This window comes from Streptomyces sp. NPDC111606, from assembly GCF_055656945.1.
Genome location: NZ_JBVKBY010000001.1, coordinates 1,489,758 through 1,546,080, shown reverse-complemented (window position 1 = coordinate 1,546,080; position 56,323 = coordinate 1,489,758). Strand labels below are relative to the sequence as shown.

The 56,323-nt window shown below is 67.9% G+C and carries 52 protein-coding genes, 1 tRNA gene, 3 pseudogenes and 1 riboswitch (2 of these 57 only partly in view); of the genes and pseudogenes, 27 read left to right on the top strand and 29 right to left on the bottom strand.

Translation table 11 applies throughout. The features are described 5' to 3' along the window. On the top strand, positions 1-685 hold the 3' portion of the coding sequence (locus tag ACZ7M7_RS07035; protein ID WP_472113541.1) for a hypothetical protein. Its footprint begins 1,499 nt before the window's first position; only the last 685 of its 2,184 coding nucleotides appear in the window; the start codon falls outside the window, past its left edge; it ends in the stop codon at positions 683-685. Between the two features lie 17 nt (positions 686-702). Next, complete coding sequence (locus ACZ7M7_RS07030; RefSeq protein WP_472113539.1) at positions 703-1,302, top strand: hypothetical protein; 600 nt, start codon at positions 703-705, stop codon at positions 1,300-1,302. 839 nt (positions 1,303-2,141) lie between these two features. Here the strand turns inward: ACZ7M7_RS07030 and ACZ7M7_RS07025 are convergent. The 5 genes from ACZ7M7_RS07025 to eccD form a co-directional block, all read right to left on the bottom strand. Beyond that, positions 2,142-2,438 carry a WXG100 family type VII secretion target gene (locus ACZ7M7_RS07025; protein ID WP_384186951.1) on the bottom strand — a complete coding sequence of 99 codons (297 nt, stop codon included), beginning with the start codon at positions 2,436-2,438 and terminating at the stop codon, positions 2,142-2,144. A gap of 95 nt (positions 2,439-2,533) precedes the next feature. Beyond that, the gene (locus tag ACZ7M7_RS07020; RefSeq protein WP_472113536.1) at positions 2,534-2,899 is read right to left on the bottom strand and encodes a WXG100 family type VII secretion target; all 366 of its coding nucleotides are present in this window, start codon (positions 2,897-2,899) and stop codon (positions 2,534-2,536) included. A 345-nt stretch (positions 2,900-3,244) separates the two neighbouring features. Then, entirely contained in the window at positions 3,245-4,477 is a 1,233-nt protein-coding gene (gene mycP, locus ACZ7M7_RS07015) for a type VII secretion-associated serine protease mycosin (protein WP_472113533.1), read from the bottom strand. Positions 4,478-4,493: 16 nt separating this feature from the next. Further along, a complete protein-coding gene (gene eccB, locus ACZ7M7_RS07010; protein ID WP_472113530.1) occupies positions 4,494-6,038 on the bottom strand; it encodes a type VII secretion protein EccB in 1,545 nt (514 codons plus the stop codon). A gap of 114 nt (positions 6,039-6,152) precedes the next feature. Further along, positions 6,153-7,619, bottom strand: a complete 1,467-nt coding sequence (gene eccD / locus ACZ7M7_RS07005) for a type VII secretion integral membrane protein EccD (RefSeq protein ID WP_472113527.1) — start codon at positions 7,617-7,619, stop codon at positions 6,153-6,155. Positions 7,620-7,981: 362 nt separating this feature from the next. Here eccD and eccCa point away from each other — a divergent pair, with 362 nt between their 5' ends. From eccCa to ACZ7M7_RS06990, 3 genes are all read left to right on the top strand, one after another. After that, positions 7,982-11,959 (top strand): type VII secretion protein EccCa, encoded by a 3,978-nt coding sequence (gene eccCa, locus ACZ7M7_RS07000; protein WP_472113525.1) that lies wholly within the window; start codon positions 7,982-7,984, stop codon positions 11,957-11,959. A gap of 295 nt (positions 11,960-12,254) precedes the next feature. Beyond that, positions 12,255-12,530: a hypothetical protein gene (locus ACZ7M7_RS06995; protein WP_472113522.1), complete on the top strand. Its 276-nt coding sequence runs from the start codon at positions 12,255-12,257 to the stop codon at positions 12,528-12,530. Between the two features lie 781 nt (positions 12,531-13,311). Further along, positions 13,312-13,575: a type II toxin-antitoxin system HicB family antitoxin gene (locus tag ACZ7M7_RS06990; protein ID WP_472113518.1), complete on the top strand. Its 264-nt coding sequence runs from the start codon at positions 13,312-13,314 to the stop codon at positions 13,573-13,575. A 512-nt stretch (positions 13,576-14,087) separates the two neighbouring features. Here the strand turns inward: ACZ7M7_RS06990 and ACZ7M7_RS06985 are convergent. The 5 genes from ACZ7M7_RS06985 to ACZ7M7_RS06965 all read right to left on the bottom strand — a co-directional run bounded on the left by ACZ7M7_RS06985 (position 14,088) and on the right by ACZ7M7_RS06965 (position 17,404). Then, on the bottom strand, positions 14,088-15,266 hold the full coding sequence (locus tag ACZ7M7_RS06985) for an AAA family ATPase (RefSeq protein ID WP_472113515.1): 1,179 nt from the start codon (positions 15,264-15,266) through the stop codon (positions 14,088-14,090). After that, positions 15,263-16,072 carry a bifunctional DNA primase/polymerase gene (locus ACZ7M7_RS06980; protein WP_472113511.1) on the bottom strand — a complete coding sequence of 270 codons (810 nt, stop codon included), beginning with the start codon at positions 16,070-16,072 and terminating at the stop codon, positions 15,263-15,265. Before ACZ7M7_RS06980 ends, ACZ7M7_RS06985 begins: the two co-directional genes overlap by 4 nt. Further along, positions 16,069-16,440, bottom strand: coding sequence for a hypothetical protein (locus tag ACZ7M7_RS06975; RefSeq protein ID WP_472113508.1), 372 nt, complete (start codon positions 16,438-16,440; stop codon positions 16,069-16,071). Before ACZ7M7_RS06975 ends, ACZ7M7_RS06980 begins: the two co-directional genes overlap by 4 nt. Further along, complete coding sequence (locus ACZ7M7_RS06970) at positions 16,437-16,679, bottom strand: hypothetical protein (RefSeq protein WP_472113506.1); 243 nt, start codon at positions 16,677-16,679, stop codon at positions 16,437-16,439. The genes ACZ7M7_RS06975 and ACZ7M7_RS06970 overlap by 4 nt, the downstream gene beginning before the upstream one ends. A gap of 536 nt (positions 16,680-17,215) precedes the next feature. Further along, on the bottom strand, positions 17,216-17,404 hold the full coding sequence (locus ACZ7M7_RS06965; RefSeq protein ID WP_384186914.1) for a helix-turn-helix transcriptional regulator: 189 nt from the start codon (positions 17,402-17,404) through the stop codon (positions 17,216-17,218). Between the two features lie 81 nt (positions 17,405-17,485). On the opposite strand from ACZ7M7_RS06965, the gene ACZ7M7_RS06960 reads away from it, so the two are divergent. The 3 genes from ACZ7M7_RS06960 (at position 17,486) to ACZ7M7_RS06950 (ending at position 20,087) form a co-directional block, all read left to right on the top strand. Next, entirely contained in the window at positions 17,486-17,989 is a 504-nt protein-coding gene (locus ACZ7M7_RS06960) for a helix-turn-helix domain-containing protein (RefSeq protein ID WP_472113503.1), read from the top strand. Further along, complete coding sequence (locus tag ACZ7M7_RS06955; RefSeq protein WP_472113500.1) at positions 17,973-19,127, top strand: tyrosine-type recombinase/integrase; 1,155 nt, start codon at positions 17,973-17,975, stop codon at positions 19,125-19,127. The genes ACZ7M7_RS06960 and ACZ7M7_RS06955 overlap by 17 nt, the downstream gene beginning before the upstream one ends. Before the next feature lie 207 nt (positions 19,128-19,334). Next, positions 19,335-20,087, top strand: a complete 753-nt coding sequence (locus ACZ7M7_RS06950; RefSeq protein WP_383632849.1) for an MBL fold metallo-hydrolase — start codon at positions 19,335-19,337, stop codon at positions 20,085-20,087. A gap of 104 nt (positions 20,088-20,191) precedes the next feature. On the opposite strand, the gene ACZ7M7_RS06945 is transcribed toward ACZ7M7_RS06950, so the two are convergent. Together ACZ7M7_RS06945 and ACZ7M7_RS06940 are read right to left on the bottom strand one after the other, a co-directional pair. Next, positions 20,192-21,457, bottom strand: a complete 1,266-nt coding sequence (locus ACZ7M7_RS06945) for a PTS transporter subunit EIIC (RefSeq protein ID WP_383608791.1) — start codon at positions 21,455-21,457, stop codon at positions 20,192-20,194. Positions 21,458-21,644: 187 nt separating this feature from the next. Next, positions 21,645-22,937 carry a PTS transporter subunit EIIC gene (locus tag ACZ7M7_RS06940; protein ID WP_383608795.1) on the bottom strand — a complete coding sequence of 431 codons (1,293 nt, stop codon included), beginning with the start codon at positions 22,935-22,937 and terminating at the stop codon, positions 21,645-21,647. A 150-nt stretch (positions 22,938-23,087) separates the two neighbouring features. On the opposite strand from ACZ7M7_RS06940, the gene ACZ7M7_RS06935 reads away from it, so the two are divergent. The 4 genes from ACZ7M7_RS06935 to rdgB all read left to right on the top strand — a co-directional run bounded on the left by ACZ7M7_RS06935 (position 23,088) and on the right by rdgB (position 25,524). Continuing rightward, positions 23,088-23,321: a PTS sugar transporter subunit IIB gene (locus ACZ7M7_RS06935; RefSeq protein ID WP_328427381.1), complete on the top strand. Its 234-nt coding sequence runs from the start codon at positions 23,088-23,090 to the stop codon at positions 23,319-23,321. 130 nt (positions 23,322-23,451) lie between these two features. Then, positions 23,452-24,189 (top strand): ribonuclease PH, encoded by a 738-nt coding sequence (rph, locus tag ACZ7M7_RS06930; protein ID WP_369276197.1) that lies wholly within the window; start codon positions 23,452-23,454, stop codon positions 24,187-24,189. Between the two features lie 147 nt (positions 24,190-24,336). After that, the gene (locus ACZ7M7_RS06925; protein WP_383608798.1) at positions 24,337-24,741 is read left to right on the top strand and encodes a hypothetical protein; all 405 of its coding nucleotides are present in this window, start codon (positions 24,337-24,339) and stop codon (positions 24,739-24,741) included. Between the two features lie 180 nt (positions 24,742-24,921). Further along, entirely contained in the window at positions 24,922-25,524 is a 603-nt protein-coding gene (rdgB, locus tag ACZ7M7_RS06920) for an RdgB/HAM1 family non-canonical purine NTP pyrophosphatase (RefSeq protein WP_472113494.1), read from the top strand. A gap of 43 nt (positions 25,525-25,567) precedes the next feature. Here the strand turns inward: rdgB and ACZ7M7_RS06915 are convergent. Next, positions 25,568-25,651, bottom strand: a tRNA-Leu gene (locus ACZ7M7_RS06915). Positions 25,652-25,703: 52 nt separating this feature from the next. Continuing rightward, positions 25,704-26,762, bottom strand: coding sequence for an HNH endonuclease signature motif containing protein (locus tag ACZ7M7_RS06910; protein WP_472113491.1), 1,059 nt, complete (start codon positions 26,760-26,762; stop codon positions 25,704-25,706). A 138-nt stretch (positions 26,763-26,900) separates the two neighbouring features. Between ACZ7M7_RS06910 and ACZ7M7_RS06905 the strand changes: the two are divergent. Further along, positions 26,901-27,324, top strand: a pseudogene (locus ACZ7M7_RS06905) (GNAT family N-acetyltransferase). Here the strand turns inward: ACZ7M7_RS06905 and bcp are convergent. Further along, the gene (gene bcp, locus ACZ7M7_RS06900) at positions 27,305-27,772 is read right to left on the bottom strand and encodes a thioredoxin-dependent thiol peroxidase (RefSeq protein ID WP_383608806.1); all 468 of its coding nucleotides are present in this window, start codon (positions 27,770-27,772) and stop codon (positions 27,305-27,307) included. The pseudogene ACZ7M7_RS06905 and the gene bcp overlap by 20 nt on opposite strands. Before the next feature lie 95 nt (positions 27,773-27,867). Between bcp and ACZ7M7_RS06895 the strand changes: the two genes are divergently transcribed. From ACZ7M7_RS06895 to sugE, 3 genes are all read left to right on the top strand, one after another. Next, positions 27,868-28,197: a DUF3618 domain-containing protein gene (locus ACZ7M7_RS06895; protein ID WP_328427386.1), complete on the top strand. Its 330-nt coding sequence runs from the start codon at positions 27,868-27,870 to the stop codon at positions 28,195-28,197. A gap of 55 nt (positions 28,198-28,252) precedes the next feature. Beyond that, positions 28,253-28,609 carry a GroES family chaperonin gene (locus tag ACZ7M7_RS06890; RefSeq protein ID WP_383630918.1) on the top strand — a complete coding sequence of 119 codons (357 nt, stop codon included), beginning with the start codon at positions 28,253-28,255 and terminating at the stop codon, positions 28,607-28,609. Between the two features lie 73 nt (positions 28,610-28,682). Then, a riboswitch (guanidine-III (ykkC-III) riboswitch) is annotated at positions 28,683-28,744 on the top strand. Between the two features lie 36 nt (positions 28,745-28,780). Further along, entirely contained in the window at positions 28,781-29,101 is a 321-nt protein-coding gene (sugE, locus tag ACZ7M7_RS06885) for a quaternary ammonium compound efflux SMR transporter SugE (RefSeq protein ID WP_328427388.1), read from the top strand. On the opposite strand, the gene ACZ7M7_RS06880 is transcribed toward sugE, so the two are convergent. Then, a complete protein-coding gene (locus ACZ7M7_RS06880) occupies positions 29,095-31,485 on the bottom strand; it encodes a transglycosylase domain-containing protein (RefSeq protein ID WP_383608811.1) in 2,391 nt (796 codons plus the stop codon). The genes sugE and ACZ7M7_RS06880 overlap by 7 nt on opposite strands. Before the next feature lie 238 nt (positions 31,486-31,723). On the opposite strand from ACZ7M7_RS06880, the gene ACZ7M7_RS06875 reads away from it, so the two are divergent. From ACZ7M7_RS06875 to ACZ7M7_RS06860, 4 genes are all read left to right on the top strand, one after another. Further along, positions 31,724-32,524 carry an ABC transporter permease gene (locus tag ACZ7M7_RS06875; RefSeq protein WP_383631163.1) on the top strand — a complete coding sequence of 267 codons (801 nt, stop codon included), beginning with the start codon at positions 31,724-31,726 and terminating at the stop codon, positions 32,522-32,524. Positions 32,525-32,591: 67 nt separating this feature from the next. Then, on the top strand, positions 32,592-33,356 hold the full coding sequence (locus tag ACZ7M7_RS06870; RefSeq protein ID WP_383609326.1) for an ABC transporter permease: 765 nt from the start codon (positions 32,592-32,594) through the stop codon (positions 33,354-33,356). Positions 33,357-33,391: 35 nt separating this feature from the next. After that, entirely contained in the window at positions 33,392-34,414 is a 1,023-nt protein-coding gene (locus ACZ7M7_RS06865; protein WP_383608814.1) for an ABC transporter ATP-binding protein, read from the top strand. A gap of 32 nt (positions 34,415-34,446) precedes the next feature. Beyond that, positions 34,447-35,268 carry a DUF1707 SHOCT-like domain-containing protein gene (locus tag ACZ7M7_RS06860; RefSeq protein WP_472113485.1) on the top strand — a complete coding sequence of 274 codons (822 nt, stop codon included), beginning with the start codon at positions 34,447-34,449 and terminating at the stop codon, positions 35,266-35,268. A gap of 518 nt (positions 35,269-35,786) precedes the next feature. On the opposite strand, the gene ACZ7M7_RS06855 is transcribed toward ACZ7M7_RS06860, so the two are convergent. Next, on the bottom strand, positions 35,787-37,124 hold the full coding sequence (locus ACZ7M7_RS06855) for an SGNH/GDSL hydrolase family protein (RefSeq protein ID WP_472113482.1): 1,338 nt from the start codon (positions 37,122-37,124) through the stop codon (positions 35,787-35,789). 232 nt (positions 37,125-37,356) lie between these two features. On the opposite strand from ACZ7M7_RS06855, the gene ACZ7M7_RS06850 reads away from it, so the two are divergent. After that, positions 37,357-38,724: a DUF445 domain-containing protein gene (locus tag ACZ7M7_RS06850; protein WP_472113479.1), complete on the top strand. Its 1,368-nt coding sequence runs from the start codon at positions 37,357-37,359 to the stop codon at positions 38,722-38,724. A gap of 54 nt (positions 38,725-38,778) precedes the next feature. Next, positions 38,779-40,278 (top strand): MFS transporter, encoded by a 1,500-nt coding sequence (locus ACZ7M7_RS06845; protein ID WP_472113476.1) that lies wholly within the window; start codon positions 38,779-38,781, stop codon positions 40,276-40,278. Positions 40,279-40,302: 24 nt separating this feature from the next. Here the strand turns inward: ACZ7M7_RS06845 and ACZ7M7_RS06840 are convergent, their stop codons facing one another. Further along, a complete protein-coding gene (locus ACZ7M7_RS06840; RefSeq protein WP_472113972.1) occupies positions 40,303-41,772 on the bottom strand; it encodes an alginate lyase family protein in 1,470 nt (489 codons plus the stop codon). Between the two features lie 145 nt (positions 41,773-41,917). On the opposite strand from ACZ7M7_RS06840, the gene ACZ7M7_RS06835 reads away from it, so the two are divergent. Beyond that, positions 41,918-42,277, top strand: coding sequence for a VOC family protein (locus ACZ7M7_RS06835; protein ID WP_383608832.1), 360 nt, complete (start codon positions 41,918-41,920; stop codon positions 42,275-42,277). 111 nt (positions 42,278-42,388) lie between these two features. Here the strand turns inward: ACZ7M7_RS06835 and ACZ7M7_RS06830 are convergent, their stop codons facing one another. Further along, on the bottom strand, positions 42,389-43,318 hold the full coding sequence (locus ACZ7M7_RS06830; protein ID WP_469651177.1) for a DUF4344 domain-containing metallopeptidase: 930 nt from the start codon (positions 43,316-43,318) through the stop codon (positions 42,389-42,391). A gap of 310 nt (positions 43,319-43,628) precedes the next feature. Between ACZ7M7_RS06830 and ACZ7M7_RS06825 the strand changes: the two are divergent. Beyond that, positions 43,629-44,505 (top strand): annotated as a pseudogene (locus ACZ7M7_RS06825) (IS5 family transposase). A 67-nt stretch (positions 44,506-44,572) separates the two neighbouring features. Here ACZ7M7_RS06825 and ACZ7M7_RS06820 read toward each other — a convergent pair. The 3 genes and pseudogenes from ACZ7M7_RS06820 to ACZ7M7_RS06810 form a co-directional block, all read right to left on the bottom strand. Then, a pseudogene (locus ACZ7M7_RS06820) lies at positions 44,573-44,875 on the bottom strand (hypothetical protein). 54 nt (positions 44,876-44,929) lie between these two features. Continuing rightward, positions 44,930-45,427 (bottom strand): hypothetical protein, encoded by a 498-nt coding sequence (locus tag ACZ7M7_RS06815; RefSeq protein ID WP_472113473.1) that lies wholly within the window; start codon positions 45,425-45,427, stop codon positions 44,930-44,932. Between the two features lie 84 nt (positions 45,428-45,511). Next, complete coding sequence (locus tag ACZ7M7_RS06810; RefSeq protein ID WP_472113470.1) at positions 45,512-46,369, bottom strand: LLM class flavin-dependent oxidoreductase; 858 nt, start codon at positions 46,367-46,369, stop codon at positions 45,512-45,514. Between the two features lie 464 nt (positions 46,370-46,833). Between ACZ7M7_RS06810 and ACZ7M7_RS06805 the strand changes: the two genes are divergently transcribed. Then, entirely contained in the window at positions 46,834-48,351 is a 1,518-nt protein-coding gene (locus ACZ7M7_RS06805) for a hypothetical protein (protein ID WP_472113467.1), read from the top strand. Positions 48,352-48,420: 69 nt separating this feature from the next. Here ACZ7M7_RS06805 and ACZ7M7_RS06800 read toward each other — a convergent pair whose 3' ends face one another. From ACZ7M7_RS06800 to ACZ7M7_RS06780, 5 genes are all read right to left on the bottom strand, one after another. Then, positions 48,421-48,618: a hypothetical protein gene (locus ACZ7M7_RS06800; RefSeq protein WP_383630945.1), complete on the bottom strand. Its 198-nt coding sequence runs from the start codon at positions 48,616-48,618 to the stop codon at positions 48,421-48,423. Positions 48,619-48,704: 86 nt separating this feature from the next. Beyond that, positions 48,705-49,409 carry a YqeB family protein gene (locus tag ACZ7M7_RS06795; protein WP_472113464.1) on the bottom strand — a complete coding sequence of 235 codons (705 nt, stop codon included), beginning with the start codon at positions 49,407-49,409 and terminating at the stop codon, positions 48,705-48,707. A gap of 297 nt (positions 49,410-49,706) precedes the next feature. Then, positions 49,707-49,949 carry a hypothetical protein gene (locus ACZ7M7_RS06790; RefSeq protein ID WP_472113461.1) on the bottom strand — a complete coding sequence of 81 codons (243 nt, stop codon included), beginning with the start codon at positions 49,947-49,949 and terminating at the stop codon, positions 49,707-49,709. 429 nt (positions 49,950-50,378) lie between these two features. Then, positions 50,379-50,795 carry a hypothetical protein gene (locus ACZ7M7_RS06785; protein ID WP_472113458.1) on the bottom strand — a complete coding sequence of 139 codons (417 nt, stop codon included), beginning with the start codon at positions 50,793-50,795 and terminating at the stop codon, positions 50,379-50,381. Between the two features lie 104 nt (positions 50,796-50,899). After that, on the bottom strand, positions 50,900-51,340 hold the full coding sequence (locus ACZ7M7_RS06780; protein ID WP_472113455.1) for a glycine-rich domain-containing protein: 441 nt from the start codon (positions 51,338-51,340) through the stop codon (positions 50,900-50,902). A gap of 754 nt (positions 51,341-52,094) precedes the next feature. Here ACZ7M7_RS06780 and ACZ7M7_RS06775 point away from each other — a divergent pair. After that, positions 52,095-53,369 (top strand): transcriptional regulator, encoded by a 1,275-nt coding sequence (locus ACZ7M7_RS06775; protein WP_472113452.1) that lies wholly within the window; start codon positions 52,095-52,097, stop codon positions 53,367-53,369. Here the strand turns inward: ACZ7M7_RS06775 and ACZ7M7_RS06770 are convergent. After that, positions 53,350-54,012, bottom strand: a complete 663-nt coding sequence (locus ACZ7M7_RS06770; RefSeq protein ID WP_472113449.1) for an HAD family hydrolase — start codon at positions 54,010-54,012, stop codon at positions 53,350-53,352. The genes ACZ7M7_RS06775 and ACZ7M7_RS06770 overlap by 20 nt on opposite strands. A gap of 206 nt (positions 54,013-54,218) precedes the next feature. Here ACZ7M7_RS06770 and ACZ7M7_RS06765 point away from each other — a divergent pair, with 206 nt between their 5' ends. Continuing rightward, positions 54,219-56,111: an ATP-binding protein gene (locus ACZ7M7_RS06765; protein WP_472113446.1), complete on the top strand. Its 1,893-nt coding sequence runs from the start codon at positions 54,219-54,221 to the stop codon at positions 56,109-56,111. A gap of 106 nt (positions 56,112-56,217) precedes the next feature. Here the strand turns inward: ACZ7M7_RS06765 and ACZ7M7_RS06760 are convergent, their stop codons facing one another. Beyond that, positions 56,218-56,323: the 3' portion of a DNA cytosine methyltransferase gene (locus tag ACZ7M7_RS06760; RefSeq protein WP_472113443.1), read on the bottom strand. Its footprint extends 1,247 nt past the window's final position; only the last 106 of its 1,353 coding nucleotides appear in the window; the start codon falls outside the window, past its right edge — the gene reads right to left on this strand; its stop codon occupies positions 56,218-56,220.

The following is a 56,323-nucleotide window of genomic DNA, read 5'->3' as shown; positions in this document are numbered from 1 at the left end:
TAGTGCAGCTCCTGATGGCTTGAACAAGGGCGACGTCACACGGTTCCTGTACGAAGTAGCCAGGGATAACAATGGAAGAGCGGCGATTATCTACGGCGAGAATATCTACACCAGTAGTCTTCTTGAGGCTCACATCGCCAACCCTTCACTTTATGACGGTGAAACTTCCGACGTCATCCGCGCCGTCTCTGAAAACGCTGGAATTATCGAGGGGGTCGTCGGTCATTCGGTAGCAGACGCCGACATTGACGCGTCCACGAAGGCCGAGAAAGACTACAATGACGCGCTTGAGAAGCAAGGTGACTTCTTCAAGACCGTGCTTTCCACTGGTGTTGGTGTCGGATCCGTGGCACTGGTTCCCGCCACGCCTGCTGGTGCCCTCGCCGGAGCTGCGGCCGGTGGATTCTTCGGGGGAGTTTCAGGGATGGCGGTTGATCGACTGATGGAGGGGAAGGAGATCGAAGGCGCACTGGATGATGCGCTCTATCGGACCGGCCAAGATCTGAACAAGGCTCAGGAATCTGCACTCCAGCAGACCCAATGGTCTGCAGTTGACGCAATGGGTGCACATAAATCAGGTCTCAAGGAAGGTGCAACGCAGAACCTAATTCGCGAGGCACTCAATTCTGGATGGTCGCGCAGTGACCAAATCCTGGAAGATATCCACGCGAGGCCGAGCGCGTAATCGGAATGGATGCCTTGGTGAAAACGAAAACCCCGTTTGGGAAGCGCATGCTGATCGCCGTAGCTGCGCTGGCGATCATGGTCGGAGGATTCTTCGGTTATCTGGAGATCTTCACCAAAGGTCTCGACCGGCTGCCAGAACGGCCCTGTGCGGGTGCCGTGGCTCGCAGCACGGTGAAGACTCTCCTTCCAGATGCGAGATCGGCCGAAGATCGGGGCGAGAACACTGGGGTAGGTAAGGACTTCACCTTCTTCTGCCGAGTGCTGACGAGCGACGATCACATCGTTTCAGGCGAGTCAGATGTGCAGGACGCAACTTCCAAGACCTGGCTGTTGGGCTATGAGCAGGAGGTGGGGGAAAGCCAGGGGAAGCTCCGGCAGGGATCCAGTGGCGACACGAAGACCCTCACACTTGATCGGCTAGCTTCCGTCTACGTCGAATGTACGCCTCCCGGCGTTAGTCCCGACGACGCGCTGCAGCAGTATGCGCTGATCACGGAGGCTCGGGTCATCGGTGACAGCCGAGTACACGGGAGCGAACTACGGGAAGCGTTGACCGAGTTCGCGGTTCAGCTGGCGGACAACGCGTACAAGGTCGGAAAGTGCCGCAAGGGGTGATCTTTCGGGGCGTCTGAGCCCCCGCCCGTGTGTTCTGGCGTGTGCAAACGATCGTGATGCGGAGTGGTCAGGTGGCTGCTGGCCCTTCCCGGGAGGGGAGTCAGATGAGGGACGATGAGATACGCGCGCAATTCGACGGCCGTGACCGCGTCGAGCTGTTGCCCGGCCATGCCACAGCCTCGATACAGCGTCGGATCGAGGAGATCGCCCACGCGCTCGGCTACCGGCTGCTCGCCACCGACAGCGTGGGCCGCCTCGGCATCCGGCTCGTCTACGAACGCGACGACGCCCCGCATGCCCGCCGCCGAGCCGAGCAGACCATCGAAAGGCTGCGCGTGGGCGGACCGGTACTGTCGGCCATCGAGCCTCCGCCGCCCCCACCGCCATCCCCAGCCCCACCTCTCACGCCCCGGCAGCCACCACCCCGCCCCCGGCGGTCACTGGAACCCCAGCCGCCACCACCACTGCCCTCGCCCGGACCCCGGATCCCGCCTCGGCCGCCGTACCCACCTCCACCTCCGCCACCGCCTGCCGTCACCCCAGACTCTTCGCCGGAATGACATGGGAGCGCTGGTCTCAGCGGGCGCGTTCAGGAAATCGGTCAGGCCCGGTCGGTGAGGCTCACGGCCACCCCTGCCGCTCTTGACGCGCGGCCTTCCGGATGCTTAGTGGGCGCTACTGATTCGTGCAGCTAGCGCTATGGGATCGGTGTCCTGTCGCCGATCGCCCGGTGATGGTCAAGTGTTCTGCAGAAGCAAGGGAATCTGGAAGGCTGCCGCGCAGGTCAAGGTAGGGTGGGCACCTCCCGTGCGTGCCCACCCCCGGTTCCGTTGACCTTGTTAGTAGTTGGCGGCGGCCTTACGGTCGGCCGCGCTGTAGGCCGCGCTCGCCTCGCGGATCGCGTTCGCGATGGAGTTCAGGGCCTGGTGGATCTCCCGGGCCTTGATGTCCCACTCGCGGTGGAGGCCGTCGGCCGCGGTCTTGGCCTCGCCTTCGAAGTAGGCCGAGAGGTCCTTCATCCGCTTCTGGAGGGCTTCCAGGTCCGTGTCGAGCTTCTTGGCCTGGGAGGTGATGTCCCCTGCGGCTCGTTCAAGTTCCGCGTAGGTGACGAGCATTGTGCCGTTGTCTACTGCCATTTCTTCTCCAACTGCCTTCCATGCCTGCTGTGCTGAAGGTTTGAACTGAAGATTTGCTGCGGCCCCGGGTGGGCCGCCGCCCGATCGCGCACGAGTTACATGCCGGAGAAGGCCGAGGTTTTGCCGGCCGGGGCGCTGCCGCTGGCCGAGCCGGAGCTGCCGGTGTCGATGCCTGCGAGGGCCTGGTAGATCTCTTCGTCGGTGCTGCCGGCGATGCGGCGGTTGTCGTTGACCGCGTTCTGGAACCGGACGAGCAGGTTGCCGATGTTGGCCATGCGCTCGTTGATCTCGGTCTGCTTGCGGTCGAAGGACACGGCGCCCTGGCCCTGCCACTTGCCTTCCACACTGTCGATCACGGCGTGCAACTGCTGCAGCTGCTGCTTCACCGAGCCGAAGCGTTCGTTGAGTTCCTGCTCGAACTGCCGCAGTACGTCATCTGTGACCTTCTGGGTTCCTGCCATCTGTTCTTCCTTCCCGATTTCCGGTTCAGTGGTGGGCCCGGCGGCTTGGAGAGGCTGCATGGCGAACGCGCGTAGTGCGTCCGGTGCGATCCGCCGCGGTGAGCTGTGATGAGGCGTTCGCGTTCCTTGTCAGGCCGAGGGGCCGGGCCCGCTCATGAAGCGTTGTAGCCCCGTGGCTGCCCCTCACCGCTGCGAACATCGTCGGCGCGCGCCATGACGCTCACCCTCCCCGTTCTCCCCGTTAGCTACGACCGCGGGTCATTGCGATCGCGGTCACGCGAACGTCACCGATTGCATGCGTGTCACTCTAGCCACTACCAGTGACAGGACCAACGGCCTTCTCGGCTAACCCGAGGGCGTCCTCCTCCGGCCGTCGCGCATCGCCACCGCCCCGCCTGCGATGACGGCCACAAGCACCAGGCTGCCCACCACCACGTAGGTGCCGAGGCGGGCCGCCCGTTCCTGCGGGGTTTCCCCGAGCGGGAGTTGGGCCACGGAGGGGGCCTCGGCCTGCCCGTCGCCTTCGTTGCTCGGCACCGGGTGGTCGATCGGTTTGTCGTCCTCGGTGAGGGCGCGTACGGGGTCGACGACGCCCCAGCCGACCAGGCGGTCGTGGCCGGGGATGGAGCGTTCCGCGGTCTGCATGATCTGAGCGGTGATCTCTTGCAACGTCCAGTCTGGGTTCTTGGCTTTGATGAGGGCGGCGACTCCGGCGACGTAGGGGGCGGAGAAGCTGGTGCCGTTGTCAGCGCAGTGCCCGCCGCCGGGGACGGTGGAGACCATGTCGACGCCGGGGGCGGCGACGTCGACGAAGTCGCCGGACTGAGAAAAGGCGGCACGTTCGTTGTTGCGGTCGGAGGCGGCCACGGCCAGGACGCCGTCGTATGAGGCCGGGTAGGTCTTCTTCACGTTGCCGTCGAGGCCGTCGTTGCCCGCCGAGGCCACTATGACGATCTCCTTGGCCAGGGCGTTGTCCACCGCGCGTTTCAGTTCGGAGGTGGCTGTGATCGGGTTGACCGTGTCCTGGGAGATGTTGATGACGTCGGCCTCGGCCTCATTGGCGGCGTAGTTGATGGCCCTGGCCAGGCTGTCGGTGTCTCCGTGGCCCTCTGCGTCGTTCTGCTGGATCGGGATGATCGTCGCCTCGGGGGCGAGGCCGACGAACCCGGTGCCCTTCGCCGGCCGGGCGGCGATGATTCCGGCGACCTTCGTGCCGTGGCCCACCACGTCGGTGGTGCCGTCCTCGCTGCCGCGCTCGATCTTGTTGCCCTGGTCGTCCTTGAGGTTCGGCGGCAGGAAATTACGGCCCTTCTTGACGTCCACCGCTGGGGTGAGCTGGCGGTTCTTGACGTCCACGCCCGTGTCAATGACCGCGACGCGCACGCCTTCCCCCATCGACTGCTTCCACAGCTCGTCCAGCAGGACTCGCTGCAGGGCCCAGGGGCGGCCCTCGTACGACTTGCCCCCGAAGGTGCACTGATCGGCCGCCGCGGCTGTCGGAGCGAGAGGCACCGTGACGAACGCGAGGGTGGCAGCAGCCGTACCGGCGATGAACCGCAACTGGTGACGTGTGCGCACTATGCAGCCCGCCCCCTCACGACCCCTGCGGCTGCCGTGCCGCCCCCGTCGACAGACGCGGTCCCGTAGGCAGGAACGCCGACCAGGCGGCCGGGATCGGGGCCGGTGTGACGTCTTTGTAGCCGAGGCGGTTCTGTGCCCGCTGGGCCTCCTGCAGTGCCGCCTCACGCTGCTCCCGTCGCTCTGTGGCCGAGCCGGAGGAGCCGATGCCGGCGTCGTCCGTCTCGCTGTCGCCGTTGGACTGCATCGCGTAGCGCAGGCCGGTGTCGGTGACCAGGAAGAAGAAGCCAGAGCGGGTTGAGGAGCCCGTGAACTGGCGGAAGAACTGACCGGATCCGGGGGTGACGTACGCGCTGCTCGAACCCGTGGGAAGGGGGGCCGGGAAGTTGTTGCCCGCCCAGGTGCTGAGGGTCGTGGCGCCGTTGTCCTCGTCCACGTCGCGCAGGACGTTGCACACGGTGTTGCGGCTGCCCTCGTCGGTGCTCGCCGAGTTGACCGGCTCGGGCTCCTGCTGGGGCCAGGTCTTCTCGGCGCCGAAGGGTGCCCCAGGTGTGAAACTGCCGGCGCTGACGGGCATCGCTCGACCCGCCTGTCCCAGGTCGGTCAGGGATTTGCTGCTGAGCAGGAGCTTCGCTGTGAAGTCGGAGACCGGGGCGACCCGCCCCTGCAGGACGACGTACTTCTGGATCCTGGTGCCGGATGGTGCCTGGAGAACCATGCCCACCTTGTTGGCCGCCGCCGGCAGCTGGCCCTGGATGCCAGCGTCGGCGCCGGGCTGGCCTGGGATCTCCGGGAAGATGATGGGGTCGCCCTTGTGCAAGGTTGCCAGCCAGCCGGCCGACACCCGCTGGGGCTCCCCGTCCTCGCCGACGACCGTGCGCAGCAACAACTCCTCGTTCTGGACGGGGTACGCCGTTCCGCTGGCGTCGATGACGTAGCGGGTGCGGTCCGGGCCCGGGCCTTCGACGTACATCAGCTCGCCGCCGCGCAGCCGCTCCGTGCCCTCGGTCAGGTCCATGTCCCGCTGGGCGAGGATGAACGCGGCCTTCTGGATGGCCCGGCCGCCCTCACCGGGACGCTCGCAGACGAGCCAGCGCTTCTTCGAGCCGGCTTCGTCGGCGTCGGGTAGACGGTCGGGGGCGTAGGGGATGCCGAGGGTGGGGCCGTGCGGGATCTTGCCGTTGTCCAGGACCGATTCGTCGACGTTGATGATCTTGCCCTTGTCGGGCTGCAGGAGGAGCTTGGCCGAGGACATGTTCAGCACCGGGTGCAGCTGCGTCTTGTCGTCGGTCGTCAGGATGACGTACCGGGTGGTCGACTTGCTGGAGATGATGATGTTCTCCCCGGCCATGTCCCAGCCCTGCGGTGCGGCGGGCTTGAACATGCCCCAGGCCCCGAAGCTGGCCAGGATGACCGCGGTGACGATCGCACCCGGTACGACCGCACGCAGTGGCCGTGGCCAGCCCTCCTCCGTGCCGTTGGGGTTGGGCTGGAGGAACTGCCCGACCAGGCGCCGTCGCGCGAAGGTGTAGGCGTTGAGCTCGTCCCGCCGTGATGCCATCGTTCTGCTGCCTCTTTCCCCCGCTGGTTGATCTGGTTGTTCTGGGTCTCGTACGAGGAACCGATCCCGTACGTAGTTGTGACCTGGCTCAGCTCACCAAGGCCCCGTTGGCTCTCACGAGGAAAGCGAACGCATCTGCTGGTAGGCGCCGAACACCGCCAAACACAGCGGCAGCAGCGTCAGCAGTACGAAGCTCTCGGCGATCTCCAGGAATCGGCCCCAGAACGGGGTGACCCCCTTGCTCGGCACGACCAGCGCAATCGCGGCGAGCGCCCCGGCGACGACGGCCACCGCCACCGACAGCCACACCAGCCTGATGTCGAGAGCTGAGCCGTCACCCCGCAGCGCCTCCAGGACCATCCGACCGGGCGGGTTGAGGGAGAGACCGAGCCCCAGGAGCACCAGCGAGGCAAGCCCTGCTGCGAGCGTGCAGGCCACCTGGGCGGTGTGCCGGAACAGATGGGCGCGCATCAGCAGGGCCAGACCCGTTGCCAGAGCGAGGAGTTGGGCCCACAGGCCGTCGGAGAACCCGAGTACCGCGGCAGCGGCCGTCGCGACCAGCGCACAACCGCCGGCCAGGCCGAGCAGCAACTCGTGCCCGCGCCGGGCCTGAGCGGTGATGCGGTCGGCGTCGATCGCGGCCGATGCCGCAGTGCCGTCGCCCTCGTCATCGGCGTAGTCGCTGCCGACGGCGGTGCGTGGCGGGTCGAAGCCGATGGGCAGGCGGGCGAAACGCGTGGCGAGGCCCGGCAGGAAGGCGAGGGTGCCCAGGGCGAGCGGGGAGCAGAGTGCCGCGGTCTCCGCCGGCTTGATGTCGGTGAGGATCGAGACGAACGTCAGCAGCATGCCGATGGCCGAGGCGAACGCGAAAGCGACGAAGGGGCCGTCGCCGCTCGGTGTGAGAAACACCAGCACCACCGATCCCACCAGCACCGCGGCACAGGCGAGCAGGAACTGCAGCCTGCCGATGCCCTCCCCGGCCGGCAGCCCAACCAGTCCGCTGCCCGCCACTCCCAGATTCGCGAGGGCGCCGATGCCGAAGGCCACGGACGAGCCGCGGTCGCCGTACACCCGGGCGCGCACCGCGGCGATCGCCAGGAGGACCAGGCCCGAGACGGTGGCCACGATGCCCGGGAGGCCGTGCATGTCGTGACGGACGTCGGAGCTCCAGGCCACGAAGGCGAGCAGCATCAGCAGCACACAGCCGCCGAAGAGTCCTGCGGTGCGCAGGAGTTCGTCGTTCCACAGCGTGCGGTCGCGGGTGACGGCGCTGGCCGTGGCGTGCGAGACGTCGTCGAACACTGCGGGCGGGAGGGAGTCGGCGAAGGGGCGCAGCAGGAGGAAGTCGCCGTCGGCGATGCGCTGTGCGGCGAGTGAGCGTGCCCCGTCGAGGACCGTCCCGTCCCGGCGCACCAGGTGATATCCGACCGGGGCACCGGAGGACGGAGTCTGCCCCGACAGGCGCATGATCTCCGGGTAGAGATGCGCGAGTGGAATGTCATCGGGCAGCGCCACATCGATACGGCTGTCGGGTGCCGCCACGATGATCCGGCGGAAGCCGGTGCTGCGCGTGGTCGGCATCCCCGGTCCCCAATGCTGCCCCGGTCCCGGATGAGCACCCGACCCCGGATGGCCCCCTGGTCCTGGGTGACCGCCGGTGCTTCCCGCCGCTCGAACTGTCGCAGGCACGTACTGCTCCCCCTCGCGGTGCTTCTCAACTCGCGGGCCGCGCCCCTGTCCTGTTCGCGTGTCCGCTCTCATTCCGGTTCTGAATTACCGTGAATGACCCCGAATCCATTGATTATTCGCGGGTGCGCACACGCGTGACGCCACCCTACCGCCCGCCATATCAGTGCCCGCCAGTAGGATCCGGTCCGGATGAAGTCGGCGCCACGGGGGTGCGGACAAGGGCTCTTGAAGTCCGCGAGGGGGACGGGTCAGCTTTGAGCCAGATCGTCGTCAAACGGCCACCGAGGGCCCTGCCTGCCGAGGTGCCCGCCGAGCCAGTGCAGTTGCAATCCCCACCAGAGTTGCCCCGAGGGCAGCAGGAGGGCGCGCTGATGCAGCTGCTGCCCATGCTGGGGATGGGCGGTTCCGTCGTCTTCTTCTTCATGACGCCGAACCCGGTCATGCGCATCATGGGCATGGTCATGATCGCGTCTACGGTCGGAATGGGCATCGCCATGCTCGTGCGGTATCGGCGGGGGACCCAGGGACAGCTTGCCGATATGCGGCGGGACTACCTGAAGTACTTGGCCAAAACCCGCCGTGCGGTGCTTCGTACGGCGCGGCTACAACGGGACGCCCAGTTCTATCTGCACCCGGCGCCCGAGCAGTTGTGGGCCCTGGTCGCCGAAGGCAGCCGCGTGTGGGAGCGGCGGATCAGCGACGACGACTTCGGGCAGGTGCGGATCGGACTGGGCAGCCAGCAACTCGCCACGCCGCTGGTCGCGCCCGAGACCGCTCCGGTGGACGAGCTGGAGCCGCTCACCGCCGGGGCCATGAAGCAGTTCCTCACCGCGCACAGCACCATCGAGAGCCTGCCCATGGCGATCTCGCTGCGGTCCTTCTACCACCTCACCATCAGCGGGGACCACGAGAACCACGTCCGCGCGACGGCACGCGCCCTGGTGGCCTCCCTGGCCTCTCTGCATTCTCCCGACGACCTGGTGGTGGCCGTCGCTGCCGGGCAGGACGCGGCCCCGCACTGGGAGTGGGCAAAGTGGCTGCCCCACGTCCAGACCGATGGGAACGACGGAGCGGGCAGCCGCCGTCTGATCACCACGAGTGCGCAGGATCTGGAGTTGCTACTCAAGGAACAGCTCGAAGGCCGCCCCCGGTTCCAGGCCGGCGGCCAGCCCCTCCTGGAGCAGCCGCACATCGTCGTCGTACTCGACCAGGAGGCGCTCTCGCCGTTGGCGGCGCTGGCGGCGGCCGAAGGGCTGCAGGGTGTCACGATCGTCGAGGTCGTGTCGGGCCGGCTCGCCGGGGCACGTGGCGGTCTCTCGGTCGTGGTGCATCCCCAGTCGCTCCGTCTGGAGGCCGGCGACGGTCTCGTCTATGAAGGGTCGCCCGACCGCCTGAGTCATGAGGCGGCCGAGGCACTTGCCCTCCAACTCGCGCCCCTGTACATGGCGTCCGGCGGCGACTCCGACGAACCGCTGCTCGCCAACCTGGAGTTCACCGATCTCCTCGACCTGGACGACGCGGAATCTGTGGATGTCGGCCGCACGTGGCGCCCGCGCTCCCGTGCCGAACGCCTGCGGGTACCGATCGGGGTCGGCGAGGACGGCACCCCAGTCATGCTGGATTTGAAGGAAGCCGCGCAGGACGGCATGGGTCCGCACGGTCTGTGCGTCGGGGCCACCGGATCCGGCAAGTCGGAACTGCTGCGCACGCTCGTGCTCGGTCTGGCGGTGACCCACTCCTCGGAGACGCTGAACTTCGTCCTCGCGGACTTCAAGGGCGGCGCGACCTTCGCCGGTATGGCGGACCTGCCGCATGTCGCCGCGGTGATCACCAACCTCGCGGACGACCTGACCCTCGTGGACCGCATGGGCGACTCGATCCGCGGCGAACTCAACCGCCGTCAGGAACTGCTCCGCAAGGCGGGCAACTACGCCAACATCCACGACTACGAGAAGGCTCGCTCGGCCGGCGCCGCCCTGGAGCCCATCCCCTCTTTCGTTCTGGTCATCGACGAGTTCAGCGAACTCCTCGCCGCCAAGCCCGATTTCATCGACATGTTCGTCCAGATCGGGCGCATCGGCCGCTCCCTGGGCGTCCATCTGCTCCTGGCATCTCAGCGGCTTGAAGAGGGCCGGCTGCGCGGCCTGGAGACGTACCTGTCGTACCGCGTCGGACTGCGGACGTTCTCCGAGTCCGAGTCCCGCGCCGCCCTCGGGGTTCCCGACGCCTACCATCTACCCAACGTCCCGGGCTCGGGCTATCTGAAGTACGGCACCGACGAAATGGCCCGCTTCAAGGCCGCCTACGTCTCCGGCGCACACCGACCCACGTCCGCCCGAGCCACGACAGGGGACGGCCCGCTGCCGGTGGACCGCCGTCCCGTTCCGTTCACCGCCGCCCCGGTGTCGGTGCACTACGTCCAGTCCGACTCCCAGGCCCAGATGCCGGACCCGCGGGCGGGCGGGGACGACGCGCTGGCCGACACCGTGCTGGACGTCATCGTGCGTCGGCTCACCGGGCAGGGCCCGGCCGCACACCAGGTATGGCTGCCCCCGCTGGACAACCCGCCCTCGCTGGACGCCCTGCTCCCCGGACTCGCCGGGGACGAGGGCCGAGGCCTGACCCAGCCCGGCTACCAGGGCGCCGGCCGCCTCATCATCCCGCTCGGAGTCGTCGACAAACCCTTCGAACAGCGGCGCGACACCCTGTACCGGGACTTCTCCGGTGCCGCAGGCCATATGCAGATCGTCGGCGGCCCGCAGTCGGGAAAGTCGACGCTGCTGCGGACGATCATCACTGGCTTCGCGCTGACCCACACGCCGCACGAAGTGCAGTTCTACGGCCTGGACTTCGGCGGTGGCGGCATGTCCGCCGTCTCCGGGCTGCCCCACGTGGGCGGGGTGGCCTCACGCCTGGACCCGGAGCGGGTGCGCCGCACGGTCGCCGAGGTGTACAGCATCCTGACGCGCCGCGAGGAGTACTTCCGCAGCGCGGGCATCGACTCCATCGCCACCTTCCGCAAGCTGCGCGCCCGCGGTGACATCACCGTGGCGGACCAGCCGTGGGGTGACGTCTTCCTGGTCATCGACGGCTGGGGGAACTTCCGCACCGAGTACGAGGGTCTGGAAGCGGCCGTCCTCGACATCGCCGCGCGCGGCCTGGGCTACGGCATCCACCTGGTCCTCACCGCCTCCCGCGCCATGGAGGTCCGCGCGAATCTCAAGGACCTGCTGATGAACCGCCTCGAACTGCGGCTCGGCGATCCCATGGACTCCGAACTGGACCGCAAGGCAGCCGGAAACGTTCCGGCAGGTGTCCCCGGCCGGGGCGTCACTCCCGAGACACTGCACTTCATGGGCGCGGTTCCCCGCATCGACGGCATCCAGTCCGACGCCGACCTGTCCGAGGCGACCGCCGCCCTGAGCCGCGACGTGGACCGCCACTGGACGGCACCCGGCGCACCGGCGGTACGCCTCCTGCCACGCCACATCCCCTTCGCCGACCTGCCCGCAGCCCTCGCGGAGCCGGACCGCGGCGTCGCCTTCGCTCTCGACGAGAACAACCTGGAACCTGTCTACGTCGACTTCGACCAGGACCCGTTCTTCCTCGTCTTCGGCGAGAGCGAGTCCGGCAAGTCCAACCTGCTGCGCCTCCTCATCAAGCAGATCACTGGTTTGTACGACGGGGACTCCTGCAAACTCTTTGTGATCGACAACCGCCGCTCGCTGCTGGACGCGGCCCCGGCGTCCCACCTGGCCGAGTACGTGCCCATGTCCAACGCCATGGACCACCACGTTCAGGCGCTGGCCGACCTCATGCAGCGGCGCACACCCTCGCCCGACGTCACAGCCGACCAGCTCCGGGCCCGCAACTGGTGGAGCGGCCCGACGATCTACGTAGTGGTCGACGACTACGACCTGGTGTCGACCTCCGGCGGTAACCCGCTCGCCCCGCTCACGGAGCTCCTCCCGTTCGCCCGCGACGTGGGGATCCGCTTCATCGTCGCCAGAAACAGCGCAGGCGCCGGCCGCTCGTCGTACGAACCCTTCATGCAGCGCATCAAGGAACTGGGCGCGCAAGGCGTTGTGCTCTCCGGTGACCCGAATGAGGGCGACATCCTCGGCAACGTACGTCCGCGCCCGATGCCGACGGGGCGGGGGATCTTCGTCTCGCGACGGCGTGGAAACCTGTTGGTGCAGACGGGGCTCATCGGAGAGGAAAATCGTTGCTGAGGCCTGATACGCCCAGCTCACCAGCGACCTGGGATCGGCCTCTACCCGCGCGATGCTGAGCACCGTGGCTCACTTCCGGGGCGTGCTCTGCCCGACGTCATCGGTGATGTCGTCGCCATGGCTGGGGGGCTCGGGAAGTCAGGAACAACACAACTGCGAGACACAATTGCCACTAGAGGCGTCGGCTGTCGGCTGGCACGGGCGTCGGCGGAGCGACTCTGTTGCTAGGAGCAACGGTCGCTTGCACAGCACTCACCGATCTTCTTCCGGCGCCATGCAGCCGAGGGGCACTGCCATGTCCAACGCCGCTGAGCGCACGATGCGCGCACGCATTGCCGCCCATTCTCTCTGGGCGAAGATCGACGACCCCGCCGCCCACACGGCCCCCGCGAGGCGGGCTTTCCTCGACCGCTTCGAACGTGAGGTGGACCCCGAGGGCCGCCTGACGCCGGAGGAGCGTTCGCGTCGTGCCGAGCACGCACGCAAGGCCTATTTCCAGCGCTTGGCACTGGCTTCCTCGCGCGCACGAGCCGCCAAAGCCGCCGCCCGCAGGGGTGGTGGAGTGGTGTGAAACGCGAAGGGGATGCGCGTGCCACCGCCATCCATGCCGCAGCGACCACGGTGGTGGCGGTGATGCGCAAGGCCGATCTGAAGGTGGCGCTCTCGACCAGGGCGCCGAATGGCGAGCAGAAGAACGCTGCACGGAATATCAGGGAAGTGCACCGGGATTGCAACGGAAAGCGAGGTAGAGGGGTAGAGGTGCCCCCACCCCTACCTCGGCATAGCCATACCCTATCCACTATGCCCATTAGTGCATCATTGCAATGGATAGATTAAAAATCAAAAACAATTAACAAAAAGAATTTGCTTCGCCCGAGGCCAAGGGCATCCCTTGATGCGGCCAGGGGAGCGAACGGTTAGCGATGGGGGGGGGAGGGGGTCGGCTGTTGACCAGCCTCGCCGACCCGACCCGACCTCGACCGCGTTTTTTTGCGCGCTGCATTTTTGCCGGGGCGATCTTGGTGAGCGCCTGGCTAACTTCTGTTTCAAAAGGTGAAGCAGTATATCGAGCGTTATGATCAAAACAGGGGGCGACCTGAGCGAGGTGCGATGTGTCGTGTCGCGGCCTAAGACGCTGCCGAGCGTACTAAATCAGACCTCGGCCATAAGGCTTCTGCAGGAGCACGGTTGGACACAAACGGCTGGAGGCCGTCACCAAGTTAAGATGGAGAAGGAAGGCTGTAGGCCGATCACCCTGCCGGATAATCATCGCAGGGACTACCGAAGGGTCTCCGACACGCCATCCTGAGACAGGCCGGGTTCGCCGGTCCTGGTAGCTCGGAGGAGCAGGAATGAGCAGCACCACGCACCCCTACGAGGTGGACTACACCGTCCGCATCCACGCCGAGGGCGATGAAGGGCTGTGGGCTTCAGTCGAGGAGCTTCCCGGATGCTTCGCGGTGGGCAGTACCCGCGCAGAGCTTGAGGATTCCCTTGAGGAGGGCATTGGGCTGTATCTGTCCTCTGAGGTTCGCCAGGTGCGCGCAAAGCTGATCAGCTCTCGCCCGCCGGTCAACGACGATGCAACCGAGACAGTGCGCTTTTTCGTGAGCTGAAGGAGCCAGGGGGAGGAGACATGTTCGGCCATCGCCCGTGTCATCGCGGACCCGGTAGTAATGCACAGCTCCTTCGCGTGGCAGGGTGAACCGGGAGTTTTGCCCTCCTGGACGACGCAGAGAGCGAGTTTAGCCGTGGCCGCACGGCGTCTTCCACTTGTCATGGCCCTCAAAGAGCCAAAGGAGGCCTTGCCGTGTAGGGCGAGGCCGCCTCCCTGAGGGTGACGTTAGCGAAGGAGCGCTACGGGGCCCTTCACCGCCCTGAAGGGCCCCGCCTGTCGAGCAGCGGTGAAATGCCGGTCGCCGACGGCAACGACCATCCCGTTCGTCGCCTCGGCGGCACGAAGGGTGTCGTCGGGGAGATCGGCGACTGCTCCGGCCAGCACCGGGCTGGTGTCGTCATGCCGGATGAGCGCGCGGCCGACGCCGTCCGGCCCACGTGCCGCCGAGGTCTGTTGTCCAGTTGGGTCAGGCGTTCCTGGGGGCTGCCCCCACTGGCCCGACTGGCCCGACTAGTGTCCGGATTGTCCAGTGGGGTCAGTCAGTTCAGTGGGAGCACTCTCCCCAGGGGTTTGACCCGACTGGACGGGCTGGGTTCCCGGCAGGGCCCAGTAGGTCCGTCGCGGGTAGCCGCTGGATGTGGTGACGATCTTCAGGCGGCGCCGGGCGCGCTTCAGGGCGGAGTCGGAGTGCCCGGCCTTCGCCCCGGCGGCTTTGATCGACGCCGAGTCATCCTCGCCGCCGCACTGGGTCAGGTGGCCGGTCAGCCAGTCCCCTGCATCGCGCGTCGCTGTCCGGGTGTCGGGGTCGCCGTCGGCGTCGGCCAGTGCGTCGGAGATCGTGCGGTCAGTCTCGCCCATCCACTTCACGCGGCCGGTGAACACCGGACCCTCTTCGGTGTCGGCGACGTGGGCCGACTCGATGGAGAAGGTGAGCGTGGGCAGATCGATCCGACCGAGGTTGTTCTTGGCCTGGCCGAGGAGCCGCACCGCCTCCTCGTCGGGGTCGCGCATCACGTACAGCACGGCCCGTGCGACGGCAGCGAACGCCCTGGACGCCATGATCTGGGTGAGCGGATCGGAACTGACTGACTTGTTGAGGTGGATGAGCCCCAGCACAGCGATCCTGTGCCGGTCGGCGAGCGCGGTGAGCGGCTCCAGCGCCTGCCGTACCTGTGCGTCCTTGTGGGTGTCGAGATCGGAGGCGAGCCGCGACATGAGCGGGTCGAGGAGCAGGAGCGCGGCGTCGGTCTCGTCGATGACCCTCCCCAGTGCGCTGATGTCGGACGGCAAGATGAGCGTGCCGTCAAAGCCCTCGGCGGTGGTCACGTTCACCTGGTAGACGCTGTCCAGGTCGGCGCCGGCAGCCATGAGCCGGGGAACGATGGTGTGCTCCCACGAGTCCTCAGTCGCGGCGACGATCACGGCCTTCGGCTGTTCCTGGTAACAGCCGGGCAGATTGCCGGTGGTGATGTCGGCGGCGAGTTGGTAGGCGCAGGTCGATTTGCCGATGCCCTCTCGCCCGGCGACAAGACTGAGGCAGCCGAGCGGAATCCGGTCCTTCCAGAGCCAGTGGACGGGGCGGATCTTGAAACTGCCGGCCGGTTTCAGCGAAACGGTACGGCGGCCGGTGTTGACACCTTCATCGGCGTCGCTGGGTTCGCCCGGTGGCGTCCATAGCCTCTCACTCATGCCGTCGTCACCCCCTGGTACGCCGAGCGGAGGTGCCGTTCGATGTCGGCTTCCGTCCACGGATCCCGCGAGCACGGCCACGCCGACACGACGGGCCACACAGCGTCACCCGCCTCCTGCGGGCTCAGCCCTTCATCCCGAAGCGCTCGCACGGCCCAGCAGAGGGCCTGATCCTGGCTGCCGGGCTGGACGTGCGCGAGCCACCCGAGGATCCCGCCCACACCCCTGGGCCGGACGAACGGGGACGAAGAGAACGCCGCCACCGGCTCGCGCTCAGGCGGCCTCAGCATGTCCACCAGCCACGCCGGCGCGGCGACCGGCGCCACGTCCAAGAGAACGGCATACGGCATGGTGTGCGCGGGGTCGTCCACCCGCGACGGCGGAGCGACCACCTGCCCGCCCTCGCCCCGTGTGTCGAGGCCAGCGCCGAGCTTCTTGGCCGAGTTGCCGAGATGGAAGTCGATGCCGTCGTACGTGAAGTAGTGGTGGACCCCTCCGGAGCCGGTACCCACCGTGTAGGTCGGCGGCAGGTCGCTGTTCGCGCGCTCCAGGGCAGCGAGCGTGGCCGACCCACCGGCACAGTCCTTGTCATCCACGTCGAGGACCCAGACGCCCGAGGCCTGGCCCGTGGCAACGCAAACGTTGGCGTTGGGGCGCTCCGTCCACCACCGCCCGATGATGCCGGTATCGGTGGTGGCGCGATCCGGCCAGCCCTTCATGGTCGGGTACTTGCTGCCGGGCGGAGCCCACATGACGCGCCAGCCTCGGGCGGCGTAACGCAGGGCGTGCGAGAGGAAGACGCTCACGACACCGCACCCCCGATCCGTACGGCCCGGCCGATGCGGCGCTGGTCGAACTGCTGCCACAGGGCCGCAGTCTCGGTGGCGACGACGGGGTCCATCGCGGTCGGGTTGAGCCGCTCGTGACGACGCAGTAGGCGAGCCCACTGTCCGTCCTCGATCAGGCGGTGGCAGACCTCGCAGGCGGCCCAGAAGGCATCGAACAGCACCGCGGCGCTGGATCCGGCGAGGCTCCTTGCGAACGGCTGGGCCTCGTAGCGCCAGCTCGGACAAGGGGTGGCACAGAAGTCGCACACGTCTACAGCGGACTTCGAAGCCGCCGCAGCTTCCCTGATGGGGTTCTCGTCGTTGCCGGGGCCCTGTCGCTTGTTCACAACCGCCCACCGCCATCCACTGACTGCGGTGCCGTGAGCAGCAGCACAGCAAGTTTTGACCGCTGCGCATCGGTCAGCGGCGGTGCGGCGTCGACGACGTGGCGGATGTGTTCTTCGAGCCCGGCGGCGCGCAGATCGCGGTGCAACTCGGGGAGCTTGGGGTCGTCCGGTCCGTGATGCCGCTCAGTAGCGGCGATCTCGGCGCAGATCTTGCGGCGTTCGGGGGTCTTCGCAGCCATCGCGGGCATGCCTCCACAGACCTGCCCGATCGAGGAAGGTCCGATCACATGCCCGGAATTTGCGGGTTCCGGGACCCTGCGACTCGCCGCCGCCCAGTGTTCTCTTACAAGGGCATATGCCCTGCGATCAGCTGATCGCAATCCTTACGACGCGCCGGTCCGACTGTGAACCGCGCCACAGCTCCGCAAGCGCGTCGCGGCGGCGTCGTGGCCTCCGGCGACAGTCGGGACACCGCCACTCATGGGTCTCCCGGTTCTCCGTCAATGGCGGGAGCCATCGGCCCTCGATCTTTGGCTGGTGCATGTGCTGTTCGACGCCGGGACGGGGCCTGACGTCCACGACGTCCGTTTCCGGATACACCTCGTTGCGCGTCACGTCGGCGAGATTCCGCCCGCACGGGCACTGAAGTCGCACGGTGGTCACGGCTGTGCCCCCTTCCAGCGAATGTTGACCGTCTCGGGATCGATCCGACCAGAGCCTCGATGGTCGTCGGCTGGTCGCCGTCGAGCCACTGGCCGGGTACGAAGACGGCGAGTCATGCCGCTCCTCGCGACTGCGCGTCGAGCCAGGCCTCTACGTCGGACATGCGGTACCGCACGTGGCGCCCTACCTTGATCGACCTCGGTCCGGTGCCCCGGTAGGTCCACTGGGCGAGCGTCGCCACCGGCAGTCCCAGGTAGCCGGCGAGCTCCGCGCGCGTTATTAGTCTCTGCTTGCTTAGCATCAAAACCTCCTGCGTTGCACTCCTGCGCCCAGGATGCCACCGGAGCTTGGTGGATGCCAAGCAGGTTGGTATGCTGCTTGCGTGGCAGAAGAAGATAAGAGGCGGCAGCACGCCAAGCGCGGACCGGTCGGCGATCAGGTGGCGGAGAACGTGGGCCGCCTTCGAAGCGCATTGCGGAAAACCACGTCCGACCTGGCCGAACATGTCAGCCAGTTGGGTGTGCCCATGACGGCGTCCACCATCACGAAGATCGAGACGCAGCAGCGGCGGGTCACTGTGGACGAGCTGGTCGCTTTCGCCGCGGCGCTGAACGTGTCGCCGGTCACCCTGATGCTCCCGGCCAGCGACGAGGGGCGCGTTCCCCTAGCCGACGGGCTAACGGCGAACTGGTATGACGCCTGGACTTGGATGCATGGGGTCGCCCCACTGGTCGACCCGAGCGCCAAGACCTCCCGGCCCGTGTCGCTTCAGTGGTTGGCGATTAACCAGCCCTATCTGTCCGCAGAGAAGGCGGCAAAGAGGACCTTCACAACCGCCTTCCAGGCAACGGTTGGACAGGAGGAGGACGATGGCCCAAGTAGTTGACCGGTGGCATCTGTCCCGGCCGCCGGAGGAAGCGAAAGCATGCCCGCAGCACAGCACGAAGACCAAGGTGCTCGTGCCCGGGGCCGGTCACGGCAAGGGCGTGCGCTGGCAGGTGCGGTACCGCGATCCGGACCGGAAACAGGTGAAGGAGAACTTCACCACCAAGCCCCAGGCGGAGCGCCGGGCAGCCGAGATCGCCATGGAGCTGGACAAGGGGACGTACGTCCGTCCCAGCGAGCTGCGGATCACCTTCCGTGAATACGCCGAGCAATGGCGCAAGGCGCAACCGCACCGGGCGACCACGGCTCGGGACGTCGAGACCGTCCTGCGCCTATATGTCTATCCGACGTTCGGTGATCGGCGGCTGACGTCGATCCGGCAAGGTGAGCTGCAGGCGTGGCTGACCGGTCTGGTCCGGGCAAGAGGCCTGGCCCCACGTACCGCCAGGAAGGTGCAGCAGAAGGTCTCCGCAGTGTTCAACGCGGCCGTGCGCGACCGGCTGATACCGGCGTCACCCTGCGCCGGGCTGAAGGCCGTGGAGGTCCCCCACGCCGAGGTCGCCCCGCTCACCTCGGCGGAGGTGCACAAGCTCGCCGGCGCCATGCCGGACCGGTACCGGGTGCTGGTCATCCTCGCAGCCGGAAGCGGGCTCCGGGCGGGAGAGCTCTTCGGCCTCCAGGTCAGCAACATCGACTTCCTTCGCCGTACCGTCAAGGTCGAACAGCAGGTGCAGAGGGCGCATCCCGGCGTGGTCGTGTGCCCGCCGAAGACGAAGCATTCGTATCGGACGGTGCCCGTGCCGCAGAGCGTGATCGACGCTCTTGCCGCTCATCTGAAGGCGTACCCGGTGAAGCAGGACGGCTTTCTGTTCGCGGGGCCCGTCAACGCGGACCACTTCGCCGACACCGTTTGGCGCCCGGCGGTCAAGGCGGCCGGGCTCCCGAAGGGCACTCGGCTCCACGCCCTGCGGCACACGTACGCAAGCGTCCTGATCAAGCACGGTAAAGGGCCGAAGACCGTGGCCGCGAGGCTGGGCGACACGGTGGCCGTGGCGATGGCGATCTACGCGCACCTGTTCCCCGACGAGGACGAGGACACCCGCGAGGCGGTCGACGAGTTCCTGCAGGAGGCCGCCTGAATGTGCCCTCAATGTGCCCTCGGATCTTGGTCGAACTGTTGAGCCCCAGGTAGCCCGTATGGCAGCGCCCCACAGGTGAGTTCGCCCACAACAGCCCTTGGCGGAGGAGCGACCGGAGGTTTTGCGCCTTACGCTCGACAAACCGCACGACCCCCGACGCCAAACTTCTCGATCTTCTCATTTTCCGCCAGCGGAGGTTTCTGTTTCATGAAGCTCACCGTCGTCGGCTGCTCGGGGTCGTTCCCGTCCGCGGAATCGGCCTGCTCGAGCTACCTCGTCGAGGCCGACGGCTTCCGGCTGCTTCTCGACATGGGCAACGGCGCCCTGGGCGAGCTGCAGCGCCACTGCGGTCTCTACGACCTCGACGCGATCTTCCTCAGCCATCTGCACGCCGACCACTGCATCGACATGTGCGCGTACTTCGTGGCGCGCTACTACCGGCACGACGGCGGCCGCTGCGCCCCGCTCCCGGTCTACGGACCCGAGGGCACGGAGCATCGCCTGACCACCGCCTACGCCGACACCCCCACCGCCTCGTCCATGAGCGAGGTTTTCGACTTCCACACGGTCAAGCCGTCCACCTTCGAGATCGGCCCGTTCACGGTGCACACGGAACGCGTGGCCCATCCCGTCGAGGCGTACGGCATCCGGATCGAACACGGTGGAAGGACGCTGACCTACTCCGGCGACACCGGCGTCAGCGCGGCCCTGGACGAACTGGCCCGCGACGCCGACCTGTTCCTGTGCGAGGCCGCCTTCACGCACGGCAAGGAGAACATCCCCGACCTGCACCTCAACGGCCGCGAGGCCGGTGAGTCGGCGGCCCGCGCAGGCGCCCGCCGCCTGGTCCTCACCCACATCCCGCCGTGGACCGACCCCCAGGTCAACCTGGCCGACGCGCGTGAGGTCTACGACGGTCCGGTGGAACTCGCGGCGCCGAGGCAGGTATACGAGATCTAGCCCGGTCGGGCACTAGCCCGTACGGGGTTCAGGCCCATATGCGCCCGAAGGCCCCGGAACCTTCTCGGTTCCGGGGCCTTCGTCGTCGTTGACGAGCCGTACGGCTACTTCGCCTCGGCCTTCTGGAGTTCGGCGAGCTCCTCGTCGGACTCGCGGCCCGGCGTCGGCAGGTTGAACTTGGTGATCGCGAAGCGGAAGACCACGTAGTACACCGCGGCGAAGCACAGGCCCACCACGGCCAGGCCCCACGGGTTGGTGGCGATGCCGAGATTCAGGAAGAAGTCGACCGCGCCGGCCGAGAAGCCGAAGCCGTCCTTCATGCCGAGTGCCCAGGTCAGCGCCATGGAGACACCGGTCAGCACCGCGTGGATGGCGTACAGGACCGGCGCGATGAACATGAAGGTGAACTCGATGGGCTCGGTCACGCCGGTGACGAACGAGGTCAGGGCGAGGGAGAACATCATGCCGCCGACGACCTTGCGGCGCTCGGGGCGGGCGCAGTGCACGATCGCCAGACAGGCGGCCGGCAGCGCGAACATCATGATCGGGAAGAAGCCGGTCATGAACTGTCCGGCCGTCGGGTCACCGGCCAGGAAGCGGCCGATGTCGCCGCTCTTGCCCTCGTACTCGCCTGCCTGGAACCAGGGGAAGGAGTTCAGTAGGTGGTGCATGCCGATCGGGATCAGCGCACGGTTGGCGACACCGAAGATGCCGGCGCCGACCGCGCCCGAACCGACCAGCCACTCACCGAAGTTGTGCAGACCGGTGCCGAGGACGGGCCAGATGTAGCCGAAGACGATGCCGATGATCAGGCCCGCGAAGGCCGACAGGATCGGGACCAGCCGGCGGCCGCCGAAGAAGCCCGCCCAGTCGGGCAGCTTGGTGCGGTAGAAGCGCTGGTAGAGGAGGGCGACGACGATGCCCATGACCACGCCGCCGAGGACCTTTGCGTCTACCGCCTGCTCGACCATGACGATCTTGCCGTCGACTATGGCTTCCTTCTTGGGCAGGCTGCCGTCGGTGAACGTGCCCAGCACGTTCTTGAAGACCAGGTAGCCGACGACCGCCGCGAGCGCGGTCGAGCCGTCCGACTTCTTCGCGAAGCCGATCGCGATGCCCACCGCGAAGAGCAGGGCCATGTTGTCGAGGATGGCGTTGCCGCCGGCGGTCATGAAGCCCGCGATCTTCGTCAGGAAGGCGGGGTACTCCGGGTCGCCGAGCATGTCGGCGTTGCCGAAGCGGACCAACAGCGCGGCGGCGGGCAGCACAGCCACCGGCAGCATCAGGCTGCGGCCGATGCGCTGCAGGACAGCCATCGCGCCGGCGCCCTTCTTCTTGTCGGCCGCGGGAGCGGCGCTGGCCGTGGTCACAGGTTCCTCCAGAGGGCATGGCGCCGCCCGGGGAACAAGGCTGGGGACGGCGGCGTCTCATCGCCATGCGGAAACGCCGCATGGTCTACACCACTTAGTGGTGTAGACCTGTTGTAGCACGGTGAAGGGCGGATAAGGAACCCGCGATTTCTGTGACGAATTGGCTACGCCGCCGTCGGCGAACCGGCTACGCCTTCGTCGTGTCCTCGACCTCCTCGTCCGGCTCCCTACCCGGTGTCTTGAGATCGAACTTCGTGATCGCGAACCGGAAGATCGCGTAATAGACGACGGCGAAACACAGACCGATGGGAATGATCGCCCAGGGTCTCGTGGCCAGGTTCCAGTTGATGATGTAGTCGATCAGCCCGGCCGAGAAGCTGAACCCGTCGTGGACCCCCAGCGCCCAGGTCACCGCCATCGACACACCCGTCAGCAGCGCGTGCACCGCGTACAGCAGGGGCGCGATGAAGAGGAACGAGTACTCGATCGGTTCCGTGATGCCGGTGACGAAGGACGTCAGGGCCACCGAGGTCATCAGGCCGCCGACCTCCTTGCGGCGGCTCGGTTTGGCGCAGTGGGTCATGGCCAGGGCGGCGGCCGGCAGGGCGAACATCATGATCGGGAAGAAGCCCGAGGTGAACTGGCCGGCGTCCGGGTCTCCCGCGAGGAACATGTTGATGTCGCCGTGCACGACCTCGCCGTCGGGTGTGGTGTAGGTGCCGAACTGGAACCAGATGGGCACGTTCAGGAACTGGTGCAGGCCCACCACCAGCAGTGCGCGGTTCGCGATGCCGAACACTCCCGCGCCCCATGCGTCCAGGTCGCTCATCCAGTCGCTGAAGCTCTCCAGCGCGTCACCGATCGGCGGCCAGACCCACAGGCACAGCACCGCGAACACGATCGCCACGAACGCCATGATGATCGGGACGAGACGCCGCCCGTTGAAGAAGCCGAGCCAGTCCACCAGCTTCGTACGGTGATAGCGGGCCCAGAAGAACGCGGCCAGCAGGCCAATGACGATGCCGCCGAAGACGCCGGGGTTCTGGTACTCGAAGACGGTCACCGTCCCGTCCTCCACCTGGCAGCCGACGTTCGGGACCGCCGTCGAGCCCCCGGGGCAGTCCTCCGGGAACTCGCGCAGCACGGTGTAGTAGACGAGGAACCCCGCGACCGCCGCCAGCGCCGTCGATCCGTCGGCCTTCTTCGCCATGCCGATGGCCACGCCCACGCAGAACAGCAGCGGCAGGCCGAGCGAACCGTCGAGCAGCGCGCTGCCCGCGCCGTCCATCACCTTCGAGACGTTGTCCCAGCCCAGCCCCTCGTCACCGAACACGTCCGGCTGTCCGAGCCGGTTGAGGATGCCGGCGGCGGGCAGGACGGCGATCGGGAGCTGAAGACTGCGGCCCATCTTCTGCAGACCCTGGAAGGCTTTGTTCCAGCGGGCGCGCGCGGGGCTGATGGCGGAGCTGTCGGCACTCATGGACGCCCCTCGGTAAGGTGGTGTAGACCAGTTGTCGGACGGTTCCGCTGTCGTGACCGCCATCCTTCGGCACGTACGGCACGACCGCTCGCAAAGATGGGCCAACTGTGGGTTACTGCGACAAAGCGGTTCGGATCAGGGAGAAGGAACATGGCCAGCAAGGCTGAGAAGATCGTCGCCGGGCTCGGTGGCATCGACAACATCGAGGAGATCGAGGGCTGCATCACCCGGCTCCGCACCGAGGTCAGCGACCCCTCGCTGGTGAACGAGACCGCCCTGAAGGCCGCCGGCGCCCACGGTGTCGTGAAGATGGGAACCGCCATCCAGGTCGTCATCGGCACCGACGCCGACCCGATCGCGGCGGAGATCGAAGACATGATGTGAAGCGCGGGCGTCGTCCCGGGCTTCAGCCCCTGACGGACCCTCCGCTTCACCCCTGAGGGCCCCTTCCCACCACGGGAGGGGCCCTTGCGCATGTGGGGCTAGGCTCAACGCCATGGCAGCAACCTCTTCAATTCCTCGAATCGACGGCCGCACTCCCGAACAGCTCCGCCCGGTCACCATCGAACGCGCCTGGAGCAAGCACGCAGAGGGCTCCGTCCTCGTCTCCTTCGGTGACACGAAGGTCCTGTGCACCGCCTCCTTCACCGAAGGCGTCCCGCGCTGGCGCAAGGGCAGTGGCGAGGGCTGGGTCACCGCGGAGTACGCCATGCTGCCCCGCGCCACCAACACCCGCGGCGACCGCGAGTCCGTCCGGGGCAAGATCGGCGGCCGTACGCACGAGATCAGCCGCCTCATCGGCCGCTCCCTGCGCGCGGTCATCGACTACAAGGCGCTCGGCGAGAACACCATCGTCCTCGACTGCGACGTCCTCCAGGCCGACGGCGGCACCCGCACCGCGGCCATCACCGGCGCCTACGTCGCCCTCGCGGACGCCATCTCCTGGGCCCAGGGCAAGAAGCTGATCAAGCCCGGCCGCAAGCCGCTCACCGGCACCGTCAGTGCCGTCTCGGTCGGCATCGTCGGCGGCGTGCCGCTGCTCGACCTTCGCTACGAGGAGGACGTGAAGGCCGACACCGACATGAACGTCGTCTGCACCGGCGACGGCCGCTTCGTCGAGGTCCAGGGCACCGCCGAGGCCGAGCCCTTCGCCCGGGAGGAGCTCAACTCCCTGCTGGACCTTGCGGTTTCGGGCTGCGGAGAGCTGGCGGACCTGCAGCGCAAGGCTCTTGATACGGTCCTCGAAAAGTAAAGGGCGCACCAAGAGTAGTTGCGGCTTCGGGCAACCGTGCTGCCATTCCTGGCGTCACTAGGGGTACGGGCGTACGGCACACCGCTGTGCGCCCGGCCAATGCACAACGGGGGCCTGCGAGGCCTGAGCAGGGAGGGAACGTCAAGCATGGCCACGAGCCGACGCCGCCGGAGCCGAATCGCCATAGCCGCCGCAGCCATTGCGGCAGTCGGGCTGACGGCCGGGCTGACCACCGGCTGCGATGCCGTCAACAAGGCGCTGGACTGCGTCAGCACCGCCGACGCCATCGCCGACAGCGTCACGGAACTCCAGCAGGCCGTGGAGAGCGCCGCGAACGACCCGACGCAGCTCGAGGAGTCGCTGACCTCCATCGACAAGAACCTCGACAAGATCGGCGACAAGACGGACAACGCCGACGTCAACAAGGCCGTGGACGACCTCCAGGAGGCCGTCACCAACGTCCGCGACTCCGTCAGGAACGGCGACGAGACCCCGGACATCAGCCCGGTCACCGACGCGGCGGGTGAGCTGACCAAGGTCTGCACGCCGTAACGCTGCGCCGGCTGGGCGGGTACATCTCGTCTGCCGGGTTCTGCGGGTGGGTGGCTGCGGGTTCGGTGTGGCTCGTCGCGCCCACGCGGCGGAGCCGCACATGTCACAGCCCCGCGCCCCTTGCGGGGTGCGGGCGAGGGGGCGTCAAGAGGCATGGGCCCCGGCGCGATACTGGTCCCCATGACCCGCCTCATCCTCGCCACCCGTAACGCCGGAAAGATCACCGAGCTCCGGGCGATCCTCGCCGACGCAGGCCTGCCTCACGACCTCGTCGGCGCGGACGCCTACCCGGAGATCCCCGACGTCAAGGAAACCGGCGTCACCTTCGCCGAGAACGCTCTGCTGAAGGCCCACGCCCTGGCACAGGCCACCGGTCTGCCCGCGGTCGCCGACGACTCGGGCCTCTGCGTCGACGTCCTGAACGGCGCCCCCGGCATCTTCTCCGCCCGCTGGGCCGGCCGGCACGGTGACGACAGGGCCAACCTGGAGCTGCTCCTCGCCCAGCTGGGCGACATCGACGACGTCCACCGCGGCGCCCACTTCGCCTGCGCGGCGGCGCTCGCCCTGCCGGACGGCACGGAGCGGGTCGTCGAGGGACAGTTGCGGGGCGTTCTGCGGCACACGCCGGTCGGCACGCACGGCTTCGGCTACGACCCGATCCTCCAGCCGGACGGCGAGACCCGCACCTGTGCCGAGCTGAGCGCCGAGGAGAAGAACGCGATCAGCCATCGGGGGGAGGCGTTTCGGGCCTTGGTGCCGGTGGTGCGGGAGTTGTTGGGCTGAGAGACGGGAGAGGGGCCGTCCTGCTGGACGGCCCCTCTGTGCGTGCGGCCGGTGGGACTCGAACCCACACGGGTGTTAACCCACTGGGACCTAAACCCAGCATGACTGCCAATTCCATCACGGCCGCTAAAAACGGTCATCGTGTCTGACCGGTGGCGTTCAGTGTACGGGGGGACAGGTCACCCTGCGAGAGGTGCCCGCCCCTTCCGGCGGCACCACGTCTCCGTCAGAGCGTGGCAGTTGGGACACAGGTACCGCAGGTTCTCGCGACGATTGTCGCGCCAGTCTCCGTTGACGTGGTCGATCTGCAAGGTGATCGGCTGCCTCAGCCATTCGCCGGTGTTGCCGCAACTTTCACACGCGTACGGCACTCCGATCTCGGCCAGGGCCCGGTGCAGCTGAGTCCTGTTGGTCCGCCCTGCGTGGTCGGGCAGGACAATCAGTACTCGGTGGGCAGTGGGTGCGGGTGCAGGGCGCTCCGGTCGTCCCCAACTTCGGCGCTTGAAGTGGCTTGTGTCGAGCTCGAGTCGGGCCGCCGCACGCCGCACGCGCCGATGATTGGTGTCGTTCACGTCGAGGCCGAGACCACGCATCACGTCGGCGTAACTCGTGGAGTCTCGTACGAGTTCTCGGAGCCTATCCTCGGGAATCGGTACACGTCGGTGAGGGAAATGCCCCACGTCGATACCCCGATCGTGAAGCATTCGCCCCAGCGTCGCGCGGGAGCGGCTGTCGTCCGGCACCCCCAGGGCGCGCGCCGCTCCGCGCATACTGGTCGCTGACGCCGCGGCTTTCCTCAGCTCCTCGGTCGTGAAGGGCAGGTCCAACTCGGCGCGATCCATACCGGGAAAGTGGCCGATGTCGATACCCGCGGCATCGATACGTCGTCGAATGTGGGACAGAGTTCCGGTAGCAGGGGTGGCACCCAACTTCAGGGCCACCTCGCGCAGTGTTGACGACGCGGCTGCGGCCTCGGCGATGGCGGCGTCCGGATACTTGCGCCACGGGCTGCGCTTCGCGAAGTGGCTCGTGTCCAGCCGATGTCCGGCGACTTTCTCCTGAAGCACGCGCCGTTGCCCCCCACTCGCCTTTAGGCCGAGCCGTCGCATCAGGTCCGTCCAGTTGCGGGCTTCGGGGATGATCGATGCGAGCCGTTCCCTGCTGTACGGATCCGGTAGATCCTGCTGTACCGAGCCGCGAGTGGCCCCTTGTGGTTCCGGTACTTCCCGCGTACTCATGTGCTCCTCCCGTGCGTTCGCGCGTTCGTGACCTCGCACGGAGTAACGAACCGCTTATCGGACGGTCACGCTCGAAACGTCACACCCTCCACCGATCGCCCCACCGTCGAACACCTCTGGCTTCTGTTCCGGCACGACATGGCCGAGGTCGGTGGGCAACTGCCGAACGCGGACGGGACGTTTCGCAGGGAGCGGCTGGAAGCAGCCTTCTCCGACGGAGTCGATTGGGCGCCGTTTCTCTTCCGCAGTGGCGAGCATCCCGTCGGGTTCGCCTTCGTGCGGGCGTTGAGCGGGCCGTCCCGTGTGCTCAACAGCTTCTTCGTCGTGCGTGGTGCGCGACGGGCCGGAGTCGGGGTTGCGGGCCGTGCGGGTGGTCGTCGGCCGGCAGCCGGGACCGTGGGAGATCGCCTTTCAGGATGCCAACGCGGGCGCGGTTCTGTTCTGGCGCCGCGTCGCCGAGGAGCCCGCGCCGGGGGAGTGGAGTGAGGAGCGCAGGCCGCTGCCCGGGCGGGCCGACCTGGCTCCCGACGTCTGGATCTCGTTCAGATACCCAAGTCCTTGATGATCTTCGCCACGTGTCCCGTGGCCCGCACGTTGTACAGGGCCCGCTCGACCTTGCCCTCCTCGTCCACGACGATCGTGGAGCGGATGACGCCCATGTAGGTCTTGCCGTAGTTCTTCTTCTCGCCGTAGGCGCCGTAGGACTCGGTGACCGTCTTCTCGGGGTCGGCCAGCAGCGTGACCTTCAGGGACTCCTGCTCGCGGAACTTGGCGAGCTTCTCCGGCTTGTCGGGGGAGACCCCGATGACGTCGTAGCCGGCGCCGGCCAGCAGCTGCAGGTTGTCCGTGAAGTCACAGGCCTGCTTGGTGCAGCCGGGGGTCAGGGCGGCCGGGTAGAAGTAGACGATGACCTTGCGGCCCTTGTGGTCCGACAGGGACACCTCGGTGCCGTCGGCATCGGGCAGGGTGAAGGCGGGGGCCACGTCCCCCGGCTGCAGTCGCTCGCTCATCGAACCAGCGTAACCGGGGAGCCTGACAGTGCGGTCCGGCGTGGAACTGACAGACTGTCCGGAAACAGCATCAGCTTCACTTCGGAGGCCGTACGGTGGCGGACACGTCGGACACCAGAACCCCCGCGCAGATCGAGGCGGACATCAAGGCCCGCCGCGCTGTGCTGGCAGAGACGCTCGACGAGATCGGGGTGCGGGTGCACCCGAAGACGATCGTCGGCGACGCCAAGGCCAAGGTCGTCTCGAACATCGATCACACGCTCGGGCGGGCCTACGTCGAGGTCAACCGGGCCATGAGCGATGTGCGGGCCAAGTTCACCGACGAGGAGGGCGCGCCCCGGCTGGAGCGCATCGTGCCCGTCGCCCTCGTCGCCGTCGGTCTCGTCGGCCTGCTGGCCCTCGGCACCCGGCGCCGCAGGGGCTGAGCGGCGGCGGACCCGGCGGCGTACGCAGGCGGCAAAGGCAGGTAGGTTCAAAGGCGTGAGCGCCAACAGAAACGAGCACAGCACCCACCACGACAAGCTGCCCATCCGGATGCTGCACGACCGGGTACTCGTGCGGCAGGACACCAGCGAGGGCGAGCGGCGTTCCGGTGGCGGCATCCTGATCCCCGCCACCGCGGCCGTCGGCCGTCGGCTGGCCTGGGCCGAGGTCGTCGCGGTGGGCCAGAACGTACGGACCGTGGAGCCCGGCGACCGGGTCCTGTACGACCCCGAGGACCGCGCCGAGGTCGAGGTGCGCGGGGTCGCGTACGTGCTCATGCGCGAGCGTGATCTGCACGCCGTGGCCGCCGACCGGTTCGAGGGGTCGGAGGACTCGACGGGGCTGTACCTGTAACGCGGCTGTACCTCTGATTCAACGGCAGGAGGGGCTGGTGACCGTCGTCACCAGCCCCTCTCGCTGTCTGTTTGCTAGCTTTGAAGGAACCCGACGAGACGCGCCGTACCGGGATGTACGCAAAGACGACGCACCCCCGCTCAACGTCGTCACGTCTCGGAGGTGCCTGTCATGGCCTGGGTTCTGCTCGTCGTCGCCGGTCTGCTCGAGGTCGGCTGGTCGATCGGCATGAAGTACACCGACGGATTCACCCGGCTCGTCCCCAGCCTGTTCACCGGCGCCGGCATCGTCGCCAGCATGGTGCTGCTGTCGTACGCCGCCAAGTCCCTGCCCATCGGTACCGCCTACGGCGTCTGGGTGGGCATCGGGGCGGCCGGCGCGGCGGTCGTGGGCATGGTGGTGCTGGGGGAGCCGGTCACCGCCGCGCGGATCTTCTTCGTCTGTCTGCTGCTGGTCGCCGTGGTGGGGCTCAAGGCGACCAGCGGTCATTGACGGGGGCCGCCGGTGTTCCCGGACGTCCCTCCGCCTCCGCCGGTGTCGGTTCCGCCGGTGGAGGTGCCGCCGTCCGTGGTGCCGCCGTCGGTGGTGCCTCCGGTGTCCGTCCCGCCCGTGGTGCCGCCGTCCGTCGTGCCGCCGTCAGTGGTGCCTCCGGTGTCGGTCCCGCCGGTCGTGCCGCCGTCCGTGGTGCCCCCGTCGGTGGTGCCTCCGGTCGTGTCGCCCGTCGTGCCGCCGTCCGTCTCACCCGGCGTCTCACCGCCGGTCTGGCCCTCGGTGTCCTGGCCGCCGGTGGTCGGCTCCCCGGTGGTGCCGCCGTTGTCCTGGCCGCCGATGCCCTCGTCGCCCGCGGTCGGGTCGGTCGTCGGGTACTGGGGCACGTTCGAGCCCTCCTGGAGCTCCAGGTCGAAGTCGCTGACCGGCTTCCCCTTCAGCGCGTCCTCGGTGTACTGGGCCCAGATCTCGGTGGGCGCCCCACCGCCGTTGATGCGGGCCAGGCCCATCGCGCCGTACAGCGACTTGTGCTTGGCCGTGACCGGGTCCTGACCCATGACGGCGACGACGGTGGCGAGGTCGGGGGTGTACCCGGCGAACCAGGCCGCGGTGTCCTCCTCCGCGGTACCGGTCTTGCCCGCCGCCGGTCGGCCGGCGGCCTGCGCGGCGGTGGCCGTGCCGTTGTCGACGACGCTCTGCAGGACGGACGTCGTGGTGTCGGCGGCCTCGCGGCTGACGACCTGGGAGGTCTTGCGCTCCGGCAGCTCGATGACGTCGGCGCCGTCCTTGGTGACCTTCTCGATCATGGTGTACGTGCCGTGCTTGCCGTGGTTGGCGAGCGTCGCGTAGGCCTCCGCCATGTCGAGGACGCTGGCGGTGGCGGTGCCGAGCGCGATCGACGGGTACGGCTGGAGGTCGGGGGTGCCCGCGGGCAGGCCGAGCTCGACCGCGGTGTCCTTCACCTTGTCGGGGCCCACGTCGACGGCCATCTGCGCGTACACCGAGTTGACGGACTTGTCGGTGGCCTCGCGGACGCTGATGTCGCCGTAGGAGACGTCGTCCTCGTTCGCGGGGTCGTAGCTGCCCGTCCAGCCCTGCACCGGGCGCTTGTTGGTGCCGTCGTAGATCGTGTTCGGGGTGATCGGGCGGCCGTCCTGCGTCGTCGAGCCGTTCTCCACGGCCGAGGTGAACACGAACGGCTTGAAGGTGGAGCCGACCTGGAAGTCCCGGCGGGTTGCGTTCGGGGTGTACTGCTTGACGTAGTCGATGCCGTTGTACATCGCGACGACCTTGCCGGTCTTCGGGTCGACGGAGGCGCCGCCCGCGCGGACGTAGTTGTCGACCTTGTTGTTCTTCTTGTCCAGCTTCGACATCAGCTTGTCGTTGACGGCGTCGACGAAGGCGTCCTGCCGGTTCTTCTGGAGGGTGGTCGTGACGCGGTAGCCGCCCGCCTCCAGCTCCTCCGCGCTGACGATCTTGTTCTGGGTCAGATAGTCCTTGACGATCTGCACGATGTAACCGCGCTGCCCGGACAGGCTCGTGGAGGCCGTCGCCTCCTTCGGCATCGGGAACTTGATGCCCGCCCGCTTCGACTCGCTGAGCCAGCCCTTGGTGACCATGCCGTCCAGGACGTAGTTCCAGCGGGCCAGGGCCGCGGACTTGTTCTCGGGGTGGGCGACGACGTCGTACTCGCTGGGCGCGTTGACCAGCGCGGCCAGATAGGCGGCGCGGCCCGGGTCGAGGTCCTTGGCGTCCATGCCGTAGTAGGCCTGGGCGGCGGCCTGGATGCCGTAGGCGTTGCGGCCGAAGAAGCTGGTGTTGAGGTAGCCCTCGAGGATCTCGTTCTTGGTCTTCTCGCGGTCCAGCTTGATCGAGATGAAGAACTCCTTCACCTTGCGGGTGACGGTCTGCTCCTGACGCAGGTAGTAGTTCTTCACGTACTGCTGGGTGATCGTGGAGCCGGACTGCTTGCCCTTGCCGGTCGCCGTGTTCCAGCCGGCGCGCAGCATCGCCTTGGGGTCGATCGCGGACTCGGTGTAGAAGTCGCGGTCCTCGGCGGCCAGGATCGCGTGCTGGGCGTCCTTGGACATCTGCGCCAGCGTGACGTTCTCCCGGTTGACCTGGCCGTCGCGGGCGATCACCGATCCGTCCGCGTACATGTACACGTTGGCCTGCTTGGTCGCGAGCGCGTTGGCCGGCGGGATCTTGACCAGGGAGTAGCCCAGGAAGAACAGCCCGAACAGCAGCATTGTGCCGATGACGAAGGTGCCGAGGACCGTCCGCCAGGTCGGGATGATCCGCCGCCAGCCCGTCCTCTTCGGCCGCTTGGGCTTCTCGTTCGGCTGCTGGGCCTGCCCCTGCGGCTGTGGCTGCGGCTCGTCGCTCATCTCGTGCACGGACTCCTGTTTCGCGTCGTACGTTCCCGTACGCCTCGTACGCCTAATGCGCCCCCATTGCTGAAGACTCTCGCACCGGGCGTTCCGTTCCCGGAAACCGGCGCGTGTCTGCGGAAAGTGAGCAGACTCTCCCGCCAGGTGGAGCCCGGAAATTGGCTGGCAGCCCCCGCCGCGCGCGCACTAGGCTCCTGCGCTTCGGTGCCGGGCGCGGGCGAGGAGGGCTGTGGATGTGGGATCGGGGCGGTTGTACTTAGCCGTCGCGGTGGGCGGGTTCAGAAGGTACGCGACTTATCGGGCGGCAACCGCGGCCGGGGTGTTCACCAACACCGTCTTCGGCGTGATCCTCGTCTACACCTATCTGGCGCTGTGGGACGAGAAGCCGCATCTCGGCGGCTACGACCAGACCCAGGCCGTCACCTATGTGTGGCTGGGCCAGTGCCTGTACGCGACGCTGGCCATCCAGGGCGGCGGCGCCGAGAAGGACTTGATGCAGCGCATCCGCACCGGTGAGATCGCCGTCGACCTGTACCGGCCGGCCGATCTCCAGCTGTGGTGGCTGGCGGGCGACGTGGGGCGGGCGCTGTTCCAGATGCTGGGGCGCGGTGTGGTCCCGTTCGCGTTCGGCGCGCTCTTCTTCCCGATGGCGCTGCCGACGGACGTCACCCGTTGGGCGGCCTTCACGGTCACACTCCTGCTCGCGATGCTCGTCAGCTTCGCGATCCGCTATCTGGCGGCCCTGAGCGTGTTCTGGCTGATGGACGGCATGGGCGTCAACCAGGCCCTGATGATCACGGGGATCTTCTTCTCGGGCATGGTGCTGCCGCTGAACGCCTTCCCGGGCGTGCTCGGCGAGATCGTGCGGGTGCTGCCCTGGGCGGCGCAGCTCCAGATGCCGGCGGACGTGCTGATGGGGGAGACCGACCCGCTGCGGGCGTACGCCTTCCAGGCGGCGTGGGCGGTGGTGCTGCTGGCGGCCGGGCGGCTGGTCCAGTCGGCGGCCACGCGGCGGGTGGTGGTGCAGGGTGGGTGAGATCTCCGGTGCCACCAGGGTGTCCCGGGCCGGTGAGGGGCTGCGGGCCTACCGGCTGATCGCCGGGATGTGGATCCGGTCCGCCATGACCTACCGCGCCTCCTTCGTCGTCACGGTCTTCGGCAACCTGCTGGTGACCGGCCTGGACTTCGTGGCGATCCTGCTGATGTTCTCGCAGGTCGACTCGCTGGGCGGCTGGTCGCTGCCCGAGGTCGCCTTCCTGTACGGGCTGTCCGCGACGGCGTTCGGGATCGCCGACCTGACCTTCGGCTCGATGGACGTCCTCGGCGGCCGGATGCGCGACGGCTCGTTCGACACGCTGCTCGTGCGGCCCGTCCCGGTGCTGGCCCAGGTCGCCGCGGACCACTTCGCGCTGCGCCGCCTCGGCCGGATCACCCAGGGCGCGCTGGTGCTGGGCTGGGGGCTGCTGGCCGTCGACGTCGACTGGACCGCGGCGAAGGTGCTGCTGGTGCCGGTGATGGTGGTCTGCGGCGGGGTGATCTTCTGCGCCCTGTTCGTGGCGGGCGCGTCGTTCCAGTTCCTGGCGCAGGACGCCGCCGAGGTGCAGAACGCGTTCACGTACGGCGGCACCACGCTGTTGCAGTATCCGCCGACGGTGTTCGGGACGGACTTCGTGCGCGGGGTGACGTTCGTGCTGCCGCTCGCCTTCGTCAACTGGGTGCCGGCCTCCTATGTGCTGGAGCGCCCGTATCCGCTCGGCCTGCCCCAGTGGGCGGCCTTCGCGTCGCCGTTGGTGGCGGCGGTGTGCTGCGCACTGGCCGGTCTGGCGTGGCGGGCCGGGCTGCGGTCGTATCGGAGTACGGGGAGTTAGGGGCAGCGGTGGACGGCATGGACGGCATGGACGGCATGAGTGCCTTGGATGGCAAGGCGGACGTGTTCATCGAACTCGACGGCGTCGAGAAGGTCTTCGACGTCCGCAAGAAGACCGGTTTCCTCAAGCGGGAGCGGCGCCAGGTACGGGCCGTCGACTCGATCTCCTTCCGCGTGGCACGCGGCGAGATGGTGGGCTACATCGGGCCGAACGGCGCCGGCAAGTCGACGACGATCAAGATGCTGACCGGCATCCTGACCCCGAGCGGCGGCCGGCTCCGGGTCGCCGGCATCGACCCGTCCCGCGAGCGGATGCGGCTCGCGCACCGGATCGGGGTGGTGTTCGGGCAGCGTACGACGCTGTGGTGGGACCTGCCGCTGATCGACTCGTACAAGCTGATGCACCGTATGTACCGCATCCCGGACGGCCGTTACCGGGAGAACCTCGACCGGCTCGTCGAACTCCTCGACCTGGGTGCGCTGTTGGACGTCCCGGTGCGGCAGCTCTCCCTCGGGCAGCGGATGCGGGGCGACATCGCGGCGGCGCTGCTGCACGATCCCGAGGTGGTGTACCTGGACGAGCCGACGATCGGACTCGACGTGATCTCGAAGGCGAAGGTCAGGGAGTTCCTGCGGGAGTTGAACGGGGAGCGCGGCACGACGGTGCTGCTGACCACGCACGATCTCCAGGACATCGAGCAGTTGTGCTCGCGGGTGATGGTCATCGACCACGGGCGGCTGATGTACGACGGTCCGCTCACGGGGCTGCACGAGGTGGGGGAGAGCGAGCGCACGCTGGTCGTCGACCTGGAGCGGGAGCTGCCGCCGATCGAGGCGCCGCCCGCCCGGGTGGTGAAGGTGGAGGGGCCTCGGCAGTGGCTGGCGTTCCCTGCCGCCGAGTCGGCGGCGGTGCTGGTGGCGCGGATCGCGGCGGAGTATCCGCTGGTGGATCTGTCGGTGCGGGAGCCGGACATCGAGGCCGTGATCGCCAAGATGCTGCACTCGTTGGGGGACACCCCCAAACCCCCGCCGGGACAGGCCGAGCGAGCGATCTCGTAGCCCACGGGCGGGGTTGCTCGTAGGCTGCTTGCATGACCGACGACGTCCCGGAGCTCCGTGCCTCCGACGCAGACCGTGAACGAGTCGCCGAGGTCCTGCGGGACGCCGTCGCGGAGGGGCGTCTCGACATGGAGGAGTTCGGGGAACGCCTGGACGCCGTGTACAAGGCTCGTACGTACGGGGAGCTGGCGCCGCTGACCCGGGATCTGCCCGTCGGCACGGTGGCCGTTCCCAAGGTCGACATGGTCAAGAAGTCCGAGGTGCCGGACGGGAGTTGGGCGGACCGGATCGTCGGCGGCGAGGGATCGTCCACGGCGGGTGTCGCCGTGATGTCGGGGTTCCAGCGCAAGGGGCGGTGGACCGTGCCCCGGCGGTTCAACGCGTTCGCGTTCTGGGGCGGCGGGGAGATCGATCTGCGCGACGCCGACTTCGCGGACCGGGAGGTCGTGATCAACTGCGTCGCGATCATGGGCGGGATGCAGGTGACCGTGCCGCCCGGGGTCGAGGTCGTGGTGCGCGGGCTCGGGATCATGGGCGGGTTCGACCAACGGGAGGAGGGCGTACCGGGCGATCCGGGCGCCCCTCGCGTGATCGTGACCGGGTTCGCCTTCTGGGGCGGCGTCGGGGTGGAGCGGAAGCATACGCGGGCCCAGCGGCAGGCCCTTCGGGAGGAACGGCGGCGCGAGAAGCTGGAGCGGCGGGCCGAGCGACGGGAGCTGCGGGCTTCGGCCCGGGACGAGCAGCACGAGCAGTACGAGGCGCACCGCGAGATGCTCGAGGAGCATCGGGAGATGTGGCGGAACGCCCATGACCGGCACGGAAAGCGACGTGCACGGGAGCGGGACGAGGACTGAGCACCCGTCGGCTGCGAGGCGCCCGGCGCCGGGGCGGGGGTGGGGATGCCAGCCCGCGGCTCGTGGGGTGCCGCCCTTCTACGGGACGGGAGCTGCCTCTGGCGGCACGGCTGCCACCAGGGTGGGTTGGCCGGCGGATGCGGCCCGCAGGCCCCGGTGGGGGATGTGGCTCCGCGTGGGCCGGACGGCGGTGCCCGTAGCCTGCGCTGGGCGATTCGGTAGCCACAGGCGGCGCGGGGGCGGCTGTTGCTGCGGCCCGCAGGCTCCGCCGAGCGGTGTGGTCTGCAGCCTGCGACCGGCGTCGGGGCTGAGGCGGGGGTGGGGATGCCCGCCCGCGACTTGCGGGTCCCGCCCTTCCAGGGGAGGGGAGTTGCCTCTGTCGGCACGACTTCGCGCAGGCTCCGGGGGCATGTGGCCTCCGGGCTGGGGTCGCTGCTGCGGGGGCGGACGCTGCCGCCCTCAGCCCGCGCCGGCGATGCGGTGGCCCCGGCTGCTGGGCCTCGGCGCCGTCGGCCGGCCTACAGCTTGGCCGGGGCCGCGCCCCTCAAGTCCTGCAGGTCGAAGGCTTCGCCCATCCGGTCGTAGCCCTTGTCGCTGGGGTGGAGGTGGTCGCCGGAGTCGTAGTCGGGGCGGAACTTGCGGGGGTTGTACGGGTCCCGCAGGGCCTCGTCGAAGTCGGCGACCGCGTCGAAGACCCGGCCGCTGCGGATCTCGGCGTTGATCTGCTGGCGCACGTTCTCGCGGGCGTCGGTGTAGCCGCGGTGGCCCTGGAAGGGCATCAGGGTGGCGCCGACGACCTTGATGCCGCGGGCGTGCGCCTGGCGGACCAGGGCGCGCAGGCCGTCGAGGATGCGGTCGGGGTCGGCGAGCCGGGGATTGCGCAGGATGTCGTTGACGCCGAGGTCGATGACGACGACCTTGACGTTCGTACGGGCGAGGACGTCGCGGCCGAAGCGGGTGAGGCCGGCCTCGTTGTTCGCGGGGCGCCCGGTGCCGCTGACGAGGATCTGGTTGCCGCTGATGCCCTGGTTGACGACGCTGTAGCGCGGCACGTCCTGACGGGCCGTGATCGCCGCGCGCAGCCGGCGCGAGAGGGCGTCGGTCCAGCGCCGGTTGTGGTTCTCGGTGGACGTGATGCCGTCGGTCAGTGAGTCGCCGAAGACCACGACGGTGCCGTGCGACTCGTTGCTGAGGACATCCAGCGCCGTCAGGTAGCGCCAGGAACCGACCTGCCCGGTGTACGCCACGCCGGTCGCGTCCTCGGTGACGTCGCCCTCGGCGACGTAGCTGATCTGGCGCGCGTGCGGGTGGTAGGTGACCGGGCCGGACGGGGTGGGGGAGTAGGTGGTGACAAGGATGTCGGTGTCCGCCGGGACGGCGAGGCGCACGGCGTCGCTGAGCACCTGCTGCCCCGGTGGGATGACGACCGTGGTGTTGCCGCCGAAGGTCAGCCGGCGCATGGTGTCCACGATCGCCGCCGCGGTCCCGGTGCCGGCGGACACGGCGACCGACGCGTGGGTGATGGTCAGCGCGGACTGGCCGTAGAGGTTGGACAGCGTGATCCGGGCACTCGTACCGCCGACGCTGGTGTGCACGACGTTGCGCACCGAGCGGCCTGCCAGGCCCTCGACCTCGGTGCCGGGCTCGGAGCCGACCGGGGAGGTCGACCAGGCGCCGACCCAGATGCCGGTGGAGGCCGGGGCGGCGGGGCCCCGGGGGGCGCCTTCGTTGGTGGGGGTGCTCTTGCTGGTGGCGCTGCCGTCGTCGGAGGCGACTCCGACATATATGGCCGCGGAAAGCGTGACGATCAGGGTGACGATCGCGGCGAGCAAGGCATAACCGTTACGCCTGGTCATGCGGTGCGTGTCTCCTCGGGCGGATGGGAGCCCGAGGCTCCGATGTGATCACCTCATGATGCGTCATAAGGCGGAGGGGAGTTGCACGGACCCCCCATTGGGCCGCCGGCGTTCATCCGGAGTTCGTCATCGACCTCCCCCCACCGAACAGACGCCGGGAACTCTTGTTTCGTTCCAGGAGTCGGTCAGGTAGGGACAATGAGTACGGGGGATCCTGGACGGGTGGAGCGGAATGGAACGTACGAATCCGGAAGAAACGGGAACGCGTGACCTAGAGCAGCATGCCCGGCCGGGCGCTGCCGGTAACCGGCGCGTCCCCGCATCGGCCGTACGTGCGATGACGACGTTCACCGCCGCCGACGAGGAGAAACAGCGCGGCGTACGGCGGATGAAGCTCACCGCGACCGGGCTGCTGCTGTTCGTGGCACTGGTGTACGTCCTCGCCAAGGTGGCGTCGCACCAGGGCGCCGGCGAGTGGGCGAACTATGTCGCGGCGGCCGCCGAGGCCGGCATGGTCGGCGCGCTCGCCGACTGGTTCGCCGTCACGGCCCTGTTCCGGTACCCGCTGGGCATCCCCATCCCGCACACCGCGATCATCCCCAACAAGAAGGACCAGCTCGGGGTCTCACTGGGCGAGTTCGTCGGGGAGAACTTCCTCTCCGAGGACGTCGTACGACAGCGCCTGCGCGCCGTCGGCATCGGCAGCCGGCTGGGGGCGTGGCTGGCGGACCCGGAGCACGCGGACCGCGTGACGGCCGAGCTGTCGGCGGCGCTGAGAGGCGCCCTGGCGGTCATGCGCGACGCGGACGTCCAGGCGGTCGTGGGGGAGGCCATCACCCGTCGGGCGGACGCCCAGGAGATCGCGCCCGGCATAGGGAAGATGCTGGACAAGATCGTCGCGGACGGTGGTCACAAGCGGGCCGTCGACCTGATCGTCGCGCGGGCCCAGCACTGGTTGATCCTGCACGACGAGGAGATCATGCACGCGGTCCAGGGCGGCGCCCCCGGCTGGACCCCGAAGTTCGTGGACAAGAGAGTCGGCGAGCGCGTCTACAAGGAGCTGCTCCGCTTCGTCACCGAGATGCGCGACATGCCCTCCCACCCGGCCCGCGGCGCCCTCGACCGCTTCCTCACCGACTTCGCCTCCGACCTCCAGTCCGACACGGACACCCGCGCGCGTGTCGAGCGGCTCAAGGGCGAGGTGCTGGGACGCGGCGAGGTCCAGGACCTGATCGCCTCGGCGTGGACCGCCGTCCGGTCGATGATCGTCTCGGCGGCCGAGGACGAGCGCAGCGAGCTGCGCCTGCGCGTGCGTGCCTCGTTGCTGTCGCTGGGCGCGCGGATGGCGGTCGAGCCGCGGCTGCAGGCCAAGGTCGACGGCTGGGTGGAGGGCGCCGCCGTGTACGTCGTCACCACCTACCGCAAGGAGATCACCTCCCTGATCACGGACACCGTGGCGAGCTGGGACGCCGAGCACACGACGAAGAAGATCGAGGCGCACATCGGACGCGATCTGCAGTTCATCCGGATCAACGGCACGGTGGTCGGGTCGCTCGCCGGCTTGGTGATCTACACGGTGTCGCGGGCGCTGGGAGCGTAGAACCGCCCCCTCCAGGGCACCCGGCACGGGTTCCGCTCGACGAGGAGGGGGCCCATGACCACCGCAGAAGCCGAGACCGGCCGTACCGTCACGACCGACATCCCCGCCCGCCTGGACCGCCTCCCGTGGTCGCGCTGGCACTGGACGATCGTGATCGGTCTCGGCACCGTGTGGATCCTGGACGGGCTGGAGGTCACGGTCGTCGGCAACATCGCGCCGCGCCTGTCCGAGCCCGGCAGCGGACTGCCGATCACCTCCGGCCAGGTCACCGGCCTGGCCGCCGCGCTGTATGTGGCCGGTGCCTGCCTGGGCGCCCTGTTCTGGGGCCGCCTGACCGACCGGTGGGGCCGCAAGAAGCTGTTCATGATCACGCTGGCGGTGTACCTGGCGGCGACGGCCCTGACCGCGATCTCCTTCCACACCTGGTGGTTCTTCCTGTTCCGCTTCCTGACGGGCTTCGGCATCGGCGGCGAGTACGCGGCGATCAACTCCGCGATCGACGAGCTGATCCCGGCGCAGTACCGCGGCCGTGTCGACCTGATGATCAACGGCAGCTTCTGGCTGGGCGCGGTCGGCGGCTCGCTGCTGTCGATCGTCGCGCTGAACACGTCGATCTTCCCGGCGGACGTCGGCTGGCGGCTGACGTTCGCACTCGGCGCCGTCCTCGCCCTGGTGATCCTCCTGGTCCGGCGGCACGTCCCGGAGAGCCCACGCTGGCTGCTGATCCACGGCCGCGACGACGAGGCGGAACGGATCGTGGCCTCCATCGAAGAACGGGTGGAGGCCGAGCGGGGCGAGCCGCTGCCGCGCGCCGAGGGCGAGCTCACCATCCGCCAGCGCCGCAGCGTGACGTTCATGGAGATCGGCCGCACGGTCTTCTCGAAGTACCGCAGGCGAGCGATCCTCGGGTTCTCCCTGTTCATCGGCCAGGCGTTCCTCTACAACGCCATCACCTTCGGCTTCGGCGCGATCCTGACCACGTTCTACGACGTCCCGAGCGGCAACACCGGCTACTACTTCGCGGTCATCGCGCTCGGCAACTTCATGGGCCCGCTTCTGCTGGGCAGGCTGTTCGACACGGTCGGCCGCCGCATCATGATCTCGTCGACGTACCTGCTCTCGGGCATCCTGCTGTTCGGCACGGCCTGGCTGTTCGATCAGGGCACGCTCAGCGCGAGCACGCTGACGGCCTGCTGGTGCGCGGTCCTGTTCTTCGCGTCGGCCGGCGCGTCGAGCGCCTACCTCACGGTCTCCGAGGTCTTCCCGATGGAGACCCGCGCGATGTCCATCGCCTTCTTCTACGCCCTCGGCACCGCCGCCGGCGGTATCAGCGGCCCCCTGCTCTTCGCCGACCTCACCGCGACGGGCAAGGTCGGCGACACGGTCCTCGCCTTCCAGATCGGCGCGGCCCTGATGTGTCTGGCGGGCCTGGTGGCGGCGTTCCTCGCGGTCCGCGCGGAACGCCGGTCGCTGGAGGACATCGCCCGGCCGCTCACGGCGGTGACGAAGCCGGCCCGGGCGGAGGCGCGGGCGGTGAAGGAGACGGGGGCGTAGCCCTGTGGGGGCACCCGCGGATCCCTACCGGGATGCGCGCCGGACCCGCTCCCTGCGCCGCAGGAGCAACAGGCCGCCGGCGAGGGCGGTGACGCCGGTGGCGGCGGTCCAGCCGATGACGTCGTTGGAGCCGGTGGCGGCGAGGTCGCCGGTGGCGGAGGAAGAGGCGGACGCGGAGGGCGATGCCGTGGCCCCCGTCTGCGGCCGGGCGTCCGACCCCGCCGCTGCCCCTGCCCCGGCTGCCGGGGACGCGGCCCCCGAAGCCGCCGGACCGGCCGATCCGCCCGCGCCCGCCCCCGTGGCCTTGTCGCGCGTGAACGCCAGGGTGCCGAAGCCCAGTTGGTCGTAGCCGCCGCTGTTGGGCCCGTAGTCCCCGCCGCCGCCCTCCGGCGAGGCCTTCGCGGCGATGCGGGTGAGGTACGACGCCGGCAGGCCCCGGCGCTTGGTGTAGTGGTTGGCGATCATCGCCCAGATGGGGCGGGTCATCGCCGGGTCCACGGGCGCGGCCTCGGTCACGGTCTCCGACCCCGACCAGCCGTTGATCGCGCCCTTCCTGCGGGTGTTCGCGGTGAAGGGCACCTCCCCGCCCATCGCCCACTTGGCCACGTACTGGGCGCCCTTGAGGAAGCGGCTGTCGTCGTAGCCGTACAGGTCGATGCCCTGGTTCCAGGCCATCTCGCAGAAGGTGCCCATCAGGCCGACGCCGAGCAGGGCGTGCCCCTGGTCGCGGCCGGCCTCCAGCCACTCGGCGAGGCCGTCGTCGCGTACGACGGGAATGGCGTTGCGGATCGAGCCGAGCCCCTCGCCGTGCTTGAAGTACTCGACGGCGCGGGCGACTTGCGCCTGGTCGTCGCAGAGGATGCCGGTCGCCAGGACGCAGCACATGGCGGTGAGGTCCCAGTTGGTCCAGTAGTTGGAGACGACGGCGTCGTTGTGCTTGACCAGGAAGCTGTCGCTGAGCGGCGCGAAGACGGTGGTCAGCATCTCCTGGAACCGGCCGAGCTCGAAGTCGGGGTGGTCGCGGATGAGTTCGGCGGCGTTGGCGATCTGGTAGCCGTAGATCCCGGCCGCCAGGAAGCGGTCGGCGTTGCCGGCCAGCGTGGTCAGCTCGGCCGACCAGGCGTTGAGGATCGCCACGGCGGTGTCGAGATGGGCGCTGTCGCCGCTGACGTGGCCGCGCAGGGCGTTCTGGTAGGCGGCGTGGACGTCGTTGTAGAGGATCGCGTAGTTCTGGCCGGCGCCTCCCCGGACCACGGTCGTCTGCGGGTTGGCCGTCCAGCCGCTCTGCGCGTGCCGGTTGGCGGTCAGCTTGGCGAACCCGGCCGTGTGGGCAGCGGCGCCGGCCTTCACCTTGGCGGCCATCCGGTCCAGGTCGGCGCGGGTGTGCAGGAGGCCGGGGTGCGCGAACGAGGCGCCTGCCGCGGCTGCCGGGGGCGCGAGGGCGGTCGTACCGATGCCGACGGCTCCCGCGGTCGCGCCCGTGGCCTTGAGCATGCTCCGGCGGCTGATCTGTCGTGTCACGTGGCTCATTCCTCGCGTGCCTGGGGCTGGGGACGGTGAGGAGACGGGGAGACACTGCCGGGGATAACAAAAAATCCGGCCACCGATGACTCAGACCACCGAACAGGAGCCGCGTTCGATGACGATCCGCAGGATCATGCCCGACTTCCAGGTCGGGTCCGAGGAACAGATGGAGACCAGCCGGGACTTCTACGGCCTGCTCGGCTTCGAGGAGGTGATGCACATGGGCTGGGTGATGACCCTGGCGTCCCCCGCCAACCCCACCGCCCAGATCAGCTTCTTCACCGCGGAACGCACCGCTCCGGTCGTCCCCGACCTGAGCGTGGAGGTCGAGGACGTCGACGCCGTGTACGCCCAGGTGCTGGCGTCGGGCGCGGAGATCGTACGGGAGCTGCGGGACGAGGAGTGGGGCGTACGGCGGTTCTTCGTACGGGACCCGAACGGGAGGGTGGTGAATGTGCTGAGCCATGGGGCCTAGGGCGTGTTGCGAAAGTGGATCTCGGTCGGTGATGTGATGATCATGTGTTGTGGTGCCTGGAGATCTGACGGATGCGCAGTGGGCCCGGCTTGAGCCTCTGCTGCCCAAGGCTCATTGCCCGCTGCGGATCTTGTCGAGCTTCTCCGCGAAGGCCTTCGTCTCCGCGATCAGATGGTCACGTGCGTTCTCCTGCGTCTTGTCGCCCTGGCCCTTGAATGCCCCGCTGAAATGCGGCTGGAGTTGAGTCCACCAGCCGTAGTCCAGCATCGCCCATGCCTGCGGACACAATGGGGCGCGGGTCTTCGGCAGGTAACCCGCCCCGACCAGCGGCTCGTAGAACCTCTTCGGGTCGTTCCCCTCGAGGTAGCAAAGGAAGTTGAAGACCCGTTGCTGGGTGACGGGGTGATCGCTCGAGAGCCCTTCCAGCGTCAGCTTGCCCTCCTCGCGGGCGATCTCGTCGAAAAGGATCGCGGCTGCCAACGACGGACCCGGTCCCACCTCGTTGACGGTGTAGAACGACGCGAAACCGTCAGCGGCGTCCTCCTCAAGGCCGAGGTTCGGAAGCAGAAGCTGACGCTGCAGAGCATGGCCCATCTCGTGACCGAAGATGAACTGGGTCGACAGCGCAGTCAGGTCGTCGACGTTGTAGCTGGCCCGGGGGAACAGGGCGGGACGCTCGACGGTCTTGACCACGTTGCTGAGGGCCCCTTGGATCTGGGTCAGGAACGGCGGGGGCACAAAGATCGTCCTGCCGTCGGGCTGGGTGACCGCATCCGTAACCCCCGGTGGGACCTTGTCGGTGACTTTCACGACCAGGTCATGCGGGAGGGCGATCGACTTGCTTACCCAGTCGGCGACCTGCTCGAGCACGCGGGACTTCCGGATCACCGCTACGGCCTGCCGGTCCACGGGCTTGACCGTGTTGTCCTCGTAGACGACCGTGACCTTGCCATTCGCGTCGTCAGCCTTGTCGCTGTCGCCGTCACACGAGGCGACTGCGAAGCCGGCGACGAGCAGCGCCCCCGCGAAAGCAGTCCTCAACGCGGCCGAGTACCCACCACTACTCCGCACCCTGGTCAGCTCTCTTCCGTGGTCGAGGCGTTGGGGCCGGTCGCTTGCATTTTCGTGGTCTCCGAAGCCACTCCCCGATACCGGGAGGGACTCGAACGTAACGAGGCGGACGGCCAGCGGTATCGCAGGTTCGATCGTGCCGTCGGCAGGATGCCGGAGGCAGGGCTCGAACCTGACACCCGGATTATGGTCGATGGACCAAATGTCCACAATGACCGTTTAGAGCTACTTCGTGCTACAGGGTGTTGCAAAGGGGGATCTTGGCCGGTGACGATCGCACATTGTGGTGCGTGGAGATCTGACAGATGCCCAGTGGGCCCAGCTTGAGCCTCTGCTACCCAAAGGGAGGAGGCCGGGGCGGCCTCCGAGCTGGTCTGACGGCAGCTGATCGACGGCATACGGTGGCGGACCCGGACCGGGACGCCGTGGCGGGATGTCCCGGAACGGTACGGGCCCTGGGGCCGGGTGTACGACCTGTTCCGCCGCTGGCAGCGGCAAGGCACCTGGCAGCGGATCTTCACCGAATTGCAGGCCCGGGCCGACGCCAAAGGGGTGATCACCTGGGACCTCAACGTCGACTCCACCATCTGTCGGGCCCACCAGCACGCCGCCGGGGCGAGGAAAAGGGGGACCTGCAAAAGGAACCGCCGGGCGGCATCGCCACCGAGCCGGACGACCATGGCCTCAGACGCTCGCGCGGCGGCTTGACCACCAAGCTCCACCTGGCCACCGAGCAAGGACAAAAGCCCATGTCGATCGTGGTCACGGCTGGGCAGCGCGGGGACTCCCCGCAGTTCGAGCCCGTGCTGGAGAAGGTCCGCGTGCCCCGCATCGGGCAGGGCCGGCCGCGCACCCGGCCCGATCGCGTGCGCGCCGACAGGGCGTACGCCTCCCGCAAGAACCGCGCCTACCTGCGTCGGCGTGGGATCCGCTGCACCATCCCGGACAAGGCCGATCAAGCCCGCAACCGCAAGAAACTCGGTTCGAAAGGCGGCAGGCCGCCGGAGTTCGACCCGGAGGACTACAAGGCTCGGCACGCGGTCGAGTGCGGCATCAATCGCCTCAAAAGGCACCGCGCCGTGGCCACGAGATATGACAAGCTCGCGGTCCGCTACGAGGCGACCGTCCTCGTAGCGGCCATCAACGAGTGGCTGTGACCAGCACATTCGATACACGCCCTAGCGGCGTGCGGCGCCCGGTGGCGGTGTGTCGGGGCGGCTCGGGTCAGCCCCGCCGGTCCGCCACCGCCCACGACGCCAGGGCCACCGCCCCCGCCACCCCGAACACGGCGGGCCAGGCGCCCACCTTCTTGGCCAGCGGGTGCGAACCGGCGAAGGCGGCGACGTACGCGGCGGTCAGTGCGCCCGCGGCCCTCCCGCCCGCCTGCTGCCGCCACTGCTGCGCCGCCGCGGCCCCGGCGACCGCCAGTACGGCCCCGCCGAGCTGCCGCTACCTGGTCCAGCGGGCCACGCCGTAGCCGCCGACGAGTCCGCCTGCGGCCACCGCCGCGCTGGGGATCTTCGCCATGTCTGCCTCCCACCACTTCAGCCGGCAACTCCTGCCGGCCTCGATGGACCGAGGCTAACCGGCCTCCCCCTTCCGTAGCTCGGCCCGGGCACGCAGCTCCGACACGTACCCCGCGCCGATGGCGCACCCGGCGGCGGTGAGGGCGAGGACCAGGACGCCCGGGTTGACGTAGCCGGGCACGTCGCCGTTGTCGTAACTCCCGCCGTCGCTGGTCTCGCAGACGAAGCCGAGAGGCACGTACGTGACCGTGTAGTCGACGATCTCGGCGCCCTGCTGATGCCGTTCCCACCAGCCCGCCGTACGGCAGGACCGAGGTGGCGACGAGTCGGTTCCGCCGTCCTCCGCCGTCATCACCGCGCCGGTGACGGCGAGCAGCCCCCAGGCGTACAGGGCGCACGCACCGGCGCCCGCGAGGGCCGCGAGCCCGCGCAGCAAGCCGGGTGTGCCCGTGCGTTGTGCGCGCCGGTCGGCCAGGGTGCGGGCGCCGTAGCCGCAGAGCCCGACTGCGGTGATCACGGCTATGACAATGAACAGCAGGTACACCAGGAACACATGTCCTCCAGACACGGATCTCACGGGTCTTGCGGGGCTCGCAGGTCTCACGGGCCAGGTCGCACCGGCGTCACAGATCCGGGATCACAGCACATCCGCCAGGCGGTCGACCTGGTCCGGGTCCAGGCCGTAGCAGTAGAGCATGACCTCGTCCGCGCCCAGGTCGGCGAAGGCGGTGAGCGCGGTGCGGATCTCGGCGGGCGTGGTGAGGAGGCCGGCGACCATACGGTCGGCCATGCCGGTGAAGGCGTAGTACTCGTGCATGCGGGCGCGGGCGTCGTCGAGCACGTCCGGTGGGCCGAGTGCGACGTTGACCTGAGCGACGAGGCGGGGCTCGCCGTCGCGGCCGTACTCCCTCCAGAACTCGCGGACGGTGTCGAAGAGGCCGCCCGCCCAGGAGGGTGGCGCGGCCGCGAGGAAGCCGTCGCCCCAGCGTGCGACGCGTTCCAGCGCGGCCGGTTGGAAGCCGCCGAACAGCATCTCCGGGCCGCCGGGGCGAGCGGGGGCCGGACCGATGGGGCCGAGGCCGTCGCCGTACGGATCGCCCCACCACAGGCGGCACATCGTGGCCATCTGCGCGTCCATGCGCCGGCCCCGGGTGCGCGGGTCGGTGCCCGCGGCCCGGTGGTCGTCGTCCCGGCCGCCGACGCCCAGGCCGAGGACGAGACGGCCCCCGGTCATCCGGTCCAGGGTGGCGGCCTGCTTGGCCAGCAGGGCGGTGTCGCGCAGCGGGGCGAGCAGGACCTCGGTCTGCACGCGGATGCGGGTGGTGGCGCCGGCCAGGACGGCGAGGGCGACCAGCGGTTCGGGGTTGTCGTGGACGAGCCGGTCCAGCAGGCCGAGCGTGCTGAAGGGACCGGCGTCCGCGCGCCGGGCCCAGGTGAGCAGGGCGGCCGGGTCGCCGATGGGCAGGCCGATGCCCACGTTCGTACCGACGTTCATGAAGGGGCCTCCGAAAGAGGGGTCGACAAAGACGACTGCCGCCCCCTTCTGCACCTCGGTGTGGCTCGGTGGCTCGGTGAGGTGGGCCGTTCCCGCTCTGCGGCTTGCTTCCCGGGGAACGTCTCTTCGAAGTGAACTCACTGTAGGACGGGCCGGTTTCGCGGGACAAACCGTTTTGGAGCTGCCGAGTGCCACGAAACGCCGGAGTCCCCCGTCAGAACCCCGGCAACGACTGCGGAACTGGCCGGCATTCGGCTGTGACTCACCTCACCGCCACCCCCGGAAAAGAAAGCGGGTGCTGCCCCCGCGGTGCTGGCATGCTCATGCGTGACTACTGGGGGGTAACCACCGTCTGCGCACAGTGCAGCAACGGCCGTACGGGCACGCCTGGATGACCGGCGTGCCCGCTCCCCATGTGTCACCTCCTGAAGCGCACCCCCATACACCGCTCCCGAGGAACACGCGTGCACAGACCCAAGCTCAAGAGGCATGCCCTACTGACGGCTGCCACCATCGCGGCCGTACTCGTCACGGGCTGCTCGTCCACCTCCCCGACCACCACCGACCCGGCGAACAGGGCGGCGGCCGAGACCCCCGACCCGGCCGCGGTCCAGGAACAACTCGCCGTCGTGTCGGCCCCGTCCGGTACGGCCACTCCCACCGCCGTCGCCGACGGAGGTGCAGGAGGCACGGCGAAGAAGTCGTCCCTCAAGGTCGCCTCGTACGACCGGAAGTCCGGACGGGCCGTCATCTCGTCGCCGTCCGTGGCGAAGCCGCCCGCCGCCCCGCCGGCCGGTACCAGCCCTGCACCCACCTCGCCCACGTCGCCCGCGAAGCCTTCGACCAGCCCCTCCGCCTCCGCCTCGGCCTCCACCTCCGCCCAACCCCCGGTATCCGTCGGCGACTTCATCGCCAGCGCCCCCGCCGCCGGCGCCCCCGACGGCGTGCTGGCCGAGGTCACGCAGGTCGTGGGCGCCACGGAGGACGGCGACACGACGGTCGACACGGAACCGGCGAAGCTCAGCTCCGTGCTCGGCGAGAGCAAGGCCAAGGGCACCGTCCCGGTGGACCCGTCGGCCATGGAGGTCGAGCCCCTCCTGAAGGGCGTGAAGGTCTCCTGGGCGAAGACGGGCAACCTCCACTTCGGCCCCGAGGGCGCGAAACTCCCGCTGGGCAGCCTCCGTATCGACGTGGGTGCGGCGGTGGCCACGGCCGAGGGCGCCCCGGCGTCGGCGGCCGCGTCCGTGGAGGGCTTCGTCCAGCTCGCGCCCGAGGTCGCGTTCTCGTACGACGGTTCCGGCGACGGCACGGGTGCCGCGCCCGGCGGTGCCTTCCTGGGCCTGTCCGGCGACTGGGCGTCGAAGTGGTCCCTGAAGGGCCGCGCGGCCGGCTCGACGAACGGGCAGCCGATCCGTATCCCCTTCGCCGAGCTCCACTCCGACCCGGTGATCCAGGTCGGCCCGATCCCCGTGGTCGTCAACCTGGACCTCACCTGCTACATCCAGGTGAACGCGGACGGCCGCGTCACGGTCGACGTCGAACAGGACATCAAGGGCGACTTCCGCGTCGGCGGCACCTTCTCCTGGGCCAAGGGCTGGACCCCGGTCAGCGAGTCCGAGATGACGGGCGAGCCCCTCAAGGCCACGCTCACCGCGGCCGGCGACGTCAAGGCCGCGCTCGGCGCCGAGGCCACCGTGGGCCTCTACGGCACCGTGGGCGTCACCGCGGACCTGGCTCCGTACGTCCGCGCCCACGGCGAGGCAACGGCGGAGGGCTCCTCCGACGGCACGGGTTCGGCAGCCGGCTCCTACGCCCTCTACGGCGGCGTGGACCTCACCGGCTCCCTCCAACTGCAACTGACCATATTCGGCACGCCCATCTTCCAGAAGAAGATCCCGCTGGGGGCCCTGAACCGTGAGTGGCTCCTGACGGAGGGCAAGGGCGAGGCGACAACCGGCCCGCCGTCGGGGGCGACCGGCTGACGTCACGCGGGCCGCGCCGACCGTCACCCACGTCGGCGCGGCCCACGCTCGCCTCTCGGCCGTACGGCGTCAGCCGTCCGAGCCGGAGTTCGAGCCGGACCTCGACCCACTTCCGGAACGGCCCAACACCCGCACCACCTCGCCCAGTCCCAGGGTCACGGCGGCCACCCCACGCACCCAGCGCGGGCCGCCCCGAGACGCCCACACGACACACACGCACCCCGCGACGGCGAGCAGGAGAACGCCGACCAAGACGAGCACGATCATGCTCATCCCCCTTCTTCCTCTGTGGTCCGCGCAATCCTCCCAGCCGACGCCCGGCCCCGGCCTGGCGGCCCGGCTGCGTCGGCACTTCAGGACTGTTGAGGCGTGCGAGGTGTCTGAGGCGTCTGGGGCGTGCGAGGCGTCTGAGGCATACGCCAGTACTGCCGCCGCTTCTCGTCCCGTACGACCACGCCGAGCCGCAGCAGCTCCCCGCGCAGCTCCCGGGCGTCGTCGGCGCCCTCGTTCTTCTCCCGCGCAGTCGCCCGAGCCCTGAGCAGCGCGTCCGCCCCCTCGGGCAGCCCGGGCATCCCCGGAACCCAGCGCCGGAACTCCTCCCGGTGCGGATCCTCATCGGCCCACCGGTAGCCGTGCTCGGCGAAGGCATCGGCGACCCGTTGCCAGGACAGCCCGCACTCCTCCCGAGCGATCTCCATACCGTCCGCCTCGAGCAGCACGAGCTGCTTACCGTCCCGCACCACCAGGGCGACCTCATCCCGCCCGAACTCCTGCGACGAGTCCCTGACAACGAGGACGACACGACTGGAGGAGACACGCACCGCCAACGACTCATGCACGGCGACGAACCCCACCACCAGCCCCACCAGCGCCCCCACCCCAACGCCCCCGATGCCGAGCCACGGCTCCGGAACGGACGTCACCAGCTTCGCCGGCCCCTGCAACGGCGCCCAGTCCAACGTCACGAGCCACTTCGCCAGAAGGGTGACCAGCCACCCGACCCCGGCCCCGCACCCCACACAGAAGAGCGTGAGAAGCCAGGCCGACTCAGCGATCACGACGGCATCCCGCTCAGGTCCGCCAACCGACGGACCGCCCTTCTTCGAAAGATCCCCCGTACCCCTCATGCCCCCACACCACCGCTTCCGCTGTCCCCGACGAAGGCCCCCCGGCCGCCGGACGCTGCCCAGTGCCGTACGGACCCTCGTCGAGTCTCAAGGCAAGCCACAGCCCTGCCATCGGCCGATGGTCTACGGCACCTGCAACTTTGGTACCCAAACAGTTCCCGGCGCCCAGGCATGAAGCCCGGGCGCCGAGACCCATATCGGCGAGCTACGTGACACAACTCCTGTTGATCAGTGGTGTCCGCAGCTGGAACCGATGTGGTTGTGGTTCTGCCCGCCTGGATCGCCCTCGCCGTTGAGCGCATTGCCCGCCAGGCCGTTGAGGATTCCGATGTTGTTGAGGAGGGCGATGTTCTGGTCGTGAGACCTGCAACCGTGTCCGTCGGCAGGCTGGGCGCTGGCGGTGCCGGTGGCTATGAGGCTCAGGGTCCCGACCATGGCGGCCGCAACAGCGGCCTTCTGAAGCTTGCGCATTTTTCCTCCTTGGGTCGAGAGCGCATACCTAAAGATCCACATTGCGCTCATTTGGGAGGCTAATCCGATATACGCCGGGGCGCTCATTGGGGCTGCCAAACGGACCACGCGGCCTGAGTGCCAATCAGCCGGGCCCGACCGTCCGGAGGCTGACACTCGTTCAGGCGTCTCCTGCCTCCTTCGACGGCCTTCCGGGTCGGTCCAGGCCCCTCTGGACCTCACGAAAGCCCAGCGAGAGACGTCCTGAGCGTCGCCGCCTCCTTGGTCGTTCTTGGAAGGCAAGGCGTGGCCTTGCCGATCACGCACTGCGCAGTCCCGGTTTCGAGCAGAGGATTGTGCAGTCAGGGCAGAGAACGCCGCGCGGAGAAGGGTGAGTTCGCCGGAATCATGGAGGCCCACCCTGGTGGAGATCAGCTCGTTGGGGCCCGGTCATGGCTCTTCACTCCAGACCCTCTTCTCGGCCGCCGACACCGCCCCCGGTCCCGACAGGGCAATCCTGCCGGTCAGCAGGATGTCGTGATTGGCGAACAGGGCGTCGAGTTCGAAGCGGCGGCGGACATACGCCGTCCATGTCTCGTCGGGCAGGTTGGCGTAAGTATTGACCATGCGGGCACGGCCGGCCTGCGTGAGAATCCACCGTGCCTGGTCTTCGCCGAGCGTGCGCCCACCCAGGTCACGGGCCAGCCGCCACAACTCCTCCCCTTCGCTCTGCTCGTCGATGACGGCGACAAGGCCGATGTCTCCCAGACCTCGCCGATCGCTGGACTGGGTTGTGTAGGCGACGGTGAGGCTTTCGAGGGGGAAGACGGTCACGCGGCTGGTTGCGGTCAGCTCGGTGAGGGGCACGGAGTGAGTCCGTTCTCGCGCGGGGCGGACGGGTTGGGTTGGCCCGAATGACCCGAGGCGCACCAACCTGCCCTGCCGATTGAGTGGTTGGGGGAGCCCGCTGCCTAGCAGCAGGGGCCGTCACCGCAGCAGGAAGGCGGATTACAGTCGGCGGCAGTGCCCCAGAGCCGCTCGTCCACCTCGAAGCCGGCCGCCCTGACCTTCCCCACGACATCGACCATCAGGCCGCGCGTACGGACCTTGGAGTTCGGCTGGTGGTGCAGGAAGTAGCCGAACTGTTTCTCGCACCAAGCCGCGTACCAGCCCGTGTGCAGGATCAGTGTGTGCCAGCCCGGGTCGACCAGCTCGGACGGCGCCATGGCTGCGCCCTCGCCGGTGGAGCCCATGACGTGGACGAGGGCGAGTGCCTGATCGACGACACGGTCGGCGACGCAGCGTTCGAGTCCGTACTCGTCGGCGCAGAAGGCGGCGAGCATGTGGAATTCGGCGTCGGTGACCAGGGAGCGGCCGTTGCGAAAGACGGCGGTCACGGTGGTTGTGGTCATCGAGATGATTCCTTCGGTCCATCGGTGCTGATGAGGGATGGGGCCTGCCTGGAGGGGGTGGGGGCTCCGCACAAGGACTCGTGCTCCTGAAAGAGCTGTCGATGCGCGGAGTCGATCAGCTCGCGCACCGCCTGAGGCCTGCAGAGATCACCTTCGTAACGTGGCGGAACGACCCAGTAGGTCCCGGGTGGTTCTCGACGGTCGAGGTGCGGGACCCCGAGATAGGTGTCGCCCTGGAGGCAGGGTGCGGATGAGTCGTACTCCCAGACCATCCCGGCGTGCCAGTGGATGAGCACGTAGTACGTCGGACCCGCGCTGCGGTGGTCGTGGATGACAGGACCGCGCAGTCGTAAGGGCAGGACCTCGGCCACAACGGCCGGGTCTGCCGAGCCCAAGGCGGCGTGGACCAGTGATTCTGTGACGCGTACGGCGGCGAAACGGCGTCCGAGAGGCAGCAGAGCCACTCCTTGACCGGCCCACTCCGCTCTGGCCTGCTCGGGCACGGGATGCGCTCGTGCCAGCCACTCGATGATCGCTCTGTTCAAGACTGTCTGCGTGTCCAATGCCTGTCCCTGTGCTCGTCGCGGTCAGCTACAGCACACAGAGTCGCCTGACGGTGCGGCCGATTCGAGGACCTTGATGGGTCGTCAAAAGGACTCTGATGGGTCCTAGTTGCCCCCTTGAGGGTGAGGGGTGCCGCATGAAGGACTTACTGTGGGACGGTTGGAACAGGTTCGCCATCAGGAGGTGTCCCATGCCTCGCCCCGTAGGCAATGTCCGGCTCAAGGCCGCTCGCGTGGCTGCCGGCTTCAACTCCCAGCAGGAACTGGCCGACGCTCTGACCGAGCACGCACGGGAGTTGGGGATCCGTGGTCTGTCCATCGGCGTGCGACAGGTTCGGCGCTGGGAGTCGGACGCACCACCGTGGCCGCAACCGGACTGCCAGCGCGCACTCATGCACCTGCTGGGCACGAGCATGGAAGCACTCGGCTTCACACCACCGTGGGGCACGGAGGGGCATCACTCGGATCACGCGCGTCGCAATCCCGTGACCGGCGGCACGTCTCCCCTCGGCATGGCTGTCGTACCGGCGCGAGCCGGCGCTGCTCCGCAACCGGCGACGACGGCAACGGACTTCGAGGCCGTGACCCGCTCCCACCGTCGGCTCTACTGGTCCGTCGCACCGACCACTCTCCATCCGGCCGTCGCCGCACAGGCGACACTCGGCTGCGCCCTGCTGCCGGAGACAACCGAGGCCACCCACAGCAGGATCGCGGCGGCGCTGGCTGAGACGTATCTCCTCGCCGGTCGCATTGAGTTCTTCGACCTGTGTGAGCCGGGCCGCGCGAACCGCACCCTCCTCCAGTCCCTGCAAGCGGCGGGTGAGGCGGATGACCCATTGCTCGGTTCGGCGATCCTCGCGCACATGGCGTTCATCCCGGGCTGGGCGGGTGACCGCGACGGCGCCTTGGAGCGCATGACCGCGGCCCGCACCTACGCTCGTCGAGCACTTGCGTCCGCCGAGTTCCTCGCATGGCTCGACGCCGTTGAAGCCGAATGCGAGACGCGATGCGGCAACACCCGTACAGGCCTGCACCTGATCGGGCACGCCGAGGACATCCTCAAGAGTGGCAATGAGCACTCATCGCCGGAGTGGATGGACTGGTTCTCCCCGGCACGGCTCGCTGCGTTCAAGGGCAACACCCAGATGCTTGCGGGACACCTCCCGCAAGCGCGCGAGACTCTGCTCGGCGCCTTGGACACCATGGCACCCGGCGAGGAGAAGCAGCGTACGGTCGTCTACGGCGACTTGGCCGCCGTCGAGGCCGCATCGGGCAAGCCGCAGCAGGCCTGCGAATACGCCGGCCGTGCCCTCGATCAACTGGCCATCACCTGGTACGCCACCGGCATGGACCGAGTACGCGAGGTCCGCCGAGCGCTCGCTCCGCACCAGCACGAAGGCTGCGTCAGGGAGCTCGACGACCGGCTGTACGACTGGTCGACGACCGTCAGTGCTTTGAGCCGTTGAACCGGCCGATCATGTCCGGGAGTTCGAGCAGGCTGTCCACACGGAAGGTTGGTGTCTCCGTGGCCACGGGGCTGTTCCACTGGATCGTTGCCCAGGGCCCGCGATGTACGAGCGCGGTCTCCATCCCAGCCTCTCGGGCCGGTCGGATGTCGTTGTCGCACCGATCACCGACGTAGAGGATCTCACCGACCTCGAAGGGCACCGCAGCGGCCACCCGCATGAAGAACTCCGGATCGGGCTTGCTCGCTCCCCAGTCGTCAGACGTGCCGATCAGGTCGACGTCGTCGGAGAACATCTCTCGGAGGATCCGGCCTGCGCGCACGGTCTGGTTGCCCGCGATACCGAGCCACAGTCCAGCGACCCTGAGCCCGGCGAGGGCCGCACGGACGTCCCCATACAGATCCTCCTCGTCGAACATCTCCGGCTGCCCGGCGGCCGCCCGCTTCTCGCGTTCCTCGTAGAGGTCGAACCCAGGCCGGAACTCCTGGAAGGTCTCTCGATAGTCGCGCCCCTGGGCGATGACGGCACCGAACATCGCGTGGAAGGTATGCCGCGGCACGTCCAGCCAGTCGGCCCAGGTCCCGTACTCACGGGTCTCGTCAACGAGGCACTCACCGACGTCGAAGACCACTGCGCGAATCATGGGGGCAGCGTATCGATTCTGTTGCTGAGACTGGCCTCGTCTCGGTACGCCCGCCGCATCCGTGGCACGACTGGGCTGCACCTACCTTGGACCGGTTCCCCAGGGCCAGTCAGGGGATGGGCTGATCCAGCGAAAACCCTGCGCTGGTCGGGCAGTTGCGTCAAAATGATCACTTTGAGCCGAGTGACGTTCGAGGTGACGCAAGAGTGATCAGCCCTTACAAGATGGAGTTCGACCCGGCGACGATCAAGCACCTTGGCGTGCAGATGTACTCAACCCTTCCGCCAGTCATATCTGAGCTAATAGCCAATGCCTGGGATGCGGGTGCGAGCAAGGTCGATATGAAAATTCCCGAATCGAGAGTTACCGACATTTCGATCATCATCGCTCAAGATGACGGCGACGGAATGAGCGACGATGAGATCCGCGAAAACTACCTTCTCGTAGGGCGCGATCGCCGAAAGGTCGAAGGGAGGGGGGAGCGTTCCAGTGAGCCCTTCAGGAAATATATGGGACGCAAAGGGTTGGGCAAGTTCTCAGGGTTTGGTATCGCTCGAGAAATCGAAGTGGAAAGCGCCAAGCAAGGATATGTCTCTCGATTCGTTATGGATTATGACGAGCTTGAGGCCGCTGCCAACAAACGAAGCGCACAGTTCGATCCACTAGCGCCCAGTGGCCAAATAATTAAGGGTACGCGCATCACGCTGAGGCGGATAGAAAAATTCCGAAAGCGTGCCGTTTCCATCGCCTCGCTCAGGCGTCACATAGCGCGAAGATTCGCGGTAATTGGCGACGAATTTCAGGTGATTATAAACGGCAAGCCCATCACGCCTGAAGAGCGTGATCTCAAATCTCTTCTCGCTCGAGACGTGAGCGGAGATCAGTATCTTTGGAATTTTGACGAGGAGATCTCGCCCAGGACGGGGTGGCGGGTGACCGGCTGGATAGGTGCGCTTCCTCACTCGAGCAGTGTGGACGACGGAATCCAGCGTGGTATTTCAATCATGGCGCGCGGGAAACTGGTCCAGGAGCCGTTCTGGTTTGAAGCCAACACCGGCCAGCAGTACGCACTTGCCTACCTTATCGGGGAACTGAGTGCGGATTTCGTCGATGAGGAGGAGGACACCGTTGGCACGGCTCGTAACTCCCTGGTCTGGGATACGGAGGGCAACACCGCTCTCCTCGAGTGGGGTAGAAAGCAGGTTAACAAGGTATCGCGAAATTGGTCAGAAAAGCGAAGGTACGACAATCTTCGGCACCTTGAGGAAGCCCCTGTCTACAAGGATTTCATACAGGCGACCTCTGGTTCTGAGCACAGGCGAGCCCGCCGCGTGGTCGACAAATTGGTACGGACTGCGGTGGAGAACAACCTGGTGGGGCAGGACGAAGAGGCCCGAAATATTGTGAAATCCTGCATCGACTTTCTGGAGTTCGATGCCTTCTGGGAAATTGCTGAAGAGGTCAGCGAGGCTGAACTCAAGGATGCATCACAGTTGATCTCTCTGTTCCGTGAGTGGGAGGTCGTCGAGGCGAAGGAAATGTCGAGAGTTACGAGAGGGAGGATCGCCACAATCGAGAAATTGGAAAAAATGATCGCCAGCAATGCGTTGGAAGTTCCCGATCTACACAACTTTTTCAAGGAATTTCCTTGGGCGCTGGATCCGCGATGGCATCTGGTCGCCGATGAGGTCCGCTACAGCCAGTTGCTGCGCGAGCATTTTCCGGATTCCGATCTGCCGGAGCCGGACAGGCGTATTGATTTTCTTTGCGTTGCCGAGGGGGAAACTCTCGTTGTCGTAGAGATCAAGAGGCCGCATTCTGTTGCGACATCTAAGGAATTCGGCCAGATTCGGGATTACATCATATTTCTTCGGAAACTCTTCAGGCAATCGACTGATCCGACGCATCGGCCAAGTCATGTCATCGGTTACCTATTCTGCGGATCGATCGGCAAAGATCCTGGAATTGCCGTGGAGATGGACATGCTGAGGGATTCGCAAATATATGTACGTCAATACTCTGACCTTCTAGGTATGGTCAAAAAGAGTCACGGAGAATTTCTCGAACGCTATGAGGCTCTTAAAAGTATCCCGCGATAATAGTGCCTCGTTGGCTTGAGTGCCGGATTTGCTGAGAATGCAGGGGCGCCGTTGCAGGGCCCCTGCCAGCCAAGCTATGTGCTGATGCTGATCCCCATACGATTTATCAATCACGCAGATAGGCATGGATCGATGCAGCGATGGCCCTTCCGAGCGGGATCGGTACGGCGTTTCCGATTTGTGTGGCAATCTCGAGCTTCGTGCCGCACCAA

Bases quoted from the DNA above. Each gene is read 5' to 3' on its own strand.
- ACZ7M7_RS07025 (WP_384186951.1), bottom strand. From the start codon at position 2,438: ATGGCAGTAGACAACGGCACAATGCTCGTCACCTACGCGGAACTTGAA.
- ACZ7M7_RS07020 (WP_472113536.1), bottom strand. From the start codon at position 2,899: ATGGCAGGAACCCAGAAGGTCACAGATGACGTACTGCGGCAGTTCGAG.
- eccB (WP_472113530.1), bottom strand. From the start codon at position 6,038: ATGGCATCACGGCGGGACGAGCTCAACGCCTACACCTTCGCGCGACGG.
- eccD (WP_472113527.1), bottom strand. From the start codon at position 7,619: ATGCCGACCACGCGCAGCACCGGCTTCCGCCGGATCATCGTGGCGGCA.
- ACZ7M7_RS06995 (WP_472113522.1), top strand. From the start codon at position 12,255: ATGTCCAACGCCGCTGAGCGCACGATGCGCGCACGCATTGCCGCCCAT.
- ACZ7M7_RS06990 (WP_472113518.1), top strand. From the start codon at position 13,312: ATGAGCAGCACCACGCACCCCTACGAGGTGGACTACACCGTCCGCATC.
- ACZ7M7_RS06985 (WP_472113515.1), bottom strand. From the start codon at position 15,266: ATGAGTGAGAGGCTATGGACGCCACCGGGCGAACCCAGCGACGCCGAT.
- ACZ7M7_RS06970 (WP_472113506.1), bottom strand. From the start codon at position 16,679: ATGGCTGCGAAGACCCCCGAACGCCGCAAGATCTGCGCCGAGATCGCC.
- ACZ7M7_RS06965 (WP_384186914.1), bottom strand. From the start codon at position 17,404: ATGCTAAGCAAGCAGAGACTAATAACGCGCGCGGAGCTCGCCGGCTAC.
- ACZ7M7_RS06955 (WP_472113500.1), top strand. From the start codon at position 17,973: ATGGCCCAAGTAGTTGACCGGTGGCATCTGTCCCGGCCGCCGGAGGAA.
- ACZ7M7_RS06950 (WP_383632849.1), top strand. From the start codon at position 19,335: ATGAAGCTCACCGTCGTCGGCTGCTCGGGGTCGTTCCCGTCCGCGGAA.
- ACZ7M7_RS06940 (WP_383608795.1), bottom strand. From the start codon at position 22,937: ATGAGTGCCGACAGCTCCGCCATCAGCCCCGCGCGCGCCCGCTGGAAC.
- ACZ7M7_RS06935 (WP_328427381.1), top strand. From the start codon at position 23,088: ATGGCCAGCAAGGCTGAGAAGATCGTCGCCGGGCTCGGTGGCATCGAC.
- ACZ7M7_RS06925 (WP_383608798.1), top strand. From the start codon at position 24,337: ATGGCCACGAGCCGACGCCGCCGGAGCCGAATCGCCATAGCCGCCGCA.
- rdgB (WP_472113494.1), top strand. From the start codon at position 24,922: ATGACCCGCCTCATCCTCGCCACCCGTAACGCCGGAAAGATCACCGAG.
- ACZ7M7_RS06910 (WP_472113491.1), bottom strand. From the start codon at position 26,762: ATGAGTACGCGGGAAGTACCGGAACCACAAGGGGCCACTCGCGGCTCG.
- bcp (WP_383608806.1), bottom strand. From the start codon at position 27,772: ATGAGCGAGCGACTGCAGCCGGGGGACGTGGCCCCCGCCTTCACCCTG.
- sugE (WP_328427388.1), top strand. From the start codon at position 28,781: ATGGCCTGGGTTCTGCTCGTCGTCGCCGGTCTGCTCGAGGTCGGCTGG.
- ACZ7M7_RS06880 (WP_383608811.1), bottom strand. From the start codon at position 31,485: ATGAGCGACGAGCCGCAGCCACAGCCGCAGGGGCAGGCCCAGCAGCCG.
- ACZ7M7_RS06870 (WP_383609326.1), top strand. From the start codon at position 32,592: ATGTGGATCCGGTCCGCCATGACCTACCGCGCCTCCTTCGTCGTCACG.
- ACZ7M7_RS06865 (WP_383608814.1), top strand. From the start codon at position 33,392: ATGAGTGCCTTGGATGGCAAGGCGGACGTGTTCATCGAACTCGACGGC.
- ACZ7M7_RS06860 (WP_472113485.1), top strand. From the start codon at position 34,447: ATGACCGACGACGTCCCGGAGCTCCGTGCCTCCGACGCAGACCGTGAA.
- ACZ7M7_RS06855 (WP_472113482.1), bottom strand. From the start codon at position 37,124: ATGACCAGGCGTAACGGTTATGCCTTGCTCGCCGCGATCGTCACCCTG.
- ACZ7M7_RS06850 (WP_472113479.1), top strand. From the start codon at position 37,357: ATGGAACGTACGAATCCGGAAGAAACGGGAACGCGTGACCTAGAGCAG.
- ACZ7M7_RS06845 (WP_472113476.1), top strand. From the start codon at position 38,779: ATGACCACCGCAGAAGCCGAGACCGGCCGTACCGTCACGACCGACATC.
- ACZ7M7_RS06840 (WP_472113972.1), bottom strand. From the start codon at position 41,772: ATGCTCAAGGCCACGGGCGCGACCGCGGGAGCCGTCGGCATCGGTACG.
- ACZ7M7_RS06835 (WP_383608832.1), top strand. From the start codon at position 41,918: ATGACGATCCGCAGGATCATGCCCGACTTCCAGGTCGGGTCCGAGGAA.
- ACZ7M7_RS06810 (WP_472113470.1), bottom strand. From the start codon at position 46,369: ATGAACGTCGGTACGAACGTGGGCATCGGCCTGCCCATCGGCGACCCG.
- ACZ7M7_RS06800 (WP_383630945.1), bottom strand. From the start codon at position 48,618: ATGATCGTGCTCGTCTTGGTCGGCGTTCTCCTGCTCGCCGTCGCGGGG.
- ACZ7M7_RS06790 (WP_472113461.1), bottom strand. From the start codon at position 49,949: ATGCGCAAGCTTCAGAAGGCCGCTGTTGCGGCCGCCATGGTCGGGACC.
- ACZ7M7_RS06780 (WP_472113455.1), bottom strand. From the start codon at position 51,340: ATGACCACAACCACCGTGACCGCCGTCTTTCGCAACGGCCGCTCCCTG.
- ACZ7M7_RS06775 (WP_472113452.1), top strand. From the start codon at position 52,095: ATGCCTCGCCCCGTAGGCAATGTCCGGCTCAAGGCCGCTCGCGTGGCT.
- ACZ7M7_RS06770 (WP_472113449.1), bottom strand. From the start codon at position 54,012: ATGATTCGCGCAGTGGTCTTCGACGTCGGTGAGTGCCTCGTTGACGAG.